The sequence below is a fragment of the Cohnella sp. genome (assembly GCF_041641335.1).
Taxonomy (GTDB): domain Bacteria; phylum Bacillota; class Bacilli; order Paenibacillales; family Paenibacillaceae; genus Cohnella.
In genome coordinates this window covers 1-46,169 of sequence record NZ_JBEPYQ010000055.1, presented here as the reverse complement: position 1 = coordinate 46,169, position 46,169 = coordinate 1, and the positions used below count along the sequence as shown (strand labels likewise).

Sequence of the window (46,169 nt, the reverse complement as noted above, 5' to 3'; positions counted from 1 at the left end):
TTTTACAATCGCAAGAGAATCCATGGTTCTTTGGGTTACGTATCGCCGGATCGATTTGAGGCCATATATTACAAAAAAATCAGCTAAATGCGCTTAAAAGGTGTCCACTTTCTTGACAGAGGTCCAGTCAGGACCGTAAAACTGAGGGGCTTCGCCCAAAGCGGGCGAATAGCGGTCTGCCAGACCGTTAAACCTGGGCGCTTCGCCCCAAACGGGCGAATAGCGGTCTGCCAGACCGTTAAACCTGGGCGCTTCGCCCCAAACGGGCGAATAGCGGTCTGCCAGACCGCAAAACCGAGGGGCTTCGCCCAGAGCGGGCGAATAACGGTCTGCCAGACCGTTAAACCTGGGCGCTTCGCCCAAAGCGGGCGAATAGCGGTCTGCCAGACCGTAAAACCGAGGGGCTTCGCCCAAAGCGGGCGAATAGCGGTCTGCCAGACCGTAAAACCGAGGGGCTTCGCCCAGCGCGGGCGAATAGCGGTCAGCCAGACCGCAAAACCGAGGGGCTTCGCCCAAAGCGGGCGAATAGCGGTCTGCCAGACCGCAAAACCGAGGGGCTTCGCCCAAACGGGCGAATAGCGGTCTGCCAGACCGCAAAACCGAGGGGCTTCGCCCAAAGCGGGCGAATAGCGGTCTGCCAGACCGTAAAACTTCCCAGAGCGGGCGAATAACGGTCTGCCAGACCGTAAAACTGAGGCGCTTCGCCCAAAGCGGGCGAATAACGGTCCAGTCAGACCGTATAACCGAGGGGCTTCGCCCAGCGCGGGCGAATAGCGGTCTGTCAGACCGTATAACCGAGGGGCTTCGCCCAGAGCGGGCGAATAACGGTCTGTCAGGACCGTAAAACTGAGGGGCTTCGCCCAAAGCGGGCGAATAACGGTCTGCCAGACCGTAAAACTGAGGGGCTTCGCCCAGCGCGGGCGAATAGCGGTCTGTCAGACCGTATAACCGAGGGGCTTCGCTCAAATACCTGCAGCTCCGATTCTAGCCTACTCGCGTGCAAGCCGGACATGCACGCTGTCCGGAGTTGTCGGAAGCTCGCTGCCGCCCTTCGGCTCGATTGTAAAGCGCAGAGCCTCCAGCGCGGCCATCTCCCGAAAGCGCGAGTACAAATGCCCCTGTCCGCTGTGGAACTCCAGCAGGCCCAGATTCGAAAGCCGGCTTCTGCTGTCCGCCCACGCCTGCACGTCGCTCGCTTCCGATGCGAGCAAGCCTTCCATCAGCACGAACAGCTCCTCCGTGTCGGCGTTGATCCAGACCGTCAGACTTTGCCGCGGCTTGATCGAGGACGGCGACGACGGCCACGCGGCCATATCCGGCGCGGAGATGACGCGGGTGCCCGGGAGCTCCATCAGCCTCGCCCCTTCCGGCACGTGCAACCGTGCGTAGTGCTCCGCTTCGAGGGTCGCGGCCGGTTGCTCAGAAGCTGCCGAGTATCGGAGCAACCCGACCGAAGCCGTCGCGAGCAGCGCCGCGCAGACGCAAGCGGCCGCCAGTCTTCCAGGTCTTCGCTTCGCCCGGCGCAAGAAAGCCCGCACCGCCATCCGCCGACGCAGCGAACGATACATCCCCGAATCCGTCGGCTCCTCCGCGCGTTCGGCTGCCACCGCTTGATCGCCAATGTCTTCGTCCCCTGCCGCCGTTCCGAGCAGATCTTCCCAACGCTTACAGCTGCTGCGGCAGGCGGAACAGCTCTCCGCATGCCGCTCCATCGCTTCGGAGGAGGCTCTGGCCAGCTTGCCGAGATGGTAGTCGATCCAGCGTTCGTCCGGGATGCCGCAATCTCTGCCCATCATCTTAGCCCCCTCCTTTCGGACCGCTCGACCAACCGAGACGCTCCATCGCCTTGTGCAGATGGTTCAAACCGTATCGCACTCGCGACTTGACCGTCCCGACCGGAATCCGCCAAGCTTCCGCCAGCTCCGTGCGCGTGCGTTCGCCATAATACACCTCGGACAGCGTCCGCCTCTGCTCGCCGTCCAGCTCAGCCAGCGCCTGCCGGAGTGCCTCCCCTTCCATTTTCGCCAGCACGCGCTGCTCCGGAAGCGGCGCCTCCCCTGCCCAAGCCAGCCGCCGCTCGAACGGCGCCTCGCGCTGCTCCAGCACGATCCGTCGGCGCTTGCGCAGCCGGTCCATGCACCGGCTCTTCGTCAGCACCGCCAGCCACGCTTCCACCGAGCCCCTCTCCGGACAATATTTCTCCGGCTGCGAAATGACGGTCAACAGCACATCGTGGCAGACATCTTCGGTTTCCATCCGGTCTCCGCCGAGCAGCTTCCCGGCGATTCCCATTACGAAAGGGGCCGCTTGCCGATAGAAGCGGTCGAACGCCTCCATCGAGCCTTCCCGCATGAGCGCAAACTGCTCGAACAGATCCTCGCGCCCCGACCGTCCAGGGATCGTGCCCATGTTCATCGCACCTCCGCGCATAGCTTCATCGTTCTTTTCGACCCTAAAATATCAAAAAGAAAGCCGCGTGAAAACCGGCCCGGCATTTTTTTATCTTCCTTTAAGCTTCTTCTAAGCCATTTTTTAACTTTCGGCTAAATCCATTCGCGGAGATCGCGCGTAGTAGGGGTGTAAATCACTTTTATGGAGGGAATTGTTGTCATGAAGAAACTGACCACACCGTTATCCGGAGCGCTAGCCGCCGCGCTGCTGCTGGGCGCTCTGCTGGGAGGCGCGTCGCTCGCCGCGGCGGCCCCGCTGCTGAAGCTGTTCACACCGTACACGTACTTGTCGGTATCGCCGGGCGAGAAGCTCAACTATTCGATCGACGTCATCAACGATTCCGACGAGATCCGGACGGCCGACGTCTCGTTCGACACCGGGAGTCTCGGCTGGACTTTCGAACTGACGGCCGGCGGCAACCGCGTCCGGCAAATCTCGGTGAAGCCCGGAGAGTCCCAGATGCTCAGCCTGAGCTTGACCGTGCCGCTGGAAGTCAACAAAGGCGACTATTCGTTCAAGCTGAACGCCGGCGAGTTCGGCTCGCTTCCGATCAAGGTGAACGTGGCGGAGCAAGGCTCCTACAAATCCGAACTGTCCGTCGACCAACCTAACCGCGAGGGTCATGCGGACTCCAAGTTCACGTACAGCCTGACGCTCGACAACCGCACCGCTTCCAAGCAGCAGTACGCGCTGACCTCGGAAGCGCCCGCCGGCTGGGACGTACGGTTCTCCGTAAGCGGAAGCAACGTCACGTCCGTCGACGTCGAGCCGGGCAGCTCGAAATCGATCAGCCTGGACGTCACCCCTGCCCAGAACGCTCCCGCCGATACGTATCCGATCGTCGTCCATGCCGCGAGCGGAAGCACGTCGGCACAGGCGCAGGTGGAAGCCGCCATTACCGGATCGTACGGACTTGAGCTCACGTCGGCCGACGAGCGGCTCAGCGCGGATATTACCGCCGGCAAGACGCGCAATCTCGAGCTTGTTGTCAAAAATACGGGTTCTGCCGAGATTACCGACGTCAGCTTGAGCGGGCAGCTTCCCGCCAACTGGGAAGTGACGTTCGAGCCGAAGACGATCCGTTCCGTCGCGGCAGGCCAATCCGTTCCGGTCACGGCCACCGTCAAAGCTTCCGACAAAGCGCTGGCCGGCGATTACGTCGCCAATCTGACCGCCAGCTCTCCGGAGAAAACGGCTTCCGCCATGTTCCGCGTCACTGTTGAAACGTCCATGCTGTGGGGCTGGATCGGCGTGCTGATCGTCCTTGTCGTGGCGGCAGGCATTTACGGTCTGTTCCGGAAATACGGGAGGCGGTAAACGTGACTACGATCGAAGCGGCGGATCCGGTCATTCAGCTTAAAAACCTGTCGAAAACGTATGGAGATTTTACCGCTGTCGACCGTCTGAACCTGAACATCTATCCGGGCGAAATCTTCGGGCTGCTCGGCCCCAACGGCGCCGGCAAGACGACGACCATTCTGATGATGCTGGGCTTGACGGAGCCCGTGTCGGGCGAAGCGATCGTATGCGGAGTCGACGCGACTCGCAACCCGATGCAGGTCAAGCGGAAAGTCGGCTACATGCCGGACGACGTCGGGTTCTACGAGGACCGGTCGGCGCTGGACAATCTCGTCTATACGGCAAATCTTAACCGCATTCCGGAACCGGAGGCGAAGAGCCGGGCGATGACGCTGCTCGAGCGCGTCGGGCTCGCGGAGGCCGCGTACAAGCGGACCGGCACTTTCTCGCGGGGAATGCGCCAGAGGCTCGGGTTGGCGGACGTGCTGATCAAAAACCCGCGGGTAATTATTCTCGACGAGCCGACGCTCGGCATCGACCCCGAGGGGGTGCGCGAGCTGCTGGCGCTCATTCGTGACCTGAGCCGCAACGAAGGGCTCACCGTGCTGCTGTCGTCCCACCACCTTCATCAGGTACAGCAAATTTGCGATCGCGTCGGCTTGTTCGTCCAAGGCAAGCTGATCGCATCGGGGGACATCGATACGCTGTCCCGCCAGCTCGACGGCTCGCCGGCGTATCGCATCGAGCTGGACGTCTCGCCGTGGAGCGAGTCGCTCGCATCGGCGCTGCGCGGCTTAGAAGGCGTCACGGACGTGCAAATCAAAGTCGGCGCAGAGCTCGCCGACGCCTCCCGACTGAGCTCGTCCGACATCGTTACCATCGTCGTCTCCGGCACTTCGGATGTCACCGCGGAACTGGCGAAAACCGCCATCTCCACAGGCGCGTCCTTGTTCGGCGTGCGACCTCTCCGCTACGGACTGGACGACATCTACCACCGTTATTTCGAAGGAGGCGAGACGCGTGAGCGCTTGGGTTAACAAATGGCGGGGCTTGCTGGGCAAAACATGGAGGAAGACGGACGCGCCGTCCGCCGCCGTCCGCGAACCGCGCGCCGCAAGCCCGTTCTGGGTCATGGTGGAGAAGGAGTTCGGAGAACATATCCGCAGCTGGAGGTTCGTCATCCTGCTCGGCATCGTCACCCTGGCCTGCATCGGTTCGCTGTACACAGCCGTCACGGCGCTTAAAGACGGGGCGCAGACGGTCGGCGGGGACGCCAACTTCCTGTTTCTGAGCATGTTTACGGTGTCGTCGAGCGGCCTGCCGAGCTTCCTGACGTTCCTCTCTTTCCTTGCTCCGCTGATCGGCATCGCCATCGGCTTCGACGCGGTCAATTCGGAACGGAGCAAAGGTACGCTGAGCCGCGTCATGTCGCAGCCGGTGCATCGCGACGATTTCCTCGTCGCCAAGTTTGTCGCCGGACTGCTGCTGATCGCCGTCGTCGTCTACTCGCTCGGGTTTCTGGTCATGGGCACGGGGCTGTACACGATCGGGTATCCGCCGACTCCGGAGGAGGTCGGACGCGTCATCGTTATGCTGCTGATTACGACGGTCTACGTAGGGCTATGGCTCAACCTGTCACTCCTGTTCTCGGTGAAATTCAAGCAGGCTGCCACTTCCGCGCTTAGCGGCATCGCGGTGTGGATTTTCTTTCTCGTGTTCTACGGCATGATCGTCAACCTGATCGGCAACGCACTGATGCCGGGCGATCCGAGCGACGTGCAAGGGTATATGGACGCGCAAAACCTGCTTACGCTGCTGTCGCGGATTTCCCCCGCCCAGCTGTTCCAGGAGGCGGCGTCCACGCTGCTGCTGCCGGACGTGCGCACGCTTAATCCGTTCGTGACTCAAGAGCAGGCGTATCTCGCAATCTCGTCGCCGCTGTCCTTCGGCCAGAGCGCGCTGCTCGTATGGCCGCACATCGTCGCCCTGATCGCCGAGACTTCGCTGTCGTTCGCCGCCACCTATCTGCTGTTCATGCGGCAGGAAATTCGCTCTCGTTCGTGATACGCACAACAAAGGGCAGTTCAAGACAACACCCCGTTAGCCGGGTTCCCTCTTGAACTGCCCCTTCTCTTTTCCCCACTCCGTTACCGGTATCCTTCGATTCCCCGCAGCACGAACCCGACGATCGCGTCGGCCTCCTCCTCGTCGCTGACGGGAGGCTCTTCGGATGCCAGCGCGAATCGAATGACGAACTGGCTGAACACATACGGGAAGATCAGCTTCAGCAGCCGCTCGTTGGGCAGGTCGGGCAAATCTCCCCGCGCCTTGAAATGATCCATCGCCTTGAACATGTAGACGACGATGTCCCGGTTGATATGCGCCATCAGCTCGTTGCGCAGCTCATCCCGATAGACGAACTCTTTGACGACGACGCGGAAAATCTCCTTGTTCTCCCGGAAAAAACGCAGCCGGTTCAAAAACATCGCGCGAAGAAAATGTCCGAAGCCAGCTTGCTTCGCGGGATTGACCTCCTCGAACACCTCCTGGGCCATCGCCGGGAGCGACTCCTTCAGAAAAGGCACGATCACCGCCAGCAGCAGGTTTTCCTTCGTCCCGTAATGACGGAAGATCGTCCCTTCGGCCACTTCGGAGCGCTTGGCGATCTCGCTTGTCGACGTGTTGGCGTAGCCTTTCTCCGCGAACAGGTCAACGGCGCTCCGCAAGATGCGCTGCTGCTTGGCCGTCTCCTTCTTCGACAGCTTGGCGGAAGCCAGTATTCGATCTAGAATGTTGTTGGACGACATGATCTCAATCCTTCTTTATTTGCGGTATTTCTTCAGCGCCAATGCGTTCAGGACGATAAAGACGGCGGCGAACGAAGCCAGAAAGAGCAAATTAGGCACAATATCCCCGATGCCTTCGCCCCGATACATGACGCCGGTCAGCGCGTCGCCTGCGTAATACAGGGGCATGATCTTTCCCAGTATTTGCAGCCAGTCGGCCATCCCGTCGAGCGGCAGAATGCCCGCGAAGAACACTTGGGGAATGACGACGACCGGGATAAACTGCACCATCTGAAACTCCGACGAAGCGAACGTGGACAGCAAAATTCCGAGCGACAGCGCCACGAGAGCGACCAGCAAATTAATGAGCAGCACGTTCCAGATCGAGCCCGCCAGCGGAATGTCGAGCACGTTCACGGCGTACATGACGACGATGATCGTCTGGATGACGGCGAAAATGCCGTATCCGGCCAAATAGCCCGTCAGCACCTCTCCCCTGCGAATCGGCGTGGACATGAGCCGCTCCAGCGTGCCGGTCGTGCGCTCCCTCAGCAGTCCGATTCCGGAGATCAGAAATACGAAAAAGAAGACGAAGAACCCGACGAGAATCGGACTAAGCACATCGAAAAAGGACGATTCTTCTCCGCCGTAGACGTAGCTCGTCTCGATGCCGGGAGCGGCCGTGACAGGGAGTCCGAGTCCGTCCAGCGCTTGGAGAGCCGCGATCTGCGAGATTTTCATCCGCAGCGCTTTCGCTTGCGCCGGATCCGCGTTCTCCAGCATCAGCGCCGGGCGGCCGGCTTCGAACGTCAGGACGCCGTCCAGCTTGTGCCGCTCGATCGCTTCGGCAGAAGCTTCGGACACCAGCATGGGGTCGATTCCGGCCTGCTGCAGCATGCCCGCGAGGGCTGCGTCCTCCTGAACGATGCCGATTCTCGGATTGTCCGCCTCTCCTCCGTTCAGTATATAATACATCAGAGTTAACACAAGCAGCGGCGCGGCAAGGAGCAGCGCCAGCGTCCTTTTGTCCCGGATCATCTGGCGGCAGATTCTGGCGATCAACGCTCTCGTTCTCATCGGCGGGAACCTCCCGCGGCCAGAAATACGCTCTCCAGATTGTCCGTATCGTACTGAGCCATAAGCTCACGTGGCGTTCCCGAAGTGAGGATGCGTCCGTCGCGAACCATCGCGAGGTAGTCGCATCTGGCCGCCTCGTCCATGACGTGCGTCGTGACGACGATCGTCTTGCCTTCTTTCTCTTTCAACCGCAGCAGCTCGCTCCAGATCGACGCCCTAAGCGAAGGATCTATGCCTACCGTCGGCTCGTCGAGAATGAGCAGGCGCGGATTCTGAATCAAGGCGACGGCCAGCGACAGCCTCCGCTTCATGCCTCCCGAGTAGGCCGACACTCTTTTGCCCAGCTCTCCGGACAGGTTAACGAGCTCGGACGCGTACGCGATGCGCTCTCGCTTCGCTTCTCTGCCCAGCTTAAACAAGGAGGCGAAGAACGTCAAATTCTCCTCTCCCGTCAGCTCCGTGTAGAGGGCATCGGACTGCGCCATGTAGCCGATGTCCTGCAGCAGCTTCAAATTCGGCATCGCTTCCCCCAGCACGTTCACCTTGCCCGTATCAGCGCGTTCCATGCCGACCAGCATTTTGACCAGCGTCGTCTTGCCCGCTCCCGACGGTCCGATCAAACCGTAAATCTGCCCTTGCCGCATCTGCAGCGTAACGTCTTGGAGCACCGTCTTCTTCCCGTAGCGCTTGCTGACCCGGTCGAACTGCACGGCTATCCCCATGGTCGCAACCTCCGTCTCGAAATAAAAGTGAGTGTTCACTCACATTTTAATTCGGGACAAGGCTAGGTGTCAACCGGAGGTTGCGGCTAAGGCCGCACCTCCACCGTCGTTTTCTCGCCGAGCACTTCGATTCTCCACTTCCCAGGAACGTCGAATTCAAGGCTGCCCGAATAATGGGTAACGGGTTCCATCGCTTGAACGTACTCCTGCTCTATGAGAAAAGTCAGCTTCCGCGCCTGTCCGGAAACGTCCGCAGGCTGAACGATCACGTCGAGCGTCTCCGGCATATCGTGCCCTTGGACGATCAACGACGTCTCCGTGACGCCAATCGACGCATCGTCCTTGGAAACGAGGAAGCTGGAAGATTCCGTATGAATGTACTCGTCCTTCACCCGAACGACGATCGAACCGTACGGCTCTCCGTCCAGCTCGACGTCGATACGCCAGACGCCTTTGTCCGGAAACCTGTTGAAGCGCGTGACGGCATTCGCGTCCGCACCGTAGATCGGACCGTTCAGCCTCGTTTCGTTGAGGGCGAACTTCTTGCCGGTATCGAGGTTGACCGCTTCGGCAACGAGATACGCCCCGCTCAGCCTTTGCGGGTCCCCCCATAAGTACCAGAACACTTTGGACACCGTCGTTCCCGAATTCGCGACGAAGCCTCCCGGATATTCGCTAAAGGCGATTTTCCCTTCGATTCCTCTCAACCGGTCCGGATAGACGACTGTTCCGTCCTTGTCGATCAGGTCGAAAAGCGGACTGATTTCCGCGGCGGGGGCTGCAGGACGAAGGCCGAGCAGAGACGCCCCCCATTTGTCCGCGCGATCGATGATTCCCGATAACGACGCGATAGCAATTAACGCGGCAGCGGCACCGGCGAGCAGCGACAGCCGCCTTGTTCTCCCGCGCTTCGAGTCCTTTCCTGAAGCTGCTCCCGCCTGTCTTAAAGTCCGCAAAATTTCCTGCTCGGCTGCCTGATCGAGCGGCTTGAACGGCAGCTCCTTCAGCAGCTCGATCCAGCTATCCCCGTTCGGTTGTTCGCGCATAATCCTCGCCTCCTTCCAGCGCTCCGTGAATGCCTCTTGCTTTGCGAATTGCCCGGTGCAGCGTTACGTCGACCCTGGCGGAAGTCCATCCGAGCACCTCCGCCGTCTCGGCCGCTGACAGCTGCTGCATGATCCGCAGAAGCAGCACGTCTCTGTACGACCTCTTCAGCTTCATGATCGCGCGGTATACGTCCGCGACATCCTGTCGATGAATCGCCATCTCCTCGGGCGTCGCCACGGAAACTTTGCGTTCGCCAATCAGCCGCGACGGCAGCAGCAAGCTTCGCCGCCTTTTCCTCTGTTCGTCGATCGCGACCCTCCGCGCGATCGAGAACAGCCACGTCTTCGGACTGGACCGCCCATGGAAATCCCGGCTTCCTTGCAGCGCTTTGACGAAGACGTCCTGCACCAGATCCTCGACCTGATTCCTCCCCGTGTAATACACGAGAAAGCGATGAACGTCCGAGCCGTAGGTCAGAAACCATTGCTCGATTGCGGAACTGTCGACGACGGTCCCCTCCTCCCTTTGATTGCCTCTACCTTCTATAATTAGACGCGCGAGGCGCGATTTCCTTACAGCTCGCCCAATACAAAAATAAAGCGGCCGTATAGGCCGCTTCTGCGCTAGGATGACAATTCAATAAGTTGATGAAAATCGCGTTCCCGGAACAACGCCTCGAAGGCGTCGACGACTTGCGGATCGAAGTGGGCTCCCCGCTGGCGGGCAATCTCCTCCATCGTCTCTTCCGGCGTCCATGCCCTCTTGTACGGGCGTTCGTGCGTAAGCGCGTCGTAGAAGTCGGCCAGAGCGACGATTCTCGCTTCGATCGGGATTTCCTCTCCGGCCAAGCCTTGGGGATACCCCGATCCGTCCCATTTCTCATGGTGGGACAGCGCGATAACGCGGGCCAGCTGCAAAATATTGAAATAGCTGCCTTCGAGAATGTCGGCGCCGATCGTCGTGTGGGTTTTCATCCGCTCGAATTCATGAGGCTCGAAGCGGCCGGGCTTAAGCAAAATTTCGTCCGGGATGCCGATCTTGCCGATATCGTGCAGCGGGGCCGCCTTGCGAATCAGGTCGACGTCCTTCTCCGGCAAGCCGAGCCGCTCGGCGATCAAGGCCGACAGCTCGCCGACTCTCTGCGTGTGCTGCCCGGTCATGTCGTCGCGGTACTCCGCCGCCCGGCCGAGCAGCAGCATCATCTCCAGCTTGGCCTGGCTGAGCTCCATCGTCCGTTCCTGGACTTTGTCCTCCAGCGTCCGGTTGTGGTGCTGCAATTGCAAGTGCAGCTCCCTCGTCTTAAGCAGGTTGCGTATACGCAGTACGACCTCCGTCCGATCGTACGGCTTGGCCAGGAAATCGTTGACCCCGGCCTGAAGCCCCTGCTGCTTCACTTCCGCCGTCGTGTCCGCGGTCAGCATGAGAACCGGCAAGTAATTCTCTTGCCCGACCTGCTCGCGTATCCTCTTCAGCACCTCCAAACCGTCTATGCCGGGCATGTGCAAGTCGAGAAGGACGATGTCGGGCTCGACTTCGGCGACCATTCGCTGCACCTCGTGCGGATCGAGCGTGCTGTGAATGCGGCTGAATCCCGCGCGGGTCAAAATGCGCTCCAATAGGCTTACGTTGTATTCCTGATCGTCGACGATCAATATTTTCGCGTCTATGCTGGCGTCCATCGGCGCACGCACTCCATTCTATTCTGTCTTGAGCAGGGCCGCTTCGATTTTGCCGAGCAGCCGCGGGAGATCGACCGGCTTCGTATCGAAGTCGTCGCATCCGGCCTCGTAGGCTTTCTTCTCGTCGCCGGACATGGCATGGGCCGTCAGCGCGATCACCGGAACGGAACGCGTTCGGGGATCGCTCTTCAGCATCCGCGTCGCCTCCCAGCCATCCAGGACCGGCAGGCTCATATCCATGAGCACGAGGTCGGGAAGCGCCGAGGACGCAAGCTCGACTCCTTCGCGCCCGTCTTCGGCCGTCAAGACGCGGAACCCTTTGCGAACGAGCCTTCTGGATAACATGTCGCGGTTCAATTCGTTGTCCTCCACCAGAAGAATCGTGTGCATTAGCTCACCTCCCGTTTCTCGTTCATGTATCGGCGAACTTCCGCCAGCAGCTGCTTGGGTTCGAACGAGCCTTTTTGCAGCACTCCTTTGACATAGCCGTTAAGCCGCAAGCTCTCTTCCGCCGCCATCGACTTGGCCGTCACGACGACGACCGGGATGGAGCTCCATTCTTCCCTCTTCCTCAGCTCCGCCAGAAACTGATAGCCGTCCATCTCCGGCATCATCAAATCCAGCAAAATCAATCCCGGCTTCTCGAACGCCAGCTTCTCCAGCGCAAGTCTGCCGTTGCCCGCCGTCGCGACGGAGTAGCCGTCCTTGCCGAGCAGCTTGACCATCATCTCGCTCGTCGTGACATCGTCTTCGACGACGAGCACGGTACGCTCCTCCGTATCCGGCAAGTACTTGTCGATGACCGCGACAAGCTGTTCCCGCTCTAGGGGCTTCGTCAGAAATTCGGAAGCGCCGAGCGAGTAACCGAGCGGCTTATCGTCCGTCAGCGAGAGGATAACGACGGGAATGTCCCGCAGTTCGGGATCGCTCTTCAATTCCGACAGCACGCTCCACCCGTCCATGCTCGGCATCAGAATGTCCAGGCAGATCAGCTTCGGCTTCAGCTGCCTCGTCATCAACAGCCCTTCCGCCCCGCTCTCCGCGAACGCCAGCGTCCAGCCTTCGTCGGCCAAATAATTGCGCATCAGCTGCAGGTTGACCGGTTCGTCGTCGATCAGCAAGATGCTGACTTTATCGCTTGCGGCGAATTCGGAACCGAGCTGCGGAGTCGGCGGCTTCTCCGCTTGCGGCCCCGTCCCTTGAACCTCTCCGACCTGCCCAAGCGGGAGCCAGCAAGTGAATGAGCTGCCTTCTCCGGTCCGGCTCTCCACCGAGATGTCTCCGCCCAGCAGTTCGCAGAAGCGCTGCGTAATCGTCAGCCCGAGTCCCGTCCCCCCGTATTTGCGCGTCGTGGAGGAATCCGCCTGGGTGAACGGCTGGAACAACTTGCCGATCTGCTCCTCCGTCATCCCGATCCCGGAGTCCGCCACTCGGATCGAATAGCCGCTCGTCCCCTTTTTCTCCATTAGACGTCCTTCGATCCGAATCGCGCCGTCGCGGGTAAACTTGGCGGCGTTGCTGAGCAGATTAAGCATAATTTGCCTCAGCTTCGTGACGTCCGTCGTCATGACGGCGTCTTCCCACTTCGTCTCGAGCCGATTGCCGTTGCTCTCGATCAGCGGCTTGACCGTGGACATCACTTCTTGGAGGACGCTTCCGAGGTCGCACGTTTCCAGATAGACGTCCATTTTCCCCGCCTCGATCTTGGAGATGTCGAGAATGTCGTTGATCAGCGCCAGCAGATGCTTGCCCGACTTGCTGATCTTCTCCAGATCGGCGGCAAAAGCCGGCTCGCCGAGCTCCTCCGCTTCTTCGACGAGCATCTCGCTGTAACCGATTATGGCATTCAGCGGCGTTCTGAGCTCATGGCTCATATTGGCCAGAAACTGGCTCTTGATCCGGTTCGCCTGGATCGCTTCGTCGTGCGCCTTCTCGAGCTGAGCCGTGCGCTCGCGGACGAGTTCCTCCAAATGGTCGTTCAACCGCTGAAGCTCCTGATTTTTCAAGTAGATTTCCCGCGACTTCAATTCGATCTCCGAATCTTTACGCGAGAATCGCTTCGACACGAAGATCCCGAGCAGCGAAAGGCCGAGGGTAAACAAGGTGCCGCCCGATATAAAATAAGCGAGCCACTTCTGATCGAGCAGCATGCCGGAGGCGATCTCCGAACGGGTGCCGATATGGAAGCTCGCGGCGAACATGCCCGTATAATGCATGCCGACGATCGCTCCGCCCATAATCAGGCCACTGCCCAGCTTCTTCCACACTTCTCCCTCGCCGCTCTCCTTGCGAAAATAAAACGCGAGCCACAGCGCGGCGATAGACGCGACGACGGCGATCAATATCGATAGCGCGAACATGAGCGGGTCGTACATAATGTCGATCAGCATGGCCGCCATCCCGATGTAGTGCATCGCCGAGATGCCGACGGCCAGCAGCAGCCCTCCTCCAAGCAGGTTCCCCATCGTCGGCTGATTCTTGCCGACGACCGATAATGCGACGTATGAGGCGATAATGGCGACGAGAACGGAAACGATGACAAGCGTAAGATCATAGGCTACGGGGACATCCAGCTTAAAAGCCATCATCCCGACGAAATGCATCGACCAGATGCCCATGCCCATCCCGGCGGCGCCGAACACCAGCCACATGGCCCGGCTGAAGCCCGAGGACTCGCTGACGCGTCCCGCCAAATCCAATACCGTATAGGATGCGACGACCGCGACGACGTAAGAGAATACGACAAGAGCGGTGTCGTAGGAACCGTGAACGTGCTGCATGAATCAACCTGCCTTTGATTGGAATGTAATTTAAGTGAGGAAAGGCGCCGGCCAGGCGGCTCGACGCTCTATGTATCTCTCATCGGCAAAGCTGGAGACAGATTGAAGATCCGCCAACAAAAAAGACCACCCCCGCCGTCATCTCCCGATGACGAGGGATAGTCCCCTGCTGACGCCGTTAACCGATATGAAACCGATAACCGACCCATTCATGATAGCGATAGGGCACGAATTGGACTTGATATTCCGATCCGGAGCGCTCGAAGTGCTCCTTGACGACTTTGTCCACGATCACCTGTCCGTCCGTCATGTTGGCGTATTCGACCGCGCTCGTCATCGCTTCGCCGTAATACAGGCTGTTCGCCGGGAGAGACAGCCCCGTATGGAAGCTGTATACGCGCCCCATGCTGACGCCGACGCCGCCGCGGAAGCGGAACGGAATGCCCTCCTCCGCAAGGGACGGATTGACGACGGCGTCGATCGCCTGGACGATCTGCACGCCGCACAGACAGCTCCGTCCAACCGCATCTGCTTCCGACATCGGAAAGATAGCCGTATACGACTGGTGGCTCGCTTCGATCAGCTGGCCTCCCCAGCCGGAGACGATCTGCGCGATGACGGTTACGAATCGCCTGACGCCGATCTGCGCCCGGCTCAAGTCGCGATCCCCGCCTTCCTGCCCGTCGGCTTCGACGGTCAAGTGAAGGACGGCGTACTGTTCCTCGGATGGAACGAACGCCTCCGTCTCCTCCATGCGCTGCACGAGCTGCCTCGTCCGCTCCATCAAGCTATCGTAAGTCGTTCTGACGGATTCCGCCTGCTGCATCGTTAACACCTCCTGTTCGGGTCATTAAGAGAACGCAAAAAGACCCTGAATAAGGGTCCGAAATGAAAATAAATATCGAATTCTCAGACCCATCTCTGCCGACGAGGTTAGCTGACGGACTCGGGTAGATGGTACCCTACGTTCTGCGCGAACGATTCGCCCCTGAATGATCGGTTCCCCCGTTTTCCACCCGTAAGCGGACGGAAATTAAGCGTATATTTATAGTACGCCGATCAGCTAAGGATGTCAAACCGTTTTTGGCAACATAATAAACCTTTATGTTGACTATGTGAGGGCGAACCGCTACGATTATCGTATTACCGGCTACCTGCAATAGCCGACGGAAAGGTGTTAACGATGTCTACAAAAGATTACCGAATCCTGCTGTTCTATAAATACGTTAAAGTTCCGAACGCCGAGGAGTTCACCGCCGAACATCTGCAATTTTGCAAAGAGCTCGGCATCAAGGGCCGAATTCTGATCGCGGATCAGGGAATCAACGGAACGCTCTCCGGCACGGTCGAGCAAACCGACGCCTACATGGCTGCGATGCACGCCCATCCTCTCTTCTCCGATCTGCTGTTCAAGATCGATGAGGCCGACGGCCACGCGTTCCAGAAAATATTCGTACGCTACAAGAAAGAACTCGTGACGCTGCGCTACGACAAGGAGCTCGATCCGAACGTCGACGGAGGCGCGCGGCTCACTCCGAAGCAGTTTCATGAGAAAATGCAGCAGGACGACGTCATCATCCTTGACGGCCGCAGCGACTACGAGTACGATCTGGGCCACTTCCGGGGTGCGATCAAGCCTGATCTGAAGACGTTCCGCGAGTTCCCCGAGTGGATCCGCAACAATCTGACCGAGCACAGAGGCAAGCCGATTCTCACTTACTGCACGGGAGGCATCCGCTGCGAGATGCTGACGGCCGTGCTGAAGAACGAAGGCTTCGGCGACGTCTACCAGCTCGACGGCGGCATTGTCACGTACGGGCAAGATCCGGAAGTGCAGGGACGCGGCTTCGACGGCAATTGCTACGTGTTCGACGAACGCGTCTCGGTGCGCATCAACCAGACCGAGGAGCATACGCTGGTCGGCGAGTGCCATCACTGCGGAACGAAGACGGATCGCTACATTAACTGCGCGGACGACACCTGCCATCTGCAGCACCTCGTATGCGACAAATGCGAAGAGGAGCATCGAGGGTACTGCTCGGCGGAATGCGCCGAGCACGATCTGGCCGCGGCCGAATCGGTCCGTTAATCCCGGGAGGTGACGTATTGAAGGAAGATTCGGATCTGTCCACGCGCAACAGAATTATGCAAATGCTGAAAACTTCGGGAGAGCTGACCGCCAAGGAGCTTACCGATCAGCTGGGCATTACCGGCATGGCAGTAAGGAGGCATATTTCCAATCTCGAGCGGGACGATCTGATCGAATCGACGACCGTCAGGCTGCCGATGGGCCGGCCTGCGGCCGTCTACCGTCTGACTGCACGGGCGGACGACTATTTTCCGAAGAAATATCATGCCGTCGCCCTCGACCTGCTCACCGAATTGGAGGACGAAGCCGGCGAATCGATGGTCAATCTTCTCTTCGAGCGCCGCAAGGCGACTCTGCTGAAAAGGTACGAGGCGAAAATGGCCGGCAAAGAGCTCGAAGCGAAAGTCGCCGCATTGTCGGACATTCAGAACGAGAACGGCTACATGGCATCCTGGGAGAAGGATTCCGACGACGACTACGTGTTGACCGAGTACAATTGTCCGATCTCGCAGGTCGCCAACAAGTACAATCAGGCTTGCTCCTGCGAGCTGAAGCTGTTCGAGACGCTGCTGGGCGCGGAAGTGACGCGTTCGGACTGCCTCGCGTCCGGCGATCGCAAGTGCGTCTACCATATTCGCCGTACGTAAACAACGCTCTTCCCCGTATCTCCGAGGAAGAGCGTTTGTCGTTTATTCCGCATGCCGCAGCAATCTATCGCGTCTAACCGCGATCGCCGAGCTCATGGCCAGCCGGGCGAATTTCTCTCTCTGCGCCTCGGCCGGCAATCTGTGCAGCTCGACGTCCCCACCCGCCGCGAGCAGCGCGGCCCGCGTTGCTTCCACGGCTTGCTCCTCGCAGCGCAGTACGTAATAGGCGATCGAATAGCCGAGCTCCTCCAGTTTTCTGAGCAGCGCGATCCTCTCTTGTCGAAGCAGCTCCTCGTGCGGGTTACGGGCGATCGGCATTGACGTTGGTCAGCCACAGATTTTTGCGGAACTCGTCAGCTTTCTCGGCCGGTCCGTCGTATGCGGCTTCCCCTTTGTACAGCAGCTCTCCGCTGCCGGCATCCAGCACGACGGCCGCAAGCTGTCTTCCGTCGGAAATGCGAGTCTTGTTAGAGCTCACCGTAGTCAGCAGAACGTACACCCGATTTTGCGCCAAGCTCACGCTGTGGATCGACTGTCCTCCAAACTGCTCGGCCGTCAAGGTCAGTTCGCCCTGCTCCTGCGCCCCTGTTGCAACGTTATAGCGGGCGATCGCCAGGCTCCCACGATCGGAATACAGAATGGTGAAAAGCTCCCCGCTAAGCTCGCTCTGGATGTTCGAATAGGCGCTTAAGCCGGGCGACGGCTCGGGCAGCGGCGTCAGCTTGCCCGTGCGGTAGGAGAAAACCGCGAAACGGCGCGTTTGCTTCATCTCTTTGCCGTCCTCGTTTACGGATTGCTCGCTTTTGCTCGTTGCCAGCACGACGTACTCGGAGGGCTGTGAGCGTACCTCGCTGGAAATAGCAGAAAGGCTAATCTCGCTTGTCACGGACTGCGCCGCCAGAGCTCCTCCCGGCCCCGCCGAGTCGGAGACAGCCAGCTCCTCGGAGACGAGCGCCGCCTCTCTCAGCAGCTCGCCGGTATGCAGATCGACGATATAATCGCGGAATTCCACTGCGGAGGGACCGTCTGCAGTTGGCCCCGTTCTATAGCGTACCTGGGATAGGACGTGCACTTCGTCACCGATGCGCTGAACGTCTTCTACCCTGAGCCAGCTTACCTGCTTTGCAACGTTCAGCTCAATTCTGATCTCGTTGACGCGCCCCGTCGCCTCTTCCAAGACGTCCATCTTCAGCTCCGTCCGCCAATCGTAAACGCCGCGTGGACCGTAGAGGAAGATGTCCGCGTAGATCAGCCACTCCGAATCCTTGTAAAAGCTGTCCACGTTGCTTCTCGCTCTCATAAAATCCCGATGCTCCCGTTTCAATGCTTTCATGTCCTCGTAACGCGACGTCAAATACCGGTTGTCCTTCAAATACTTCTCGTAAAACGATTGCGTCAATTGATAATTCGTTCCATCGACGGTAAGCTCAAGCGCCTTCGATCCGACTCCTCCTATATAGGAGCCGCTGAGCCGCATCTTGGCGGCTTCCCCGGCATCGCCTTCCAGCGTAACCAGCTTGTACCGCGGCGCATCTCCTTCCGTACCGGACGCATAATAAGCTCCGATCGAGCCGACCGCGAATACGCCCAGCGCCATCGATAAAAGGTAACGTTTCATCGTTCGCCGTCTCCTCCCTTACACCGATACTTTTTTCTTCAATAAATGCAATCCCAGCCAGACGGACGAGACGACGATCAGCGCGTCGATCGCCATTTGAATTGCGTACGCTTCCTCGGTATAGAAGTAGCCCGCGGAATAATTCCGGCCAAGCGCAAGCAGCGGGTAAACCATCAGCAGCGCACAGAAGCCGGCATACGCCAGTCCGTACACGATGCCGAGCCAGCGATAGCTTCGCTCCAGCAGAATCGACGCGAACAGGACGAGCAGCGAGATGATTCCCAAACCGTAGTTGACGAAGAATTCCGCGAATGAGCGCGGCAGCAAGATTTTGAATACTTGGTTGGCGAAAATCGCGTCCGCGATATAGGATGGCTGCAGTTGATCGGCCGGCGCAATCATCGCGAAGATCGCTCTTCCGATCGGCATAAGCAGCAGTTGAAATCCGATCAGGACGAACACGAACGTTAAGATGGCGGTCAGCTTGGCGAAATAAACGTTCCTTCGCTCGGACGGAAGCGAGAGCAGCCGATACGCGAACGTGCTTCTTCCGAACCAATCGCGATACCAGATCAGAAACGCGTAGATCACGAGAACCGCGATGCTGAGCCCGACGGGAACGGCAAACCAGAATTGCGTCTCCTGCACCGCGCGGGTATACGACATGGCAGCGAAAAACTCCTCGGGAGCCCGGCCCGTTTGCTCAAAATAGGCGTTTCTTTTATTGACCTCCCCTATCGCGTTGAATGCGATCGCGCACATCTGCACAAGCGCCGTCAGCCCTATCAACGCGAACAGGATATATCGGAAACGATGGATTTCCATATGCAGAAGCTTCAGGTAGTTTCTCAACGCGAATACACCTCTCTCATCACGTCGACGATCGACTTGCCCTCTTCGCTGCGCATCGTCTCGCAGTCGAATTCCATCTCCGCTTTTCCGTTCTGCAGAATGACCGCTTTATCGATCAGATGCTCCACCTCGCCGATCTCGTGCGTCGTCAGCAGAACGCCGCGCTCTTCGATCAGATCGCTGGAAAACACGTCCGCGATCATCTCCCGGCTAAACAGGTCAATTCCGGAAAACGGTTCGTCCATCAGCACGTAGTCGGAATTCGGAGCCAGTCCGAGCACCAGGTTGTATTTGGCAGCCGTCCCCTTCGACAGATTGCCGATCTTCTCGCCGGGCTCCAGCCGGAAGAAACGCATCAGCTCGGCTGCCCGCTCCGCGTTCCAGCTCGCGTAGAAATCCGCCATAAAGGTCAGCCCCTCGGACATCTTCATACTCAGAGGCATCGTCAGATGATCCGGAACGAAGCTGATTTTCTCGTATATCCATCTCCCGCGCGGCTTTCCGTTCACGAGAATTTGCCCCTCCTTGACGGGCACGAGCCCCATGATCGCCTTCATAACGGTCGACTTGCCCGCTCCGTTCATGCCGATCAAGCAGGTGATGTTGCCTTTCTCCGCCGTAAACGACAATCCGTTCAGCACGTAACGCCCGCGATACCGCTTGCGAACTCCCTTCAACTCGATCATGGCCGCTCCGCGCCTCCTTCCGCCGCGACGTCGGCAGGGCTGGAGGACAGCGCCTCTATGTATTTGCTCTTCACCAAATCAAGCAGTTCTTCGACCGGAACGTCGACTTTCCTGACCGCCGAGACGAAGGCGTCGACCGCTTCCCCGAGCAGCTCCGCGCGAATCGCCCGCAGTACGGCGTCGTCCTGGGTGATTCGGCTTGGCGAATTTCCTTCCGTTACGATCAATTTCCGTTCCTCCATCTCCTTATAAGATCTCTGCGCCGTATTCGGGTTGATTTTCAGCAGCGTTCCCAGCTCTCTCCGCGAAGGGATCACCTGGCCCGCCTCCAGCCTCCCGGCGACGATCATCTCTTTGAAATGCCGAACTACCTGCAGATAGACCGGTTCCCGGCTGTTGAACTCGACTTCTTCCCAGCCTCCGCCTGTTCTCATACCGATACCTCGCAATCGCCATAAGTGTGTGTACTAAGTAGTTCATACACCACATGCGTATTATGCCCTTAATACGCACGGGCTGTCAACCCCTTTTTACGCAAGCAAAAACGCCTTCGGCGTCCTCTGGACGATGAATTTATTTTGTCGGAGATGATTCAGATATGAAATAGAGGCTGCCCTCAGCGGCAGCCTCCCCCCAGCGCCGCTTGAACGGCGCTCGGAACGACTTGCTTTGCTTAGAGGACAACCTCCCCCTGACGGATTAGGCGTCGATTCCCGTATAGATTCGGACGGCGTCCCGCAGAAACTCCGCAATGCCCGGCTGATCCTTGTCGTAATAGGCTCTGAACCGTTCGTCGTCCACGTACATTTGGGCTACTCCCGCATGGGCTTCCTTCGTGTATGGGTCCCAGTAGAAAGTAAGCCAGCGGCGATGCAGATCGGCAGCCTTCTGCGCCAATTCGCCCGCCGGATTTCCCGTCGCGAACGCCTGGGCGAGCGTCGCGTGAATGTCTTCCGACAAGCGCTCGATCTCCTCGTGCTGTTCCTTCGTCATGTTTTTGATCTTCGCGTTGGATTTGTCCACTCGCTCGTTGCCGTATTTGGCGCGGATCTCCTCGCCGTATTTAGCCTCGTTATCGTCGATGAGCTGCTGTTTAAAGCCTTCGAACTTCTGTTGGTCGCTCATGTTCGTCATCCCCTCTTGATGGGCTAAGGTCAGATCGATATTGGCGATCAGCGCGTCGAGCTGCCGCCGCTTGGCCAAAAGCTGCTCGCGGTGCTTCGTCAGCGCGCTCCGGGCGTCGAATTCGGGAGCGCCCACGATCTCCTTAATCCCCTCGAGGCCGACGTCAAGCTCTCGATAAAACAAAATTTGCTGCAAGCGATCCACCTCCCGCTGCCCGTAGATCCGATACCCCGACGAATTGATTCTCGCCGGTTTGAGAAGTCCGATTTCGTCGTAGTATCGGAGCGTGCGCGTGCTGATTCCGGCCAACCGGCCGAGCTTCTGGACCGTATATTCCATCTCGATCCCTCCTTGCAAACTGATCGTACACCTTTACGTAACGGCAATGTCAAGCGTATCAAACTGTCCGCTTCTCCCCGTTCCGCATTCCACTTCTTTTGTCGCTATCCCCTTCCGTCAGTCCTTCCCGGCATCGCACCTCCCTTTCACAACCGTCGCGGCGGAGTACCGCACGGCGACCTGAATGAGCGAAAATGAGCTTCACGGATGCGGGAAGCTCATTTCGTGTCGTGCTATGTTGTTTTCATGACTGAATAACAATCTTCGAAGGATTGTTCACCTTATACAAAATTTCTTTGTTGAATTTCTTGTCCACGACTTTCCCTTCGAAAGAGATGACGTTGCCCACTTCGAGTCCGAAGCCTTTCAGCGTGTTGCTATAGCCGCACCACGCGTCTCCGATGGCAAGCGGAGAATCGCCGACCACGGCAACCTCCTCCAGCAGCACCACTTCGTCGTCGCGGTCCGAGAACGGGTTCGGCTTCGTCGTGAATTCTTTGACCTTCGCGGTGAATTTTACTTTGTCGACGGGCAGTTCGAGCTTCTCCTTCTTCTCTTTCGTCCGCTTCTGCGCCTTTGCCGCTTTAACCGGCTTGCCGCCCTCTTCGTCGCTTCCGGAAGCGCCCGAATCCGCGGCGGACGGTACGCCGCTCTCCGTATCCTCCGCTTCGCCGCCGACCGGATCCCTGCCGAACGTACCGCTCTGCATCTCCTTCAGGTAGGATGGGTGAATGCTCGTCAGCCGCCCGTCCTCGAATTCGACGATGAGCACGCTCATGCTTCCGTATTCCTGATAGCCCTTGATCGAGACCTGATGCTGCGCGGCCGCGCTCTTGTACCAGAAATGCGCCTTCGGCGTCTTGGCGAACAATCCCCAAGCTCGCCCTTTCTCCGCGTAGTCTTCCTCGTTGTCGAAGGCGATGTAGTCTTCCTGAGGCGGATAATACTTAATGCCGTTAATCTTAGTCGCTTCCATGTTCGCTGTCTCATCCCTTCTATATTAAGCTTAGAAATTTGCGGATTCTCTCCAACGCTTCTTCTAATTGTACCTGGGACGAGGCATAAGAACAACGGATAAATCCTTCGCCGCCCGACCCGAACACGTGGCCGGGAACCGTCACGACCTTCGCTTCCTGCAGAAGCCGATGAGCGAACTGCTCCGAGGTAAGCCCCGTATGGGCGATCGAAGGAAAAGCGTAAAACGCGCCCTGCGGCTCGTGGCACGGAAGTCCGATCTGCCGCAGCCCCTGGACGAAAACTCTGCGCCGCTGATTGTAAGACTCGATCATTCGGTCCTTCTCCTCCATGCCGACTTGCAGGGAAGCCAGAGCCGCGACCTGCCCCATGATCGGCGCGCACATGACGGTATACTGATGGATCTTCAGCATGGCCGCGATCAACTCGCTAGGTCCGCAGGCATATCCAACGCGCCAGCCGGTCATGGCGAACGCCTTGGAGAAGCCGTTCACGACCAGCGTCCGCTCCTTCATGCCCGGCAGAGACGCGAAACTTACATGCTTATCCCCGTAGCTCAGCTCAGAATAGATTTCGTCGGAGATGACGACCAGGTTGCGCTCCTCCGCGAGCCGCGCGATGGGCAGCCAATCCTCGTACGTCATCACTCCTCCGGTCGGATTGTTCGGATAGCAGAGCACGAGCACCTTGGAGCGCGGCGTCAGCTTCTCTCTCAGCGCGGCCGCTTTCAGCTTGAACTGGTGCTTGGCGAACGTTTCGACGCCGACCGGCTTGCCCCCGCCGAGAAACACGATCGGCGAGTAGGAAATATAGCAAGGCTCCGGAATGACGATCTCGTCCCCCTCCGTGATCAGCGCGCGGAGTGCCAGATCGATCGCTTCGCTGCTGCCGACCGTGACCAGCACTTCGCTGTCGGGATCGTAGATTACGCCGCAGCTGTCGGACAAGTATCCGGAGATCGCTTCCCGCAGCTCGGGCATGCCGGCGTTAGACGTATAGGTCGTTCTCCCTTTGTCCAGCGCGGCGACGCACGCGTCGCGAACGATCTGGGGCGTAACGAAATCCGGCTCCCCTACGCCGAGCGAGATGACGTCCTTCATTCCCGATGTGTAATCGAAAAACTTCCGTATGCCCGACGGCGGCATTTCAAGGACTTGCGGCGACAGCAGCCGTTCCATCGGCGTTAATGTTTGATAAGGCATTGCAGCGGCTCTCCCTTCGGATATGACGAAATTTAAAAACAAAAAAACCCGTCCGCAAGGGACGAGTCTGCACCCGTGTTACCACCCTAGTTCCGCTTTTCGTTCTCACGAATTACAGCGGCACTCCGCAACGTATCCATCAATACGCGGTCCCGTTAACGCTGGACATGCGGCAGAGCTTACTCGAATTTCAGTCTGCGTCTCGGAGACGGCTTTCCGTTATCGCCCGAACGTTGGCTTTCACCTGACCCAACTCTCTGCGGAACTGACGACTAACGTACTCTTTCTCTTCATCGACTTTAGATAAACCTATTAAGTTGAAGTTATTATACTCACTGCCTCGGCAAAATGCAATCACAAAAAATCAAACGCGTCTCCCCCATCGACTGATCTTGGGATGAACGGAGCCCTTCAAGGCAATACTTCACATATTCCTATCGCAAACGGAGGGAACGATTCTTGAGCTTGGAAGAGAACGCGCTGTCGGTCGTCGCGCTGGGCGGCGTCAACGAAATCGGCAAAAATATGTACGTTATCCGCTACGCGGACGACATTCTCGTCATCGACTGCGGCTCCAAATTTCCCGACGAAAGCCTGCTGGGCATCGACGTCATCGTGCCGGACATTACATATTTACTTGAAAACAGGGACAAGATCCGGGCGCTCATCGTCACGCACGGCCACGAGGACCATATCGGAGGCATCCCCTACGTGCTGAAGCAGCTCAACATGCCTATCTATGCCACCCGGCTGACGCTCGGCTTGATCGAGATCAAGCTGCGCGAGCACGGCTTGCTCGGCAACTCCCGGCTCAAGACGGTCACCGCCGACTCGGTGCTCCGCTTCGGGGACTTCAAGGTGAGCTTCTTCAGTACGAACCACAGCATCCCCGACTGCCTCGGCATCGCGTTGAATACGCCCGAAGGCACCGTCGTTCATACCGGGGATTTCAAATTCGATCTGACGCCCGTCAACAACCACTACCCGGACATCCACAAGATGGCCGCGCTCGGCCACAAGGGCGTGCTGCTTCTGCTCTCGGAAAGCACGAACGCGGAACGGCCCGGCTTTACGCCTTCGGAAAGGCTTGTCGGCGAGCACATCGAAGAGGCGTTCGCCAGAGCGGAGCAAAAAATATTCATCTCCACGTTCGCCTCCAACGTGCATCGGCTGCAGCAAATCGTCGACGCGGCGCAGCGCACGAACCGGAAGCTCGCGCTGCTCGGCAGAAGCATGGTCAACGTCGTGAGCGTTGCGGCGGAGCTGGGCTATCTCCATCTGCCCGAGGAAATGCTGATCGAGCCGTCCGACGTCAACCGACTCTCTCCGAACGAGGTCGTCGTGCTGTGCACGGGCTCGCAAGGGGAGCCGATGGCCGCGCTCTCCCGCCTGGCCAGCTCCAGCCATCGCCAGATGGAGGTACATCGCGGGGATACGGTCATTCTGGCCGCGACGCCGATTCCCGGCAACGAACGCAGCGTCGCCCGCATCGTCGACAACCTGTACGAACTCGGAGCGAAGGTGATCTACGGCTCCGGTTCGGTGACCGGCATGCACGTCTCCGGACATGCCAGCCAGGAGGAGCTGAAGCTGATGCTCACTCTGATGAAGCCGAAGTATTTCGTTCCGATTCACGGCGAGTACCGCATGCTGTGCCAGCATCGCATGCTGGCGGAGTCGGTCGGCGTCGAATGGGACAATGTCTTCATCGTCAAGAACGGAGACGTCGTCGACATCGAAGGAGGCATCGCCAGCCAGCGCCGGAAAGTTCCTACAGGCAACACGCTCGTGGACGGTCTCGGCATCGGGGATGTCGGCCACGTCGTGCTGCGCGACCGCAAGCATATGTCCGAGGATGGCATTCTCATCGTCGTCATTACGCTGAGCCGCGCCGACAGCAAGATTATATCGGGTCCGGATACGATATCCAGGGGTTTCGTATACGTTCGCGAATCGGAAGGTTTGCTTGAAGAAGTGAATCGGATCGCCGCCGCCTCTCTGGGCAAGCTGCTGGAGGAAAAGGTAAACCAGTGGAGCGCGTACAAGCAGACGATCAAAGAGGAGGTCGGCAAGTTTCTGTGGACGAAGACGAAGCGCCGGCCGATGATTTTGCCGATTTTGATTCAAATATAAGAGCCGTTCGAAAAAGTCGATTTTTTCCGCAATCTGCCAAACAGTTCGGGCAGTGCAACGCCTAAAAGCACGAGCGCAACGCCCGCCCACTGCAGGACGGTTACTTGTTCATGCAGCACGGCAGCGGCGAGAAGCACGGCGACGGGCAGCTCGGACGCTCCCAGAATGCCGGTCAGGCCTTCGCCGATGCGAGGCACTCCGATCGCGTACAACACCGGGGGCAGGAACGCGCCGAACAAACCCAGCATGAATCCGAACGGAAGCAAGCCGGCCCACAGCGCGCCGTCGAACAGAAACGCCGGCGGGAACAGAACGAATACAAGCAGCATGCCGCCGGTGATCATCCACGCGCTGCGATAGGTCGGATGGCCGGACGGAACCGCCTTGCCGCTGAACAGAATGAACAGCGAATAGCTGAACGCGGACGTCAGCCCGTACGCCACGCCGCGCCAATTCAAGCCGGCCAGTCCTTGATCGGCAATGCCCGCGGCCATCAGCGTTCCCCCGAGCAGAACGGCCAGCGTAAGCAGCATGCCGCCTCCGGGACGCTGCCTGCGGGCAATCGCTTGCATCAGCACTCCTATCCAGGTGAACTGGAATAGCAGCACGATGGCCAGCGAATTCGGAATGTAGCGAAGCGACTCGTAGTACAGCAGTCCCGTGATAGCCGTCGGCGTGCCCGCGGCCATTAGCAGCACGCGCTGCTTCCAACTTAACTTCCCGTCCCGCCGCGGCTCGGCTCCGGCTGCGGATTGCGGGCGAGCCTTCCACCCTTTTCGGACCAGAACAAGCGCCCAGGCCAGCACGAACCCCGTCAGCAGTTGGCTGCCGACGACCTCGCCGAGCGAGTAGCCGTGCTCGTATGCTTTTGTGACTATAGTAGACAGAATGCCGTAACAGATCGCTCCCAACAGAACGGACAATTTGTATTTCATCTTGATGTTATCCTCCTTGTACGAATGCAGTAAAAAAAACTTCCTTGCCGGAATACGGAACGCACGAAGCGACCCGATATTCGTAGCAAGGAAGTTAAGGCTTCCCGTAGAGACCCCCACCCTATAACTATGGGGTTATACGAACGTATGAAGTGCAAGTCAACAGGTTGAATGATACTGCCGCAGCCTCCGAATGTCAATAGGCGGCTGATTGGCAAACGGTCGGCAATAATTTCGTCAACAACACCCGCAGCAAGGGAAAGCCTGAACGTCTCTCGTTATCGGCGTTCAGACAGGGCAACGGCGAAAGGTATTTCGACATTTCGATTCACATCCCCCCCTCTACCCTGCTCTAAATTCCTTCGCCAGTATCGACGCGTAAAACTCCGCTCCTTGACGCTTCAGGTGAACGCCGTCTTTATAGAAAAAGTCGTCCTGTCCCTTGCTTGCGGAATACCAGTCCACCAGCTTGACATTGCCGTATTCGGATGCGGCCTTGTTCAGGGCGGAATTGACGTTGTTCTGCCATTTGCGCGGCACTCTGACGTTCACCAGCCATACTTCCCGCTTGTCTCCGATCCTCTCGATCAGCTTGGCGAGCTGTTTGGAGTTAAACGATCCGTTCGTGCCGAGTTCAATAACGACCCGATCACCTATCGAGCCTGACGCGATCATCGCTTCGACGACTTCCTGCGCATGCGTCATCTGGCGCCCTACTTGGCCGTCTATGACAATGCCTGGAAGAAGCTTCTCCAGGTACGGAGCCGCATCCAGCAGGACGGAATCGCCGATCGCCGTTATCCCTTTGCCGGCGCCCTGACCCGGCTTGGGCTTGCCGGGCTTATCCGCCGGCTTCGATGGCTTAGAGCCCTCCGCGCCCCCTGCTCCCGGTTGTCCCGACGGCTCAGACGGCTTGGTGCCTTCCACGACCCCAGCTCCCGGTTGTCCCGACGGCTCAGACGGCTTGGTGCCATCCGAAGCTCCGCTGTCCGGTTTCTCCGAAGCCGGCTTATCCCCTTCGGTCGCTCCCGGCTTCTCCTCCAGCGGAGGCCGTTCGGGAACGCTCTCCCCGGATGGGCCCTGGGAATCGGCATATACCGGCATCGTGGCGGCGGATTTGATGATCGCTCCATTAAGCGATACGGCCAGCAAGCACAGCGCGCATAGCGCAACGCCCGATGCAACCCTCTTGCCGCGCGCCGGAGCGGCCCGCAGCCGAGTCCGCCAGTTCTTCAACGCGCCTGTGCGAATCGGCTCTTCGACGAACTTCCACGACAGGGAGGCTAGAGCGAAGCTGACGGCGAGCTGAAGGATCATGCGAACCGGCTGGACGTCTCCCGTATCGGAGGCCGGGCTCGTTAACGCGATAACCGGGTAATGCCAGATATACAGGCTGTACGAGCGTACTCCGATCCATCTGAGCGGCCGACTGCCCAGAGCCCGGGCCAACAGGCCGGACGGGTGGGCAAGCGCCGCGATCGCCAGCGCGGACAGCGCGGAAAGCAGCGTCAGTCCTCCGTAATACAGAAATTGCCCGTACTCGTCCGCGGTCGCGATCATCCAGACGATCAACGCGAGGCCGACCGCGCCGAGCGCGTCCAGCCAATTCCGGGAACGCCTCGACACCCGCTCGCCAAGCCCCGCGCTTGGCCAGGCTACCGCAAGCGCTGCTCCGATCAGAAGGGCGAACACTCTCGTGTCGGTTCCGTAGTAGACGCGGCTCGGATCAAGGCCGGGAACGTAGAGCCAGGCCATCGCCAATGCCGAGATCAGCGCTCCTCCCAGAAGAAGCAGGATCAGCCTCCCTCTTCGCGGCGCGATTTTCACGCCGACCACGAGCAGCAGCGGCCAGAGCAGGTAAAACTGTTCTTCGATCGCCAGCGACCACAGATGACCGAGCGGCGACGGAGGCCCGAAGCTCTCGAAATAAGAAACCTCATGATAGATCAGCCACCAATTGTTGAAATAAAGCACCGCCGAAGCAAAATCTCCCTGAAGCTCCGCCAGACGGGACCGATCGAACAGCAGCAGCCATAGCGCCGTGCAAGCGAGCATAAGAAGCATAGCCGGCAGCAGCCGGCGCGCGCGCCTGATCCAGAACCCGGCCAGATCGACGCTTCTGGAGCGCCTCCATTCCGACAACAATTGATCCGTAATCAAATAGCCGGATAGAACGAAAAAGATGCCGACTCCGAGAAGTCCGCCCGGAGCCCAATTCAGGTTCAAATGGTAGGCGATAACGGCCAGAACGGATAACGCTCTCAATCCGTCCAGACCCGGCATGTAACGTCTGCTGCGGGGAATCGGTCCAGGCATGGGGGTTGCCCCCTGATGCGGGTTCGGGGAATGGCTCGCGGTGTCTTTCATGCTCTCATACCTTCTTCTCTGCGGGTGTTTTTTCGCGATATGGGCTAGACGTTTGAGCCTACGAAAAAGTTCGATCGGTTATTCAAGTTTTTTGTCCGCGCAACGCAAAAAAACCGCCCGATGAGCGGTCAGGTTCAGCCATGGCGCGACTTGGCGCATGTTCGTCTTCCAGCATTTAGCTAGTCTCGCGAATTCCGTTCCGGTCCTTCCGGCAACGCCCTCCGACCGACGAAGCCGTCGTGCCAACCATGGTAATGACCGACCCGATCCTCGCCTTCCTTCCAACAAAGCAGCGCCGGCTCCCCGTCGATCATCGCAGGGAAGTCGACCAATCCGGGATCGATCATTTTCAGCAGCACGCCCTTGCGCGAGAAATTCCCGATCATCAGATCCATCTCGATCCGCAGGAAATCCAGGCTGCTCTCCAATTCGAAGAACGGATCGTTATCGTGCGGCAGATCGGGGAAGGCATGCTTGTGAATCGCTTTGAACTTCAGCAGATCCCTGTGCTGGCTCTCTATTTTGCCCGCCAGCTCTTTAAGCGCCGCCAGTTCCGCCCTGATCCGCGGCAGCAGCTCGTTCGCTTCTTCGGCCGTAAACAGCTTATGCTCCACAACGTATCTACTCCTAACATGAGTGCTGATGACGCGCGATTAGCGAACCCATTCAATCCCATTATAGACAGACTGCGGCCCGCGCACAAATCCGAAACCGCGCAAACGCGAAAAGCCGCCTCGCAGGACCGGTGCGCGGGGCGCCGGCTAACGGGCGGTTTCTCGAAACGAATTCAGGACGATTAGAAGCCTGCTGCCGCTTTGTGCGCTTGCTCCACGCCTTGAGAAATGATCTCTTGGGCTTTGTCCGGCAGTTGGTTGTGGCCTTCGACGATAATGTTCTCGAACTGGGTGACGCCGAAGAACGCCATGATGTTGCGGATGTAGTTGAAGGACATTTCCGCAGCAGCCGCAGGGCCTTCGGAATAGATGCCGCCGCGCGCGTTCAGCAGCGCGACCTTCTTGTCCGGAATGAGGCCGACCGGGCCTTGCTCCGTATATTTGAACGTTTTGCCTGCTTCGTAGATGTAGTCGACGTACGTGTGCAGCACGGCCGGAATCGTCAGGTTCCACAGCGGGAAGCCGAATACGACTTTGTCCGCGGCGAGAAACTGATCCAGGTACTTATGCTTGACGGCGACCGCTTCTTGCTCTTCCGGGGTCAGTTCGATGCCGCGAGCCGCTTTGAAGCTGCCGTTGATCATGTTCGCGTTCAGGTAAGGCAGGCTTTCCTTGAACAGGTCGAGCTCGACGACTTCGTCCTCCGGATGGTTCTTCTTGTAGCTTTCCAGGAATGCTTCGTACAGCTTTACGCTGACCGCTTGATCTCCGCGGTCGTTGGCTTTGACGAACAGTACAGTGCTCATATTTGTATAGCCTCCACTTTATTTAATTAAGTAACTACAGTAACTATAATCATATTTCCGATTGCGCACATCGGCTTTAAGACCGAATTCAACGCATGAAAAAATCCTCCGAAGACGGAGGACCGGTCTTAAGACTATAGTCGTAGAAATAGAAAAAGGGCTTATTCCGCAGGAGGAAAAACCGACACCGCGTACAGGGCGGCTTGCGTCCGGTCGGTCAGATGCAGCTTGCTCAAAATGCTGCTGACGTGCGTCTTGACCGTCTTCTCGGCAACAACAAGCGTCTGCGCGATTTCCTTGTTGCTGAGCCCCTTCGTCAGCTGCTCCAGCACTTCCAGCTCCCTTGGCGTCAGCGAATCGAGCGCCTCCTTGGCGGGCGCGGCTTTCGGCTCGCTCGCCGTCGGCGACAGCTGGGACAGAATGACGCCGGAAATGTCCGGGTGCAGCTGGACGTTGCCTTTGTAAGCGCTGCGGATCGCTTCGACGAGCTGGTCGGGTTCCACTTCCTTCAGCATGTAGCCGATCGCTCCGGTCCGCAGCGCCGGAACGACGTGGCTGCGGTCGGAGAAGCTCGTCAGCACGAGCACTTTCACTTCGGGATGGCTCTCCGCGATCAAGCGGCTTGCCTCGATCCCGTCCATGACGGGCATGTTCAAATCCATGAGGACGATATCCGGCTTAAGGCTCGCCGTCATCTCTACCGCTTCTTGCCCGTTGTGAGCCTCGCCCACGATTTCGAAATCCGGCTGCAAGGAAAGAAAAAACGAAATTCCTTTTAATACGATCTGATGGTCGTCCGCCAGCAATAATTTAATCTTCACAGCCGTTGCTTCTCCTCCGCGCATTTCTCTTCTTCGCACTTCTTCTCTATGACGTGCACCGGGATTCTCACTTTGACGGTCGAGGGCGTTCCCCTGCCTCCGTAAATCGCGATCTCGCCGCCGAGCGACTCCGCTCTCTCCCGCATCGACATCAAGCCCATCGATCTTCTGCCTTTTTTACCGCCCCGTCCGAATCCTTTGCCCCTGTCCATGATCTCAAGCACCGCTTCGGCCTCGGTCTTCGTCAACCGGACATAGGCAGCGATCGTTCCGGCGTGCTTCTTCACGTTGTTGAGCGCCTCCTGCCCGATCCGCCACAGCGCTTCCTCGATCGCTCTCGGCAAATCCATGACGCCCTCCGCCTGCTCGAACACGGTCAATCCGATCCGCTGGCCATACTCCTTCAGAGCCGGAAGCAGCCCGTTCTCGAGTCCGGCGGGCCTAAGCTGCCAGATGAGTGCTCGCATTTCCTTAAGCACCTCTTGGGACAGCGAGCCGATCTCTCTCAGCGAATCCGCGACGACCGGCTCCTTGCCCGCGATCATCGCCTCCGCGCCCTTGGCCAGGAACGACAGGGAGAACACCTTCTGCATGACCGAATCGTGCAGATCGCGGGCCATCCGGTTGCGCTCCTCCACTAGAGCCAGCTCGTTGCGCTGCTCGTTCAGGCGCATGTTCTCGAAGCACAGCGTCAGATGGTCGCCGAGCGAATACATGAAATCTTCCGGATAGTCCTCGAACAGCTTGTTGCGGGGACTGCTGAGAAGCAGCACGCCGAAAGGCCGTCCTCGCAACCTGAGCGGAATGGCGGCGGCCGAACCGCTCGGCGGCAGGTCCAGACTGTTCAGCACTTCCTTGCAGGCGGCTCCGTCATGCGCTTCGATGACCAACCGGTTGTCGCGATATGCCGTCCAAACGATGCCGGCCTGCTCCATCTCCAGCTCCTGCCATCGTTCATGGATCCGGTTGTCCTTGTACTGCGCCCACAGGGACAGCTCCTCGTTCTTGCTCGTGAACAAGGCAACGTTCGGCCATTCGAACGCGTCTCCGATCATCCGTACCGCCTTCACGGGCAATTGGCCGGGCTCCAGGACGGAGTTCATCTGCTGAATGACGTTGCCCAGCTTCGCGTAGAGCAGCGCGTTGCGCTCCTGCGCCTGATACAGACGGATGCGCTTGATCGCCATCCCGATCTGAAGCGCGACGGCGTGAAGCAGCGCCAGCTCGTCTTCGCTAAACCGCTCCTTGCCCGCCTCGGCCACGTTAAGCAGCCCGAATCTCTCGCTGCCGGCCATAAGCGGCACGGTAGCGTGATGCGTAAAGTTGCCCGTATCGCCGATTCCGTGCTTGATCGCGTAGTTGATCCGATTGCATTCGATAATGTTGACCGCGCGTTCCAGCCTATGATTCTTGTAGCTCTCGATACAGTAGCAATCTTCCCCGCACATGAGGGCGTAGTTGCCGCCAGTCAGCGCGGACGGCACGTTCAGCGCGGCCGGACATTCGTAGCCCTTCTCGTCGTCGGCCATCAGGAAAATCCAGCCGGTCGTAAATCCGGTCACCTGAAGCAGCTTCTTCAAGACGCCGTTCAGGATCGTGTCCATCTCGTTGCTCGAATTGAGCGCCTCCGCGATTTCCTTCAACGCGATCAGCTCGTTCGCGCGAATTACCCGACTCATCCCGCTCTCTTCCTTCCGGAAATCTGATTGTACAGATGAGTATAACCAATTCGTTCTCCATGCGAAAGAGGCTGGGTTATGTCGTTAGGGCAACAACAGAAAATGATCGATTAGTGAACATGGGGATATATCTCCTTTCGCTGCTGATACGGACATGAAATTTTGAATTGATTAACCCGTAACAGGGTAATTTCATGACCGTATGAGGCAGATGCTTCGCTCTACAGGAGATATATCCCCATTCTTTTTATCGATCATTTTTATTGCCCTGACTTATAACCCAGCCCCCCGCATGGAGACTACGGAACGATGATATGATGGACATCGCGGTCCGCTGGCACTTCCTCGGGAAGTTTCTTCGAGGCGCTCGGCACTTCGCGGGGACGGTTGTGGATTTCGTCGGCGGAGTAGATCAGCACCGTCGTCTGACCCGCTCCGGCGAATGAGCGGATGAGAACGGGATGGTCGTAAGGATTGCTGAACACGAAGTCCGGTCCGTACCAGCTCACCGTCGCATCCCGCCCCGGCGGCACGTAGGGTACGTTGCGGCTGTGGGAATAGCGCTGAACGATCGTGAGTCCGGCCCGGTCCACCGCGTTGAACAGCGTGGATGACACTTGGCAGATGCCGCCTCCGATCCCTTCCGACACTTCTCCTCTTACGATCACTTTGGCGCGGCGATAACCCCGGCTTGCCGTGCGCTCTCCGAGCGACTCGTTGAACGAGAACGATTCGCCGGGAAATACGTAACGGTTGTTCAGCGCCTTGGCCGCCAAGTCGATGTTGTGGGATCGACTTTTGTTGTTCGAATTGTAGTAGGTCGTATAGTAGCCGATCATCTTCTCTTTGATCGAGCTCAGAAGCTCGCTGTCCACTCTCGGGTATACGGCTCTGCGCGGCGCTTCCAGGGAGTCGCTTCCCCCTTCGACCATGTAGCGATAGAAGCTCCGCTCCCAGGCCGGCCGGTCGAGCCTGTAGCCGACTTTCTCCGCGACGATCGCTCCGGATGCGTCCAGCACGGCATTCGTCGGCGGACGATTCGCCAGCTTCTCGACCCGGTTCGTAAGCTCCGATAATTTAACGTCGTTAACGATAGGCAGTCCCGGTAAAGGAAATTCATAGTCCGAGCGGCGAACGACGGCGATCTCCCTTCCGTCGGAAGTCACCGTAAGTTGATCCGGCAACGATACCGTTTGCGCGAGCATCAGCATGCCGACGATCCATTTCCAAGCCAAGTCGATCCCTCGATTCGATGAAGTCAACGATTCACGCTCGTCTGCGCCGGACTGCGCGTTCTTCATTACGTTGCGCGAAACTCGCCGGCCTTATGCCACATAATCATTCCATCGTTCGCCGAAAATAACGATAGACTCGGACACGGACCAGAAAGGAAGAAACAGGATGACCCGACTAATGCGGCTGCAGGCATGGCGCCGGATCGGCGCAATCTTAACCGCCGCGCTTGGTCTGGCGTGCGTCTGCGGCTTGCCGGCGTTAGCCAGGGCTCCGACAGCCCCTGAGCGGCCTCGGATAGAGATGTCCGTGCGCGCCAGTCAAGCCGCCGACATGTTCAGCGAGCTGTCGATCGACAGTCCGGCGCTCGCTGCGCGGATCGCCCGGGCGGAGCGCCTGCCGGCGGAACGCGCGGACTGCTATACGGACATGGAAGTCGCGATTCGGGATGCCCAAGGACGAAACAAACGGTACCGCCTGGAACGAAAGGGCAATCTGTGGGACGAAGCGGCGCAGCAGATGCTGCGGCTCTCCCCCGATGCGTCGCAACGACTGCTCGCTTACGCGGAGACGCTGCGATGGAGGCATTATGGGGAGCTCATGGACTGGAACGAAGCCCGGAACGTCGTTACGCGCAAAAGCCTGTTCACCATTGTCGATCTGGAGAGCGGGCTCAGCTTTCGCGTGCAGCGACGCGCCGGCAGCGATCATGCCGACGTGCAGCCGGTCTCGCGGGAAGATTCGAAAGTCATGAAGCAGATTTACGGGGGCAAGTGGAGCTGGCAGCGCAGAGCGATCGTCGTCTCCAAAGACGGCGCGCGAATAGCCGCTTCCATGAATGGCATGCCCCACGGAGGGGATGGCATTCCGGATAACGGCTTTAACGGCCACTTCTGCGTGCATTTCCTCGGCAGCAGCTCTCACCGCTCCAACACGCCCGACCCTGCGCATCAGCTGATGGTGCACAAGGCAAGCGGGAGCCTGCGCAGCTACTTCAATTCCGCCTCTCCGCAAGTGCTGGCGGCCAGCTTCGTCGAAGCGCTGAACCAGAAGGACGGCGAGATGCTGCGGCTGATCTGGTCCGATGCGTCCGCCGACCGCATCGAAGCGATGGATCGGCTGATCGGACGATTGGAATCGATCTACGTCAAGCGAACCCGCACCGCGGAACACGACGACGTTCAAGATGACAAGCTGTCGGCTGCGGTCGCGCTCCCCCTGCTCGTTCGCTTGCAGGATCGGGGAACGCTCCATGGCGAGCTGCGTTTCGAGTTCGCTCGAAGCTCCCCGCATTTGCCGTGGCGAATCGTCGAAGTCGCCTCCGATCATTCCAGCTTGATTCCGTAAAGCTTGCCGTCTCGCGAAGCGACGACCGCATAATCGCCGAACACCGCCGGGGACGCTTCGATGTTGGCGCCGAGCGCCAAGCTTCCGCGAACTCGGCCGTCCCTGGCCGAGACGACGGAGACGACCCCGCCGGAATCGGCTTGAAGCAGATGGGCGTTGCCCTGCGAATCGTAGACGTCGGTCGGAGACGACCAGGCGTAGCGCTTCATCGGCAGCCGCCACGCTTCTTTGCCGGTCTTTTTGTCCAAGGCGACCATCAGACCGGCGCCGAGCGTCCCGTAGCGCGCGATCGTGAACACGACGAGATCGGAGATGTTCCCTTTGCCAACGACGGGGGTCGCAAGCACGCCGCCGTTCACGGGGTGATCCCCTCCGACGATGGAGAGGCATTCGTATTTCGCCTGCCAGACGACTTGACCGGTCAGGCCGTTTATTTTGCGCAAGTAGGCGTAGCCTTTGTTCCCCTGCTTGTCGACCTCAGTCCCCGTATACAAGTACGGAACATCGTTCTCGGCCTCGACGACGATCGTCGCATCCGTGTCGTCCAGCGGCGGAAGCGCCCAGACCGGCTCGTTCGTCCGCACGTTCATCGCCAGCAGGCTGCCTCCGTTATCGGCAAAATAGGCGAAGTCCCCGTAAGCGGCGACGGAATTTTCGATGCCCTGGTAGGCGTTCGCGCTTATCTTATAACGGAATTTGCTGACGATCGGCTTGATCGACAGCGTCTTCCGCTGCGGATCGAACGACGTATTGAGCTTCACGCGGTAAAACAATCCGTTCTCCCCGCCCACGGTCAGCGTATCGTCCAACCGGTTGAACAAAGCCGAACCGTCGAACGCGCCCCATCTCCGGTAAGCAAACGAATCGATGCCGTTTACGCGGAGCAGCCTTGTCTGATCGATCAGGCTGTACAGGTTGAATCCGATCGTTCCGTTCTCGGGAATGCCCTCTCCCACGTACAACAGCGGATAACCTCTCGCATCGACGGACACGCTGCCTTTGATCGGATTGCCGACTTTGATCGGGTTTCTCGTCTCCTCGCCCGTCTCCAGCTCCAGGAAATAGACGTAACCGTCCAAGGAAGCGTAGATCACTTCCGTAAAATCCGGCTTGGAGCGAAACTTCGCCTTTACGTTCATCGCCTGCAGCACTTCCGGCTTCCATCTGACGATCGCCGGCTGTCCCGTCCAACCCGCGCCGCCGCCCCATGAGCTGCTTTTCGTCTTTTTCTCCCAGACGACCTTGGGCCGGTACGTCCGCATCTCCGCGGTGCCGTAGGACGGAGCGTTCCTTGCTCCCCCGCCGCGAAACCCGAGCACTCCCTCGATCTCCGTGTACGCTTCGGGAAAAGGTTGGGAGCCTGCCTGCTTGCCGCTCCATTGCCCGGAGCGAACGCCCGCCGCGTCCGCGATTCCTTGCGCCGCGAGCAGGATGATCAGCATGAATACGACCGTTTTGCTCCCCTTCGACACGCCCATCCATTCCTCCATATATTGGAATGAATAGATTTTACCTTCCTGCGGGCAAGAAGCATGTCAAACGGTCGACGGGAAACCGCGGAACCTTTGTCGCTTTGGGTTGCATTCGAGCGGAACGCGCGAAAAAAAACCGGCCCGCAAGCTGCCGGGGAGCGACCGTTGTCGTCGCCCGGCTTGCGGGTCGGCCCTTCGCAGGGCGGATCTGTTCAGAACGGCCCGAAGGCTCGCTTCGGCGCGTCCGTCAGCTCGGAACCTCCGCTCTTCTCTCCCGCTTGCGCGGGACGTCCGGGAGCTCGTTCACGGATACGACTTCCTTCGTCCGCTTCGCCGGCTTCTTCCAATAGCGCTCGCTTCCCGGAAGATCGTCGAACCAAGAGGCGTCGTCGGGGCAATCCAGCATCATGAACTTGCCGTAATTGCCGTCTCGGGACTGGTGGTACTTCAGGTAGGCTTTGCCGTTCTCGATCGCCAAAATTTCGATTTTCCCGGACGTATGGCTCATCGACAGGCGCACCCTTTTCCCCAGACCGGAAGTGCGCGCCTTCGCCTTCTCCACGATGTCGTACACCCGGGCCAGCGGCAGCACGAAATCGTTGTTGCCCGCCACCGGACGATTGATGAAGAAATAGTAGGGCGTCACGCCCGCCCAGCTCAGCCGGTCGAGCAGCTCGCCAAGCACCTCGGGATCGTCGTTGATGCCTCTGAGCACCGGAGTCTGGTTGACCACGATCGCGCCGGCGTCGTGCAGCGCCTGGAAGCCGCGCACCGCTTCGGGCGTAATCTCGCGCGGATGGTTGATATGGGCCATGACGTAGATTCGCTTGTTCGCGTCGGAAAACTCGCGAATCGTCTCCAGCAGCTCCTCGTCCTCGTAGATCCGCATCGGGTTGAAGACGGGAATTTTCGAACCGAGCCGGATAATCTTCACATGCTCGATTTCGCGCAATCTATGCAAAATGGCGCGCAGTTTAGGCGTGGCGAGAATGAGACTGTCGCCTCCGGTCAGCAGGACGTTGCTGATCTCGGGATGGTTCGCGATGTATTGCAAGCCCGGTTCGATGTCCGAGGTCGCCTCCTTGACGTCGTTGCGGAACAACCGCTTGCGAAAGCAATATCGGCAGTAAGCCCCGCACACCTCGGAGACGATCAGCAGCGCGGTCGACGAATACTTGTGCTGGCAGCCTTTGACGACGTAGTTCGTATCCTCGTCCGAAGCGTCCCAGCGTCCGTACTCCTCCAGCTCTCCCTCGTTCGGGATGACCAGCTTGCGAATCGGATCGTGCGGATCGTCCCAATCGATCAGATTCAAATAATACTCGTTCACCCGAAACACGAATTTCTCGGTGATTTTCTTCAGCTTCTCACGTTGTTCCTCGGGGATGCGAGAGATTTTTCCGATATCGGTGATATACTTTGGTTGCGGCATTCGGCCTTCCTCCTCCAGGTATATTCAGTCGAATTCGAGAACGAATCCGTTCCAAGCCCCGCTATACCCCCTTTCGTCTCAAGACAAAAATAAACCCCGTCCGCGGCAGACCATCTCCTGCTGCGTACAAGGGCCGAAAAAGACAGAAAAAGACCCTTAGCGGGTCAAAAGAATGAGCAACTTATGACCCATCCAGTGCAAACGAGGTTAGCTGACGGGCTCGGGATAGATGGTTCCCTACATTCTCGCTGAATGATTCGCCCCAAAAACTTGGTTCCCCCGCTTTCCGGAAGTTTCCGGAAACTAAGCTTAAATTCACTATAATTTAATCCCTCCACCCTGTCAACCTTTGATAGCGCCCGGGTTTCGACGATTTGTACGACGGGATTCGCGTCGGTTACAATGGAAGAAAGAAGGAGGAACATTCATGCACAGCGCTCGCAAACTATCGGACGGAATTAAAGGGCTGATCGACCGGAAGTTCGTTCTGTTTCTGTTCGTCATTCTGCTCATCGGCCTGAACATCTTCATTCTGGAGAAAATCTCGTACATCTTCCATCCGTTTATCGTCGTTCTGGAGACCGTATTTCTGCCGTTCCTGCTGACCGGAGTCGCCTATTATTTGCTCAATCCGATCGTCGACTTCCTGGAACACCGGAAAGTTAAACGCGTATACTCCATCTTCGGACTTTATCTCGTTATTCTGACCGTGCTTACGCTCATCATCATGAAGGTCGTTCCCTTGCTCAGCGAGCAAATCGCCAGTCTGATCTCGCAGTTCCCTACATACACGCACAATGCGCAGCAGAAATTCGAGGAACTGATCGGCAACGAGTACTTCAACGAGCTACAGAGCATGCTCGGCATCGACACGGCCAGGCTGGCCGACGAGTTCTCCTCGCGCGTATCGACGATTCTGAGCAACGCCTGGTCCGGAATCGGCGGAGTGGTAGGCAAAATCACCGAGACGGTACTGGCGATCATTACGGTGCCGTTCGTCCTGTTCTACCTGCTCAAGGACCGCAAGAAGCTTGTCCCGTTCGTGCTCGGCTTCGTGCCGACCCGCCTGAGAGGCCGATCCTTCGGCGTCATGCTGGAGATGAACCACCAGATCAGTTCGTACATCCGCGGACAAATCATCGTCAGCGCCTGCATCGGCGTGCTTCTCTATATCGGTTATCTCATTATCGGCCTCGACTACTCCCTCGTGCTTGCGGTCATCGCCGCCTGTACGAGCATCGTGCCCTATCTCGGGCCTGCGATCGCGATTACGCCGGCGCTCATCGTCGCCATGATGACCTCCCCGATCATGCTGATCAAAATGATCGTCATCTGGACGATCGTGCAGCTGATCGAAGGCAAGTTCATCTCGCCGCAAATTATGGGCAAGACGATGCGCGTCCATCCGATCACGATCATCTTCGTCATAATCGCGGCCGGCAACCTGTTCGGCATGATCGGCATCATTCTCGCCGTTCCGGGCTACGCGATTCTGAAGGTCATCTCGACCCATCTGTTCCGCTGGTTCAAGGGGCGCACGGGGCTGTACGATGCGGCTTCTCCCGCTCCTGATCCCGATCTTGCGACGCCTGCCGAACTTGCCCAGCCTGCCGCTCCAGCCTCGCGAGGACCGACCGATTCGGCGGAATAACCGCTTCGGAGCCGCTCGTAGCCAATACTGGCATTCAGGCTTCTCTTATAAGCGATTTCGTTTTTAAGGGGCTGTCCCATAAGCCAATCAAGTTGCTGTGAAAGCTAATCGATGATAAAGGTGCAAGGGGTATGTACCTCCTTCCGATGCTATACGCTTCTGAAACCTGAATGGGTAAACCCGTGATAAGGTGGTTTCAGGAGCGTATGAGGCATTCTCCAGGAGGTACATACCCCTACTTTGTCTATCGATCATCTCAAGCAACTCTGCTTATGGAACAGCCCCTTGCCTTATCGCTTATTTAGACGATATCGCAATCGACTCAAGCATGCTGATACTGAGCCTGATGAAGCCGGCTGTAGATGCCGCCGGACGCGATCAGGTCCTGATGGCTGCCCTGCTCGGCGATGCCGTTCTCATCGACGACGATGATGCGGTCGGCGTTCTTGATCGTCGCCAGCCGGTGCGCGATGACGAGCGTCGTGCGGCCGACGGACAGCTCGGACAGCGACTGCTGGATCGCGGCTTCGGTCTCGGTGTCGAGCGCCGACGTCGCTTCGTCGAGGATGAGGATCGGCGGGTTCTTCAGGAACATCCGCGCGATCGCCATCCGCTGCTTCTGGCCGCCGGACAGCTTGACGCCGCGCTCGCCGATGATCGTGTTCATTCCTTCCGGAAGCTGCTTGATCATGTCCTCAAGCGAGGCCCGTCTGGCCGCCTCCCAGATCTGCTCGTCGGTCGCCTTCAGATCGCCGTAAGCGATATTCTCGCGGATCGAGCCTGAGAACAGGAAGACGTCCTGCTGCACGATGCCGATGTTGCGGCGCAGCGACTTCAGCGTCAGATTGCGGATGTCCATGCCGTCGACGGTAATGCTTCCCCCCGTGACGTCGTAGAATCGCGGCAGCAGGCTGCAGATCGTCGTCTTGCCGGCGCCCGAAGGTCCGACGAATGCAATCGTCTCCCCCGCGCGGATGGACAGGTCGACTCCCTTGAACACGTCCCGCCCTTCCTCGTAGCCGAACGACACGTTCTCGAAGCGGATGTCGCCGCGCAGCGTATCGACCTCTACCGCGTCCTTGCCATCCACGATGTCCGGCTCCGTGTCGATGACCTCGACGTAGCGCTTAAAGCCGGCAATTCCTTTCGGATAACTCTCGATCACGGCATTGATCTTCTCGATCGGCCGGAAGAAAATGTTAGACAGCAACAGAAACGCCATAAATTCCCCAAGCTCGATCCGGCCGTCGATGAAAAACCAAGCTCCGCACACCATGACGAATATCGTGATGAGGCGCATCAGCATGTACGTCACCGAGAAGCTCTTCGCCATCGTCTTGTAGGCGAGCAGCTTCGTCTCGCGGAAATTGCGGTTGTCGACGGAGAACAGCTTCTTCTCGTGCTCCTCGTTGGCGAACGACTGCACGACGCGAATGCCGCCAACGTTCTCCTCGATCCGGGCGTTAAAGCTGCCGACGTTGCCGAACAGCCGCTGGTACGTGCTCGTCATCTTGCCTCCGAACACGATAATCAGCCAAGCCATGATCGGAATGATGATGAACGTAAGCAGCGCCAGCTCCAGGTTGATGTAGGCCATCAGCGTGAAGGAGCCCGCCAGCGTCATGACCGCGATGAAAATGTCCTCGGGACCGTGATGGGCGATCTCCCCGATGTCGTTCAGATCGTTCGTCACCCGGCCGACGAGATGCCCGGTCTTGTGGTTGTCGAAAAACCGGAACGACAGCTTCTGGATATGATCGAACATTTTCCGGCGCATGTCGGTCTCGATGTTGATGCCCAGCATGTGCCCCCAATAGGTGACGATGTAGTTCAGCACCGTGTTAAGCGCGTAGACTCCGAGCAGACCGATGCTGGCCAGCACGATCATCTGCCAATCGCCGTTCGGCAGCAGATCGTCGATGAAAGCGCTGACCGCCAGCGGAAAGCCCAGCTCGAGCAGCCCCGCGATCACCGCGCAAGTAAAATCGAGAATGAATAAACCTTTATAAGGACGGTAATACGAGAAAAACCTGCGAAGCATCGTTAATTGTTCCCCTCTCCTTCGTCAGCCGGACGTTGCGGCGCCGGCTCCTCTCCGACCTCCTGAAGATCGAACAGATGGACGTACTCTTCGATAACCTGATCCAACGCTTTCAGCTCTCCCGACAGCACCGGCCGAATGGCCTCGAACTCCGGCTGCGCGAGCTGTCTGGCCAGCGTCGCGCGCTTGACTCTCAACTGCTCCAGAAACATCAGAACGCGGCCTCTTCTGAACGTCTGCGCGCCCCGGGCCTCGCGCCCGCCCTGAAAGCCCCGCGAACCGCGATGCCCATGTCCGTGCCCGTGAGACTCCCCTCGGTGCCCGCGGCCGCGGTCGCCGCCCTCTTCGCGATGTCCCATTCTCATCGGCAATTCCTCCTTCGTATACAAATGTATACAGTTCGTTGTGTATACAAATGTATACGAAAACAAAGTCGGCGTCAACTTATTTTAAAGGGCATGCCCTTCCCGCCGTTGCGCTCGCGGGACAAGCATGCCCTTCGTCTCTCGGGTCCGTTCGGGACTATTGTCCGAACTTCCCCTTCCTGACTTTGTTCACGTCGTACATGTTGACGGTCGTGCTGATGACGTAGTCGGGAGGAGTTTGTCCGTTGCTATTGCGATGCCCTTGAATGTGTTCGGGGCTCTTCTCCCAGTTTTTCCAGGCTTCCTCGGACTCCCAGCGAATGATGACGACGACTTCGTCGATGTCCTTGCTCCGCTTGTTCGTCATAACGGTAATGTCGATCAGACCTTCCCGTTCATCGAGAACGCCTTCCTGGCTGAATCTCTCGACGACTTTGTCGGCATTCCCCTTCTGCACCGCGATCGTTCTCGTCTGAATAAGCATCGGCTACTCCTCCTTGTAATCCTATTTATTGTACAGCTTGGGCCGCAGCAACACGACGCACTGAATCGCAACGGAGATCAGCACGAGACCGGCGGGAATATAGAAGATGTCTGAGGAGATGCCCGGGACGACAAGCGGCAGCATGTAGCCGACGAGCGACGCGGTCTGCGTGATGAAGACGTACAGACTGGCTCCGAAGCCTGCGCGATGGATGAACATCCGCTGCACGTACCCCATCGCCACTCCGAGCAGAACGGATACGAAGAAGGAATACAGCGGCTGCATCGTAAAATACACCGCCAGCGAATCTGTCTGCGCATACACGATATAGGTGATGAAAGCGCCGATGGCCGCGAACAGAATGAGCCGCTTGCTGCCGTATTTCGCCGCCCAATATCCCGCAGCCGTCATGAACAGCAGCTCGAACACCGCCTGGGCGCTCCACAGATAGGAGGCGTAACGGGGATCTCCGAACTTCCCGCTGACGACTAGCGGCAAGTAAAGCCCGCGGATCGCGTCGGCGCAGGAGAGCAGCAGCAGCGCGATCAGCATGGCCAGGGAATACGGCTCCCCTCCCGCCGCCCGCTTCGCTCCCGGCTCCGTCTCGACCTCGCGATACAGCAACAGCAGCGCGAACAGCGCGGCATAGCCGAGCAGATTGCCCCACAGCACGCCCCGGAAGGACGCGAGCAGATAGACATTCGCCCCGATGAGCAAGCCCGAGAAGAATCCGACGCTGAACGTCGCCCGCAGCCACAGCTGCGAGATCTCCACGATGTCCGGCGCCCAGAGGGTATAATGGTTGCGGGCCATCGCGAACATCTGGCCCATAATCATGCCGGACGGCGCGCTCGCAAGCGCCATGCCGATCAGAGCAGGCGCGAAGCCGTCCGCCCGCATGTATACCAGCAGGCCGCAGGCGCACAAGGCCGCCGCAACCATCGGAATCGCCTTCCGCCTTCTCAACCGGTCGCTGATTAATCCCACTGCCACGGTCAACAGCATGTTCAGCAGCAGCGAGCTGCTGAACACCCAGGTGATCTGCGCCTTCGTCAAGCCGATGCCGTCCTTCATATAGACGGCGTTCATCGGCGCGAGAACCCCGACGCCGATGCCGTACAGGAACATGGCCGCCACAAGCGCCCATGCCCAGCGAATTCGTATAAATCGCCGAAAATCGGATGCAACTCTCACGAATCGATATCTCCCGTCATAAAGTTAAAACGCTCTAACTTTCATCCCGCAGTCCGCCCGAACCGGACGCTGCAGCGGCTCAGGCCGGCGGCAGCGCCGAACCTGGCAGCCGAATCTCCACGCTCGTCCCGATCCCGGGCTTGCTGCGGAAGCTCATCGTGCCTTTATGATTCGAGATGATGCGCTGGCTGACCATGAGGCCCAGCCCGTTGCCCGAAGATTTACTCGTGAAGAACGGCTCCCCGAGTCTGTCCATATGCTCTTCCGCGATGCCCCGGCCTTGATCGGTCACCCGAACGACCGCGGTCTCCTCTTCGCGGAACAGCTCGATCCCGATTTCTCCGCCGCTTTCTTCCATCGCTTCCAGGCTATTCTTGATCACGTTGATGAACACCTGCTTCAACTGGTTCCCGTCGCATACGATCGGGCCGACGTTGTCCGCGACGCTTGTCCGGAAGTGAACGTTCACAAGACTCGCCTGCGGTTCGAGCAGCGAGGTCAAGTCGCCCAGCAGCTCCGACAGATCGGTCGGCCTGAATTGGCTGATCTGCGGCTTGGCCAGCACGAGAAATTCGCTGACGATCAAGTTGATCCGGGCCAGCTCGGGAAGCATGATGTCCAAGTACGAGGCAGGCAGAGACCCCTGCTTCTGTCCCAGCTGGACGAAGCCGCTCAGCGTCGTCAGCGGATTGCGTATTTCGTGCGCCACGCCCGCGGCGAGCTGCCCGATGACCGACAGCTTCTCGGTGCGCCGGATCGCTTCCTCGGCCTGCTTCCTCGCCGTGATATTCCGCGAGATTTCCGCGATCGCCACGACCTCTTCCCGTTCGTCCCGGATCGGAGATACCGTGATGCTGACGTCGATCCGTTCTCCTTCCTTCGTCAGGCGAACCGTCTCGAAGTCGGTGACCGATTCGCCTGTCGCCACGCGCGCCCGAATCGCCTCGTACTCCGGCTTCAGATCGTCCGGGACGATCGACGGCTCCCGGCCGAGCACGTCTTCGGGGAACCAGCCGTAGATCGTTCCGAACGCCTTGTTCGCCTGGATCGCCGCTCCGTGCAAATCCGTGACGTGAATGGCGTCCGAAGTGTGGTTGACGAACGATTCCAAGTATTCCTTCGTGCTCCGGAGCTCCTCCGCCGAATCCCTCAGCTTGCCCATATACGTCTGCAAGTTGTCCGCCATCGCGTTCACCCGCGAAGACAGCGTGCCGAGCTCGTCGCGGCTGCGCACCTCGATTCGGCTTCCGAATCGGCCGACCGCGATTTCGTTGACGTAATCGACGATATGCCGCAGCGGCCGAATCATCGCTCCCGAGATGAAATAGCTGGTTATCCAGACGAGAACGAGAAGTCCGGCGGAGATGACCGCGAGCAGAAACAGCTGATGGTCCAACGCCTCCTTGATCGATCCGTAGTCGAAAATGACGCTGACGACATAGCGTTTCTCATCCTGCAGCGGAATGAAGCTCTTGAACACTTCCCTGCCTTCGACCTTGAACTTGGCCGTAGCCACTTCTCCGGTCCCAGCCGCCTGCTTGACGAAAGCGACATCCTTCTCTTTGTCCGCGTAGGCGTATTCGCCGAACGGCACGTCCAGGACGTCGAGATTGCGAACCGGCTTGCCCTTCTTCATCTTGACGATCTGAGGCTTGCCGAAAAACTCGGGATCGAAGCCCGTAATCGCCAAAATGTCCTCGTTGCCGGACATGACGCTGCGAATAAACGCGTTCGTCCCGATCTTGTTCTCGTAGTCGAGAAACACTTGCGCATTCACATAAGGGTTAATGATGTAATCGGTCGTTCCGTCGTAGTAGTACCCCCACTTGTGAATCCGGTCCGGATCGGAGGAAGCGTACTGGTACGGGCCCGACCAATAATGGTTCAGCTTCTGTCCTTGCTCGATCGTCACCTGGCCGTCGTCCAACAGCTGGTTAAACGCCGCATACCAGTAATCCATCGTCTTCGAGCCCATGTTCAGTTCCTTCGGATCGGAGGAACGGAGCACCTGGATGTCATCCCCCGTCCGCTTCCACAGCGAAATATGCTCGACTCCGAGCTTGCCGCTCAGTTCCGCAAGCTGTTCGTTCCGAACCCGGTCGAGCCGCGGATCGAGCTCGTTCTTGGCCGCGATCGCCACCGTCCGCAGCTTCTCTCCGATCATGGCTTCCATCAGCCGCTTCGATTTCTCCGCGGCGTCCCGATTTGCGCCAAACTGCTT

At 58.5% G+C, this 46,169-nt stretch carries 42 protein-coding genes, 3 riboswitches and 1 other annotated feature; of the genes, 8 read left to right on the top strand and 34 right to left on the bottom strand.

Annotated features, from left to right (window positions below):
* Positions 1 to 93: 93 nt before the first annotated feature.
* From ACESLM_RS18100 to ACESLM_RS18090, 3 genes are all read right to left on the bottom strand, one after another.
* Positions 94 to 597 (bottom strand): hypothetical protein, encoded by a 504-nt coding sequence (locus ACESLM_RS18100; protein ID WP_372632972.1) that lies wholly within the window; start codon positions 595 to 597, stop codon positions 94 to 96.
* Between the two features lie 392 nt (positions 598 to 989).
* Entirely contained in the window at positions 990 to 1,796 is an 807-nt protein-coding gene (locus ACESLM_RS18095; protein ID WP_372632971.1) for an anti-sigma factor, read from the bottom strand.
* Position 1,797: 1 nt separating this feature from the next.
* The gene (locus ACESLM_RS18090; protein ID WP_372632970.1) at positions 1,798 to 2,409 is read right to left on the bottom strand and encodes an RNA polymerase sigma factor; all 612 of its coding nucleotides are present in this window, start codon (positions 2,407 to 2,409) and stop codon (positions 1,798 to 1,800) included.
* A 201-nt stretch (positions 2,410 to 2,610) separates the two neighbouring features.
* Between ACESLM_RS18090 and ACESLM_RS18085 the strand changes: the two genes are divergently transcribed.
* Genes ACESLM_RS18085 through ACESLM_RS18075 form a run of 3 tightly spaced genes read left to right on the top strand, consistent with a single transcriptional unit; the run spans position 2,611 to position 5,814 of the window.
* A complete protein-coding gene (locus ACESLM_RS18085; RefSeq protein ID WP_372632969.1) occupies positions 2,611 to 3,768 on the top strand; it encodes a COG1470 family protein in 1,158 nt (385 codons plus the stop codon).
* Between the two features lie 2 nt (positions 3,769 to 3,770).
* Positions 3,771 to 4,787 carry an ABC transporter ATP-binding protein gene (locus ACESLM_RS18080; RefSeq protein ID WP_372632968.1) on the top strand — a complete coding sequence of 339 codons (1,017 nt, stop codon included), beginning with the start codon at positions 3,771 to 3,773 and terminating at the stop codon, positions 4,785 to 4,787.
* Positions 4,771 to 5,814: an ABC transporter permease gene (locus tag ACESLM_RS18075; protein ID WP_372632967.1), complete on the top strand. Its 1,044-nt coding sequence runs from the start codon at positions 4,771 to 4,773 to the stop codon at positions 5,812 to 5,814. Before ACESLM_RS18080 ends, ACESLM_RS18075 begins: the two co-directional genes overlap by 17 nt.
* An 83-nt stretch (positions 5,815 to 5,897) precedes the next feature.
* On the opposite strand, the gene ACESLM_RS18070 is transcribed toward ACESLM_RS18075, so the two are convergent.
* From ACESLM_RS18070 to ACESLM_RS18030, 9 genes are all read right to left on the bottom strand, one after another.
* Positions 5,898 to 6,557, bottom strand: a complete 660-nt coding sequence (locus ACESLM_RS18070; RefSeq protein ID WP_372632966.1) for a TetR/AcrR family transcriptional regulator — start codon at positions 6,555 to 6,557, stop codon at positions 5,898 to 5,900.
* A gap of 15 nt (positions 6,558 to 6,572) precedes the next feature.
* Entirely contained in the window at positions 6,573 to 7,613 is a 1,041-nt protein-coding gene (locus tag ACESLM_RS18065) for an ABC transporter permease (RefSeq protein ID WP_372632965.1), read from the bottom strand.
* A complete protein-coding gene (locus ACESLM_RS18060; RefSeq protein WP_372632964.1) occupies positions 7,610 to 8,335 on the bottom strand; it encodes an ABC transporter ATP-binding protein in 726 nt (241 codons plus the stop codon). The genes ACESLM_RS18065 and ACESLM_RS18060 overlap by 4 nt, the downstream gene beginning before the upstream one ends.
* A gap of 86 nt (positions 8,336 to 8,421) precedes the next feature.
* Positions 8,422 to 9,381, bottom strand: coding sequence for a hypothetical protein (locus ACESLM_RS18055; RefSeq protein WP_372632963.1), 960 nt, complete (start codon positions 9,379 to 9,381; stop codon positions 8,422 to 8,424).
* Complete coding sequence (locus ACESLM_RS18050; RefSeq protein WP_372632973.1) at positions 9,356 to 9,874, bottom strand: RNA polymerase sigma factor; 519 nt, start codon at positions 9,872 to 9,874, stop codon at positions 9,356 to 9,358. The genes ACESLM_RS18055 and ACESLM_RS18050 overlap by 26 nt, the downstream gene beginning before the upstream one ends.
* A gap of 131 nt (positions 9,875 to 10,005) precedes the next feature.
* On the bottom strand, positions 10,006 to 11,061 hold the full coding sequence (locus tag ACESLM_RS18045; RefSeq protein ID WP_372632962.1) for an HD-GYP domain-containing protein: 1,056 nt from the start codon (positions 11,059 to 11,061) through the stop codon (positions 10,006 to 10,008).
* A gap of 18 nt (positions 11,062 to 11,079) precedes the next feature.
* A complete protein-coding gene (locus ACESLM_RS18040) occupies positions 11,080 to 11,451 on the bottom strand; it encodes a response regulator (RefSeq protein WP_372632961.1) in 372 nt (123 codons plus the stop codon).
* A complete protein-coding gene (locus ACESLM_RS18035) occupies positions 11,451 to 13,841 on the bottom strand; it encodes a response regulator (RefSeq protein ID WP_372632960.1) in 2,391 nt (796 codons plus the stop codon). Before ACESLM_RS18035 ends, ACESLM_RS18040 begins: the two co-directional genes overlap by 1 nt.
* A gap of 178 nt (positions 13,842 to 14,019) precedes the next feature.
* Positions 14,020 to 14,667 carry a nucleotidyl cyclase domain-containing protein gene (locus ACESLM_RS18030; RefSeq protein ID WP_372632959.1) on the bottom strand — a complete coding sequence of 216 codons (648 nt, stop codon included), beginning with the start codon at positions 14,665 to 14,667 and terminating at the stop codon, positions 14,020 to 14,022.
* A gap of 81 nt (positions 14,668 to 14,748) precedes the next feature.
* A riboswitch (cyclic di-AMP (ydaO/yuaA leader) is annotated at positions 14,749 to 14,891 on the bottom strand.
* 133 nt (positions 14,892 to 15,024) lie between these two features.
* Here ACESLM_RS18030 and trhO point away from each other — a divergent pair.
* Positions 15,025 to 15,930: an oxygen-dependent tRNA uridine(34) hydroxylase TrhO gene (gene trhO, locus ACESLM_RS18025; protein WP_372632958.1), complete on the top strand. Its 906-nt coding sequence runs from the start codon at positions 15,025 to 15,027 to the stop codon at positions 15,928 to 15,930.
* 17 nt (positions 15,931 to 15,947) lie between these two features.
* Positions 15,948 to 16,577 (top strand): helix-turn-helix transcriptional regulator, encoded by a 630-nt coding sequence (locus tag ACESLM_RS18020; RefSeq protein ID WP_372632957.1) that lies wholly within the window; start codon positions 15,948 to 15,950, stop codon positions 16,575 to 16,577.
* 42 nt (positions 16,578 to 16,619) lie between these two features.
* Here ACESLM_RS18020 and ACESLM_RS18015 read toward each other — a convergent pair whose 3' ends face one another.
* The 8 genes from ACESLM_RS18015 to ACESLM_RS17980 form a co-directional block, all read right to left on the bottom strand.
* Positions 16,620 to 16,895, bottom strand: coding sequence for a hypothetical protein (locus ACESLM_RS18015; protein ID WP_372632956.1), 276 nt, complete (start codon positions 16,893 to 16,895; stop codon positions 16,620 to 16,622).
* Complete coding sequence (locus tag ACESLM_RS18010) at positions 16,879 to 18,195, bottom strand: hypothetical protein (protein WP_372632955.1); 1,317 nt, start codon at positions 18,193 to 18,195, stop codon at positions 16,879 to 16,881. The genes ACESLM_RS18015 and ACESLM_RS18010 overlap by 17 nt, the downstream gene beginning before the upstream one ends.
* A gap of 18 nt (positions 18,196 to 18,213) precedes the next feature.
* Positions 18,214 to 19,047 (bottom strand): hypothetical protein, encoded by an 834-nt coding sequence (locus tag ACESLM_RS18005; RefSeq protein WP_372632954.1) that lies wholly within the window; start codon positions 19,045 to 19,047, stop codon positions 18,214 to 18,216.
* The gene (locus ACESLM_RS18000) at positions 19,044 to 19,733 is read right to left on the bottom strand and encodes an ATP-binding cassette domain-containing protein (protein WP_372632953.1); all 690 of its coding nucleotides are present in this window, start codon (positions 19,731 to 19,733) and stop codon (positions 19,044 to 19,046) included. Before ACESLM_RS18000 ends, ACESLM_RS18005 begins: the two co-directional genes overlap by 4 nt.
* The gene (locus ACESLM_RS17995) at positions 19,730 to 20,167 is read right to left on the bottom strand and encodes a GntR family transcriptional regulator (RefSeq protein ID WP_372632952.1); all 438 of its coding nucleotides are present in this window, start codon (positions 20,165 to 20,167) and stop codon (positions 19,730 to 19,732) included. The genes ACESLM_RS18000 and ACESLM_RS17995 overlap by 4 nt, the downstream gene beginning before the upstream one ends.
* 265 nt (positions 20,168 to 20,432) lie before the next feature.
* Complete coding sequence (locus ACESLM_RS17990) at positions 20,433 to 21,197, bottom strand: MerR family transcriptional regulator (protein WP_372632951.1); 765 nt, start codon at positions 21,195 to 21,197, stop codon at positions 20,433 to 20,435.
* A gap of 244 nt (positions 21,198 to 21,441) precedes the next feature.
* Complete coding sequence (locus ACESLM_RS17985) at positions 21,442 to 22,173, bottom strand: hypothetical protein (RefSeq protein WP_372632950.1); 732 nt, start codon at positions 22,171 to 22,173, stop codon at positions 21,442 to 21,444.
* A gap of 19 nt (positions 22,174 to 22,192) precedes the next feature.
* Complete coding sequence (locus ACESLM_RS17980) at positions 22,193 to 23,374, bottom strand: aminotransferase class I/II-fold pyridoxal phosphate-dependent enzyme (RefSeq protein WP_372632949.1); 1,182 nt, start codon at positions 23,372 to 23,374, stop codon at positions 22,193 to 22,195.
* 54 nt (positions 23,375 to 23,428) lie between these two features.
* Positions 23,429 to 23,677 (bottom strand) — a binding site (T-box leader).
* A 156-nt stretch (positions 23,678 to 23,833) separates the two neighbouring features.
* Here ACESLM_RS17980 and ACESLM_RS17975 point away from each other — a divergent pair.
* On the top strand, positions 23,834 to 25,507 hold the full coding sequence (locus tag ACESLM_RS17975; RefSeq protein ID WP_372632948.1) for a ribonuclease J: 1,674 nt from the start codon (positions 23,834 to 23,836) through the stop codon (positions 25,505 to 25,507).
* Here ACESLM_RS17975 and ACESLM_RS17970 read toward each other — a convergent pair.
* From ACESLM_RS17970 to ACESLM_RS17940, 7 genes are all read right to left on the bottom strand, one after another.
* Positions 25,498 to 26,442, bottom strand: a complete 945-nt coding sequence (locus ACESLM_RS17970; RefSeq protein WP_372632947.1) for an EamA family transporter — start codon at positions 26,440 to 26,442, stop codon at positions 25,498 to 25,500. The genes ACESLM_RS17975 and ACESLM_RS17970 overlap by 10 nt on opposite strands.
* A 63-nt stretch (positions 26,443 to 26,505) precedes the next feature.
* Positions 26,506 to 26,605, bottom strand: a riboswitch (purine riboswitch).
* A 179-nt stretch (positions 26,606 to 26,784) separates the two neighbouring features.
* Positions 26,785 to 28,758, bottom strand: a complete 1,974-nt coding sequence (locus ACESLM_RS17965) for an acyltransferase family protein (protein ID WP_372632946.1) — start codon at positions 28,756 to 28,758, stop codon at positions 26,785 to 26,787.
* A gap of 230 nt (positions 28,759 to 28,988) precedes the next feature.
* Complete coding sequence (locus ACESLM_RS17960) at positions 28,989 to 29,423, bottom strand: DUF2203 domain-containing protein (protein WP_372632945.1); 435 nt, start codon at positions 29,421 to 29,423, stop codon at positions 28,989 to 28,991.
* A 182-nt stretch (positions 29,424 to 29,605) separates the two neighbouring features.
* Positions 29,606 to 30,229 carry an FMN-dependent NADH-azoreductase gene (locus tag ACESLM_RS17955; protein WP_372632944.1) on the bottom strand — a complete coding sequence of 208 codons (624 nt, stop codon included), beginning with the start codon at positions 30,227 to 30,229 and terminating at the stop codon, positions 29,606 to 29,608.
* Between the two features lie 161 nt (positions 30,230 to 30,390).
* Positions 30,391 to 31,050 (bottom strand): response regulator, encoded by a 660-nt coding sequence (locus ACESLM_RS17950; RefSeq protein ID WP_372632943.1) that lies wholly within the window; start codon positions 31,048 to 31,050, stop codon positions 30,391 to 30,393.
* Positions 31,047 to 32,729 (bottom strand): GAF domain-containing sensor histidine kinase, encoded by a 1,683-nt coding sequence (locus ACESLM_RS17945; protein ID WP_372632942.1) that lies wholly within the window; start codon positions 32,727 to 32,729, stop codon positions 31,047 to 31,049. The genes ACESLM_RS17950 and ACESLM_RS17945 overlap by 4 nt, the downstream gene beginning before the upstream one ends.
* Positions 32,730 to 33,028: 299 nt before the next feature.
* Positions 33,029 to 33,964 (bottom strand): VanW family protein, encoded by a 936-nt coding sequence (locus tag ACESLM_RS17940; protein ID WP_372632941.1) that lies wholly within the window; start codon positions 33,962 to 33,964, stop codon positions 33,029 to 33,031.
* A gap of 166 nt (positions 33,965 to 34,130) precedes the next feature.
* On the opposite strand from ACESLM_RS17940, the gene ACESLM_RS17935 reads away from it, so the two are divergent.
* Complete coding sequence (locus ACESLM_RS17935) at positions 34,131 to 35,309, top strand: hypothetical protein (RefSeq protein ID WP_372632940.1); 1,179 nt, start codon at positions 34,131 to 34,133, stop codon at positions 35,307 to 35,309.
* Here the strand turns inward: ACESLM_RS17935 and ACESLM_RS17930 are convergent.
* Both ACESLM_RS17930 and ACESLM_RS17925 read right to left on the bottom strand, forming a co-directional pair.
* Positions 35,288 to 36,787 carry an outer membrane protein assembly factor BamB family protein gene (locus tag ACESLM_RS17930; protein ID WP_372632939.1) on the bottom strand — a complete coding sequence of 500 codons (1,500 nt, stop codon included), beginning with the start codon at positions 36,785 to 36,787 and terminating at the stop codon, positions 35,288 to 35,290. The genes ACESLM_RS17935 and ACESLM_RS17930 overlap by 22 nt on opposite strands.
* 241 nt (positions 36,788 to 37,028) lie before the next feature.
* Positions 37,029 to 38,213, bottom strand: coding sequence for a KamA family radical SAM protein (locus ACESLM_RS17925; protein WP_372632938.1), 1,185 nt, complete (start codon positions 38,211 to 38,213; stop codon positions 37,029 to 37,031).
* A gap of 181 nt (positions 38,214 to 38,394) precedes the next feature.
* Positions 38,395 to 38,533: riboswitch (cyclic di-AMP (ydaO/yuaA leader) on the bottom strand.
* A gap of 107 nt (positions 38,534 to 38,640) precedes the next feature.
* Here ACESLM_RS17925 and ACESLM_RS17920 point away from each other — a divergent pair.
* Positions 38,641 to 39,864 carry an AI-2E family transporter gene (locus ACESLM_RS17920; RefSeq protein WP_372632937.1) on the top strand — a complete coding sequence of 408 codons (1,224 nt, stop codon included), beginning with the start codon at positions 38,641 to 38,643 and terminating at the stop codon, positions 39,862 to 39,864.
* Positions 39,865 to 40,186: 322 nt separating this feature from the next.
* On the opposite strand, the gene ACESLM_RS17915 is transcribed toward ACESLM_RS17920, so the two are convergent.
* The 5 genes from ACESLM_RS17915 to ACESLM_RS17895 form a co-directional block, all read right to left on the bottom strand.
* Positions 40,187 to 41,905 carry an ABC transporter ATP-binding protein gene (locus ACESLM_RS17915; RefSeq protein ID WP_372632936.1) on the bottom strand — a complete coding sequence of 573 codons (1,719 nt, stop codon included), beginning with the start codon at positions 41,903 to 41,905 and terminating at the stop codon, positions 40,187 to 40,189.
* Between the two features lie 2 nt (positions 41,906 to 41,907).
* Entirely contained in the window at positions 41,908 to 42,270 is a 363-nt protein-coding gene (locus ACESLM_RS17910) for a hypothetical protein (RefSeq protein ID WP_372632935.1), read from the bottom strand.
* 157 nt (positions 42,271 to 42,427) lie between these two features.
* Complete coding sequence (locus ACESLM_RS17905; RefSeq protein WP_372632934.1) at positions 42,428 to 42,754, bottom strand: antibiotic biosynthesis monooxygenase; 327 nt, start codon at positions 42,752 to 42,754, stop codon at positions 42,428 to 42,430.
* A gap of 21 nt (positions 42,755 to 42,775) precedes the next feature.
* Complete coding sequence (locus ACESLM_RS17900; protein WP_372632933.1) at positions 42,776 to 43,948, bottom strand: MFS transporter; 1,173 nt, start codon at positions 43,946 to 43,948, stop codon at positions 42,776 to 42,778.
* A 79-nt stretch (positions 43,949 to 44,027) separates the two neighbouring features.
* On the bottom strand, positions 44,028 to 46,169 hold a 2,142-nt coding region (locus tag ACESLM_RS17895), incomplete at its 5' end, for an ATP-binding protein (RefSeq protein WP_372632932.1).

Coding starts and splice junctions, on each gene's coding strand:
- ACESLM_RS18095 (WP_372632971.1), bottom strand. CDS start 1,796: ATGATGGGCAGAGATTGCGGCATCCCGGACGAACGCTGGATCGACTAC.
- ACESLM_RS18090 (WP_372632970.1), bottom strand. CDS start 2,409: ATGGGCACGATCCCTGGACGGTCGGGGCGCGAGGATCTGTTCGAGCAG.
- ACESLM_RS18085 (WP_372632969.1), top strand. CDS start 2,611: ATGAAGAAACTGACCACACCGTTATCCGGAGCGCTAGCCGCCGCGCTG.
- ACESLM_RS18070 (WP_372632966.1), bottom strand. CDS start 6,557: ATGTCGTCCAACAACATTCTAGATCGAATACTGGCTTCCGCCAAGCTG.
- ACESLM_RS18065 (WP_372632965.1), bottom strand. CDS start 7,613: ATGAGAACGAGAGCGTTGATCGCCAGAATCTGCCGCCAGATGATCCGG.
- ACESLM_RS18060 (WP_372632964.1), bottom strand. CDS start 8,335: ATGGGGATAGCCGTGCAGTTCGACCGGGTCAGCAAGCGCTACGGGAAG.
- ACESLM_RS18055 (WP_372632963.1), bottom strand. CDS start 9,381: ATGCGCGAACAACCGAACGGGGATAGCTGGATCGAGCTGCTGAAGGAG.
- ACESLM_RS18045 (WP_372632962.1), bottom strand. CDS start 11,061: ATGGACGCCAGCATAGACGCGAAAATATTGATCGTCGACGATCAGGAA.
- ACESLM_RS18040 (WP_372632961.1), bottom strand. CDS start 11,451: ATGCACACGATTCTTCTGGTGGAGGACAACGAATTGAACCGCGACATG.
- ACESLM_RS18035 (WP_372632960.1), bottom strand. CDS start 13,841: ATGCAGCACGTTCACGGTTCCTACGACACCGCTCTTGTCGTATTCTCT.
- ACESLM_RS18030 (WP_372632959.1), bottom strand. CDS start 14,667: ATGCAGCAGGCGGAATCCGTCAGAACGACTTACGATAGCTTGATGGAG.
- trhO (WP_372632958.1), top strand. CDS start 15,025: ATGTCTACAAAAGATTACCGAATCCTGCTGTTCTATAAATACGTTAAA.
- ACESLM_RS18015 (WP_372632956.1), bottom strand. CDS start 16,895: ATGCCGATCGCCCGTAACCCGCACGAGGAGCTGCTTCGACAAGAGAGG.
- ACESLM_RS18010 (WP_372632955.1), bottom strand. CDS start 18,195: ATGAAACGTTACCTTTTATCGATGGCGCTGGGCGTATTCGCGGTCGGC.
- ACESLM_RS18000 (WP_372632953.1), bottom strand. CDS start 19,733: ATGATCGAGTTGAAGGGAGTTCGCAAGCGGTATCGCGGGCGTTACGTG.
- ACESLM_RS17995 (WP_372632952.1), bottom strand. CDS start 20,167: ATGAGAACAGGCGGAGGCTGGGAAGAAGTCGAGTTCAACAGCCGGGAA.
- ACESLM_RS17990 (WP_372632951.1), bottom strand. CDS start 21,197: ATGGAATATACGGTCCAGAAGCTCGGCCGGTTGGCCGGAATCAGCACG.
- ACESLM_RS17985 (WP_372632950.1), bottom strand. CDS start 22,173: ATGGAAGCGACTAAGATTAACGGCATTAAGTATTATCCGCCTCAGGAA.
- ACESLM_RS17980 (WP_372632949.1), bottom strand. CDS start 23,374: ATGCCTTATCAAACATTAACGCCGATGGAACGGCTGCTGTCGCCGCAA.
- ACESLM_RS17970 (WP_372632947.1), bottom strand. CDS start 26,442: ATGAAATACAAATTGTCCGTTCTGTTGGGAGCGATCTGTTACGGCATT.
- ACESLM_RS17965 (WP_372632946.1), bottom strand. CDS start 28,758: ATGCCTGGACCGATTCCCCGCAGCAGACGTTACATGCCGGGTCTGGAC.
- ACESLM_RS17955 (WP_372632944.1), bottom strand. CDS start 30,229: ATGAGCACTGTACTGTTCGTCAAAGCCAACGACCGCGGAGATCAAGCG.
- ACESLM_RS17945 (WP_372632942.1), bottom strand. CDS start 32,729: ATGAGTCGGGTAATTCGCGCGAACGAGCTGATCGCGTTGAAGGAAATC.
- ACESLM_RS17935 (WP_372632940.1), top strand. CDS start 34,131: ATGACCCGACTAATGCGGCTGCAGGCATGGCGCCGGATCGGCGCAATC.
- ACESLM_RS17930 (WP_372632939.1), bottom strand. CDS start 36,787: ATGGGCGTGTCGAAGGGGAGCAAAACGGTCGTATTCATGCTGATCATC.
- ACESLM_RS17925 (WP_372632938.1), bottom strand. CDS start 38,213: ATGCCGCAACCAAAGTATATCACCGATATCGGAAAAATCTCTCGCATC.
- ACESLM_RS17920 (WP_372632937.1), top strand. CDS start 38,641: ATGCACAGCGCTCGCAAACTATCGGACGGAATTAAAGGGCTGATCGAC.
- ACESLM_RS17915 (WP_372632936.1), bottom strand. CDS start 41,905: ATGCTTCGCAGGTTTTTCTCGTATTACCGTCCTTATAAAGGTTTATTC.
- ACESLM_RS17910 (WP_372632935.1), bottom strand. CDS start 42,270: ATGAGAATGGGACATCGCGAAGAGGGCGGCGACCGCGGCCGCGGGCAC.
- ACESLM_RS17905 (WP_372632934.1), bottom strand. CDS start 42,754: ATGCTTATTCAGACGAGAACGATCGCGGTGCAGAAGGGGAATGCCGAC.